We start from the raw sequence: 52266 nt of genomic DNA on the forward strand, positions 1-52266 counted from the left end.
TGCAGGAGAAGCTGGCGGCGATCCAGCAGCGCTTCTGCGACCTGTCGATCTATGTGAAGGAGGTGAAGGAGCGTTTTAGTCGCTGGTTCAACAAGCGACGCGGGCGCAAAGGCACGCTGTGGATGGATCGCTACAAGAGCGTGATGGTGGAGGGCAAAGGCGAGCCGCTGCACACGATGGCGGCCTACATTGACCTGAATCCCGTGCGCGCCGGGCTGGTGGCTGATCCGAAGGACTACCGCTGGTGCGGCTACGCGGAGGCGGTGAGCGGCAGTCGGCGTGCGCAGCGTGGACTGAGCAGGGTGACAGCGAAGCCGGTGGATGGTTGGGAGGCGGCAGGCGGTGCGGCGGCGTATCGCTGCCTGCTGTTCTCGAATGGCATCGAGATCAAGGACGCTCAGAATGAGAACGTGCTGCGCAGCGGTGTGTCCGTCGAGGAGGCGAGGCAAGTGCTCAAGGAGAAGGGCAAGCTGAGCGGCACCGAACTCGTGCGGTTGCGCGTGCGCTACTTCAGCGATGGCCTAGTGCTGGGGAGCAAGGCGTTCGTGGAAAGCATCTTCACCGAGCATCGCGACAAATTTGGGCCGAAGCGCAAGGATGGGGCACGAAAGGTGAGCGAGAGTGCGGGAGAAATGTTTTCATTGCGACGATTGCGCAAGGCAGCGGTGGGATGATGCGGGCAAGAAGATGAAAGGCGATGGGCAATCTCCTCCGCACGATCACCCAACCTTAGTAGGCTTTGCCACCGAAGCCGGTGCCGAACCCGGAATAGGACGATGTGGGCGTGGCCTGCATGAGCACCGAGTTCTGCCGGAACGACGAGGTCTCATTCATCATGGCTGCCGATTGATTGAGTTCGTACGCGGCTGCCTGACGCTCGGCAAGCTCTTGCTCGGCCTGCCGTTCCTCCTGCCCTTTGAGCACCGCCACTAGGATCTCGCGCTCCTTCTCACTGATCTTCCCGTGGGTGGCGGCGCGATTGATCGCCACGAGGCGCGGATGTTCTGCCGCATACTGGGTCAGGAAGTGGTCGATCTTTTGGGGGTTCCATTGGCCTTCCAAGGGCCTGCCGTTCGATTTCTCCGCGACGAGCGCCGCCTCGCCGCCCTGATGTACGACGCCCAGCTCCACCGCTCTTCTGGCATACGCTCTGGCTTCGGCCACGCTGCCCGCATGGTAATCCGCTGTGGTCTGGCACGACGAAAGCCAAACCACGTGCAGAAGAAGGATGAAGTATTTCATAGGATGGGAATCTGGAGAATGTGTGCTGCATCACAAGCCAACTTTGTGCCTCTCCGTGCCCTTTGTGGTTGATCCAAGTTCCCCAACGGATTCACCACAGAGGTCACCGAGGAACACCAAATCTGATGATTCAAGCTTACCCGGAAACGGGGGGCAGCCTGCCAGACGGGGACGGCTGAGGCATCTGCGTGGCGCTTCGCTGCCATCAGCCGGTCGAAAGGCTGGAGTGGAGTTTTGTGCCTGGAAACGAACGCGGCACTTGACGTGGTGCGGCTCTGTCCGCGAAGGTACGGCTTCCACCCCCGACCGCTCCGATTGCGATCATGCCCGAGAACTCATCCCAACCTTCAGCATCCTCTTCTGATTCTGTCATCCCAGCCGCCCGTGCGGTGGTGGAGGCGCAGCGTGCGGCGGTGAAGGAGTATCCAGGCAAGGCACCGGCGCTGGTGCGGGCTCTGCAGGCGCTGGGGGATGCACTGCGTGAAGCAGGGGACATTGCGGGCGCGGAGGCGGCGTATCGCGAGGCGCTGGAGGCGGGGGCGAAGCTGGAACTGCCGGCGGATGTGATCGCGAATGTACGCACGAACCTGGCGACGCTGCTGGACTTTAATGGCCGTGAAACTGAATCGCTGCCTTATTATGAGGAGGCGATCAGCAATCATGAGGCGCTGGGTGGTGAGAATCTTGAGGTGGCGGCGCAACTGCGCAATAACCTGGCAATGACGTACAAGTGCCTGGGCAAGTTTGCGCTGGCGGAGCAGCACTACCTGCGGGCGCTGGAGACACTGGAGAACCGGCGCGGCCGCAGTTCGGAGTCGGTGGCCTGTGTATTTAACAACTTAGGCAGCTTGTATTACGCCGCCGGGTTTCCCGATCAGGCGAAGGAGATGTTTGAGGACGGGCTGAAAATCCGCATGGAAGTGCTGGGGGCGAAGCACCGTGATGTGGCGCAGTCGTACTGCAATCTGGCCACGGCATGTCATGAACTGGCGGAGAATGCGGCGGCACAGCAGCATTTTGAAACGAGTCTCGGCATCCTGGAGACGCAACTGCCGGTGGAAGCGTCGAGCTATGAGGCCATCGGGCAGGATTACATCGCGATGCTGGAGATCATCGGCGAGAACGGGAAGGCAACGGCCTTCCAAAAGCGTCTGGAAAAGGCGCTGGCGGCGGTTTGATGTATGGTGGCGTTTGCCAAACGCCTGCTCCGCATGAAAGGTGCGTGCGGATGACGCGACCGCCTGCTCTCAAAGAAAAAATCTGGACCGGAACACCTGTTTCAACGGGGGTGGCGCATGCCGTGGTGCATGTGCTGAAGGATCACTTTGATGAACCGGACGCGGACAGCATCGCGCCCGGGATGGTGGAGGGCGAGATGGCGCGGCTGCACGCGGCGCTGGCGGTGACGAGCCAGGAGATCGAGGAACTGCAACGGGTGATGGCTGGTGAGCAAGGCAGCGCGGAGAGCGAGATCTTTGAAACGCACCTGCTGATCCTGCTGGATTCGACGATCCTGAAGCAGACGGAGAAGACGGTGCGCGAGAAGCTGGTGTGCGTGGACTGGGCCTACTATAAGCTGATGTGCAAGCACATGGATGCGCTGCGCGGATTGTCTGATGCGTATCTGCGCGAGCGCTTTCTGGACATCAAGGATGTGACGCAGCGCGTGATGCGGCATCTGCGTGGCGAGTTGATGCAGCACCCGATGTTTGACGAGCCGGTGATCGTGGTGGCGCATGATCTGACGCCGTCCGACACGGTGCAGCTTGATCGCACCAAGGTGCTGGGCTTTGCGGTGGAAACGGGCAGCGCGGTGTCGCATGCGGCGATCATCGCTCGCTCGCTGGCACTGCCGGCCGTGGTTAAACTGCACAACATCTGCGATGAACTGCACAGCGGTGACACGGTGCTGCTGGATGGCGAGGGCGGGCAGTTGATCCTCAATCCGACGGCGGAGACGCTGGCGCGTTATCGCCTGCGTGAAGAGCAGGCGGAGCGGCGTGAGGATGTCTTCCAAGAGGAGCGCCATAAGCCTGCGACCACCGTTTGCGGCCGCATGATCTGCGTGGGGGCCAATGCGGAGTTCATCGAAGAGGTGGGCATCGTACAGGACAGCGGCGCGGAGGAAGTGGGGCTGTTTCGCACAGAATTTCTGCATCTGGAGAATCCAGACGCGACAGAGGATGAACTCACGGAAGCCTACAGCCGTGTGGTGAAGGCGCTGGCACCGAAGCGCGTGGTGTTTCGGACGCTGGATCTCGGTGGCGATAAAGTGGATGAACGTCTCGCGGTGGAGCCGGAGCCGAATCCGTTCCTCGGCTGGCGCGGTATCCGCCTGTCGCTGGGCCGGCTGGATTTGTTCAAGCGCCAGCTACGCGCCCTGCTGCGTGCGGCGGCGCATGGACGCGTGGGCATCATGTTTCCGATGGTGTCCGGCGTGCAGGAGGTGGTGGATGCGAAGGCGGTGCTCAGCAATTGCGCGGATGAACTCGCCGCCGAGGGCATTGACGTGCCGGAAGAGGTTGAAGTCGGTGCGATGATTGAAATTCCCAGCGCGGCGCTGTCGGCGGATATGATCGCGGCGGAGGTCGATTTCCTGAGCCTCGGGACGAATGATTTGATTCAATACACGATTGCCGTGGACCGGCTGAACGATCGCGTGGCGGGACTCTACCAGCCCACGCATCCGGCCGTGCTGCGATTGATCGGCATGTCGGTCAAAGCAGCGCATGGTGCGGGTATCCGTATCGGCATGTGCGGCGAGATGGCGTCGGATTTGCGGCTCACGCCGCTGATGATCGGCCTGGGTTTGAATGAACTCAGCGTGGCGACGACGCAGATCGCTCGGGTAAAGCATGCGGTGCGGCGTCTCTCCGTGCTGGAATGCACGGAACTGGCTCGCACTGCCCAGACATGCACCAGCCCGACTGAGATTTTGACACTCAGCCGGGCTGTGGCAGGGCGGTGCTATCCCGAATTGTTCGAGTAGCCCGTGGTTTTGGGGTTAAGCGGCGAGCTTGGCTTTTGCTTTGCGAGCGGGCTTGGCAGGCTTGGGGGCCATCGTGGGGCGGAAGGCATCGCCAAAGAGATACTGGCGTGCGCTGTCCACCTGGCCCATGACGCGGCGGTGCCATTTGGTGTACTCTTTGCCCAAGCGTTCATCGACATCGTGTTGCTGGAGCGCGTTGTCGAGGCTCATGCGTTCGTTGCTCAGTTCCAACTGGAAGGTAATTTCCGGAATGTGCAGTTCGACGGCCTCGAACATGTCCATCACGCGGGCGGCGTAGCTGGTGTCCCAGACTTTGTCGTCCTCGTCGTAGCAACTCGTGACGAGGTGGGCGATGAGGTATTCCGCGTTGTCAGAGAAGACTTCTGCCGCCTCGATCACCGAATCAAAGCTCTCACGGTCCGCCGTGACGGGCAGCACCACGGAAACCGCGATTCCGGCCTCGTTGAGGATCTGATCCATTTCGTTGCCTTGGTAGAATTTGTTGAAAAACTCACCCAGGCCGGTCCCCACGTCCAGAATGGTCAGCGGGATAGCATCAATGGCGGCAAGAAACTCTCTCGGTGTCAGCGTGCTGGCATCGAGAGCCGTGGAACCCGGCATGGCGGGGATGTCTTCCTCGGTGAGGGAGAGGAGTTGATGGGCGACACCATACTGCTGGAGGTAGCGGTGGAAACAGAGCGCTAGGGTGCTCTTGCCGGTGCCGGGATAGTCGTTCTGGATGAGGATGAGCTTCTTCATAGTGTTATTCGCAATTTGCATGGTTATTCTGCAAATTATGGAAAACATTGCAAGAATAAATATTTTATATTTCCATAATTTCAATGATTCGTTTTCGTTCGATCTCGCCCTATCCAAGTAAATCAAGGCCAAGACGGTCACTCCACCTTCCGCTCAGACCCCTCAAAAAATTCTCCAAGACTCGTTTCGGGAGCAGTTTTACCCCTCGAAATACGCTTGGGAGTACTCGGCCGCCTTGTTTTAACTCGCGCCGAAGCTGCTCTTGCGCAGTCGAAAGGAGGCGCTACCATCCGCCCCTCAATTGAGCACCCGCTGCCTCGTGGTGTAATGGTAACACAGGAGATTTTGATTCTCTCGTTCAAGGTTCGAATCCTTGCGAGGCAACCACTCGGGATGCAGGCGATTCAGCGTGCGGCGGTGGCGGCTTCAGGGCCGGTGAAAGTTTCGTCCGTCAGGGTCTTGAGAAAGGCCACCAGATCGGCCTTTTCCTGCGCCGTGAGCTGCATCCCAGTTTCAGGATGCTTGGCAAGATTGGGATCAAGCGTAGCCGACCGGCGCACGCCGCTGTTGTAGTGCTCGACGACCTCCTCCAGCGTGGCAAAACGACCGTCATGCATGTAAGGCGCGGTGCGCGCGATGTTGCGCAGGCTTGGCGTCTTGAACTTGCCATGGTCTGCCGCGTTCTTGGTCACCGCCATGCGCCCGATGTCATCGACGGCGAGTTTTAGGCCGTTGTTGGCGAAGCTTTGGCTCGTGAACAGAGTGCCGCCATGGCAGTGGAAGCAGTCCGCGCCCCGCAGGCCGCGTTTGGGGTCAAACTCGGTCACAAAGAGCTGCAAGCCGCGCTTCTCGCTTTCGCTCAGTTCCGCCACCTTCCGTGCCGCACGGTCAAAGCGCGAGTCTTGCGAGATGAAGGTGAGCAGAAACTGCTCAAGCGCCTTGGCAATGCGCTCCGTCGTGATCTCGGCTGATCCGAAGACTTTTTCAAAAGCGACGGCGCAATCTTTGTCCGCGCTGAGTTTCGCAATGACGCTGGGCAGCGTTTCATTCATCTCATCCTTGTCTTGGATTGGCACCAGCACCTGCTCGCGCAGCGTGGCCGCACGTCCGTCCCAAAAGAAGCCCTGCTGCCAGGCAAGGTTGAACAGCGGCATAGCGTTGCGTTTGCCTACCTGCTGCTGCGCGCCGAGGCTGAAACGCCGCGCATCAGCGAAGGCGTGTGTTGGCTCGTGACACGAGGCGCAGGATTGCGTGCCGTTGATTGACAGTCGGGTGTCGTGGAAAAGCTGACGTCCCAACGCCACGCCTTCCTGCGTCAGCGGATTGTCGGCGGGTAGTTTCACCTGGGGGAAACGCTGCGTGATCGCCGGTGTCAGCGGGTGTGTGTTGGCAGGAAAGGGAACGCGTTTCTCGGCAAATACCGGGGTTTGATAGACATCGTAGCTCACGCTGCGCACGCGGAAGGCATGTTCGATGTTCCTTTTGAGTTTCGCGGCCAGCGCATCGCCCTCGCGCGAGTGCGTCGAGCTGCCGTCTTTGGCGAAATCGATTCCCGCCAGCACCTGCGTCACATCCAGTTCCAGTGCCAGCGTGAGCGGCCGCCCGCCGCGAAATGCCACCGGCAGTTCCACCGTCATCAACTGCGGCGCATTCGCGATGTGGTAGGAGAAACCGTCGTTCGCCAGGCGACCTTCGAGCGCCAGGAAGATGTAGCCGCCCAGCCAGCCCCAATGCAGGCCGTTGACCAGTGGGTTGAGCGCATGGTTCGCTGCATAACGATGCGGATCTGCCTTGTTCACCGTTTCGTCCACGCCGATGTGAAAGCGGATGGCCGTGTACTCGCCTTCTGGAATTCCAGTGCCCTCGGCAGTCATGCGCTCCGACGCCGCGCTCAAATAAGCAAACCAGTCCCGCGATTCCAGCCATGAGCCGTCCTGCTTTTTCAATGCCAGGCCGGAGAGCAGAAAATCCAGCCGTGTGACCCGTGCTGAAGCCAGTTCCACCAGCGCTTCGTTCAAGCGTAGATCGCGTTCTTTCACCCTGGGGCTCACTTCGAGCCGCAGTTCCTGGCCATGAGCCGGCAGATTGAGCAGCAGCATCCCCAAGAGCACGATGGCTCTGCGCCAGGACGTTGAATGGCTTGGTGCGCTCATCGCTGTCTTATCTTGCTGGCAGTGCTCTTGGAATGTCCTCCAGGGCAGGGCTGCCAAACTGCATGGCTTCATCAAACAGATCAGTGCGGCCCGCTTCGATGCGGTTCGGGCCGTCGAGCGGGTCGCTGGACTTGATGATGTGCGGCTGGATGAAAATGAGCAGCTCCTCACGCTTGGTTTCTTTGTTGGTGGTGCCAAAGAGGTGCTTCAAGATCGGAATGCGGCGCAGAAAGATGGTGCCGCGTTCGGTGTTGCTGACACGTTCGGTGATGAGGCCGCCAAGGACGACGGTGGCACCGTTTTTGATGGCCACCTCGGTCACCAGCTCCTGCGTGCCGATGGTGGGCACGGTGTTGCCGGAGATGGTCTGGGTGCCGACGATGTTGTCATTGATTTGCGCGATCTTGAGCGTGACCTTATCATCAGAGTTGATGAGCGGGACGACTTCGAGCTTCAGCAGCACGTCGCGATATTCCACGCTGACGCTGGTGTTGGCGACGCCTGATGAGAAACCACCATTGGAGAGAATCTGCGCGGGAACGGCGATGCGCTGGCCGGAGGAGATGACGGATTTGGCGGCGTTCTTGGCATACACGCTGGGCGTGGCGAGCACTTTGAAATCGTTGTTGCCGTCGATGAGCTTGATGTAGTTGCTCAACGAGCCGATCTGGCCGTAGAAGTTCAACTGGTTGAAGGAAAAATTGCTGAAATTCGCCGGGAACTGGATGCCGCCGTTGGTGAGCGTGCCGGTGGATGACGTGGACGATGTTGCCGCTGTGGCATCTTCGCGGCGCACGCTGAAGTCATCCAGGAGCTTGAGGAAGTCGAAGCCGTAATGGTAGTTTTTGCCGAGACTGAGCTGGCCGATGATGGCGGAGATGTAAACCTGCTGCGGCTCGATATCCATTTCCTTCAGTAGCTGGTCGATGCGGGCGATGTGCTCTGGCGAACCGTCCACGACGAGGCTGTTCGATTGTGGATCGGCGATGAGCAATGTTTTGCCCACGATCAGGGACTCCGGCGCACCAACTTCCTCCGGTGCGTCGAGACCGGTGCGGCTGCCCCCGTTTGAGCCGGTGCTCATGCCGCTGCTGCTGCCGAAGTTGTTGTTCGTGTCGTAGGCGGAATTGGAGCCGCCCTGACTGTTGTTGCGCGCATCCGTCGAGGGGGAGTTGGAGCTGGGTTTGGCGCTGCGTCGGCTGCTGCCGCTCCTGCCACCGCCGCTGGAGGCACCGCTGTCATTGCTTTGAATGTCGGTGTCCTTGGCCAGCGCATTGTAGGCCACGGGCAGGAAATCGATCACGTCCAGGTATTTGAGGCGCCGCTTGAGGAAATTGGTGCCGTCATCCTCTTTGTCGAGTTTTAGGACGAGCCCCTTGATGTAGGCGATGTCCACTGGCCGACCGATGACGAGCAGTTCGTTGGTGCGGCGATAAGGGAAGATTTTGACCTTCGCGGCGGCGGGATTGGTGTCGGAGGTGCTCGCGCCTGCAAGCACGGGTGTAGCAGGAACGCCGGGCCGTGCGGCGGGATTTGGCACAGCGATCACCGGAGCAGTCGTGCTCTTCTGCACCTTCTCCTGCTGGTCGAAAATCTCGTTCACGATCTCAGCGACGAGTTCCACATCGGAGCGCTCGAGTTTGATCATCTCATTCGCGATCTCGGCGGGCGGCACATCGACGATCTGGGCGATCTCGCAGATGCTGCGAATGGTGGCGCTGTTTTCGGTGATGATGAGCGCGGAGTCGTTCGAGATCGGCGTCATCGCACCGTAGGCGTGCAGTTTGATCACCTGTTGAAAGGCTTTCGACGCGTCATCAGCGGAGATGTGCTGGAGCGGCAGCACGAAATGGCAGATTTCCTCGCTCTGCGGCAGCTCGCGCACGGAATTATAGACCTTCAGACCATCGGCGGTGGGGCTTTTGCCGCCTGCGTGGTTGATCAGCTTCGCGGTGGTGGCGTCGATGTTGATGATCGCGTAGCCATTGAGCAGCAGCGTGGCCTCGATGAAGGCAATGGCGTCTTTTTTGGTGAGAAGCTGCGGGGAGATGATGCGGAGCTGCTCACCTTGCAGACTGGAGTCGAGGATGAGCTTTTTGCCCGTGAGCTGGGTGTAAAACGGGATGATTGCCTGGATCGGGGCGCTGGGAAAATTGACCTTGATCGTGGCACCCTCGCCGACCGGCACATAGACACCCGCATTCGCCTGTCCCGTAGGCAGAGGCAAAGTAGGCCCCAGGCTAGGGCTCTGCGCCTTCGTGGCTTGGCGCATGCCGAGAATCAAAATCACCAGCAGCACAGCGAAGCGCAGGCGGGTAGGCAGTTGAGAGGGGAAAGCAGGCATATTATTGTTATTATACTCAGTTTACTCGCTTCAGTGGTGGCGGCAAGGTTTTAGTTAATATCTATTAGATTTCATCCCCTTCGCCCGCCGCGAACCGCGCCTTGCATGCGGCATCCAGCCACGGATCATCCGGCCCCATGATCTCCATCCAGGGTCTCACCAAGCGCTTCGGTGCTCAAACTGCCGTCGATCACCTCACGCTGGAAGTCCCGCCAGGCATGATCGTGGGTCTGCTCGGGCCGAACGGGGCAGGGAAGACCACCACTCTCAAAATGGTCACGGGTATGCTTCAACCAGACTCGGGTGCGGCGCTGATCTGCGGCGTGAACGTCGTCACGCACCCCATGGAAGCGAAACGGCTGCTCGGTTTCGTCCCGGATTCAGGCGCGGTCTATGAATCCCTCACCGGTCTCGAGTTCCTGCTCATGATCGGGGCACTTTACGGCATCCACGAAGACGAAGCGCGGCCTCGCATCCGCCAGTTCCTCGATTTCTTTGAGCTGGATGAGCAAACACTCACTTCAAAGCTGCTCGGCGCTTATTCCAAAGGCATGCGGCGCAAGGTCGTCATTACCGCCGCCCTGCTGCACAATCCGCGTGTCGTGCTGCTCGACGAACCGCTCGACGGTCTCGATGCGAATGCCGCCGTCGGCTTCAAAGCCTTGCTCGAAACCCTCGCCCGTGAAGGAAAGACCATCGTGTACAGCTCCCATGTGCTCGATGTCGTCGAACGCGTGTGCAACCGCGTCGCCATCATGGCGGCGGGCAAACTGCTCGTGGAAGGCACGCCGCAGGAGCTTCAGCACCAGCACGGTGCCGACACGCTGGAGCAGCTTTTCACCCGCCTCACCGGCCTCAGCGGTCTCGAAGCACGCGCCGAGTCCTTTGCCAAAAGCATGCTGTCATGAGCGCCGCCGTCTCATCATCGCCGGAGCAGGTGCTGCGCGGCCTTTTTTGGCAGCTGTTGTTTCGTGGTCGTGCCGCGCAGCAGGCTGGTGCGCAGAAAACCCGCCGCCAGATCGGCCTCGGCATCACGCTGCTCATTTACGCGGCGGTTGGCATCATTCCCGCGATGCTGGCCTTCACAGCGGACAGCTTCGTCTTCGCCAGCGCCTTGCATGGCTTCACTTTCATGTTCGCCTCGCTCACTTTGGCCTCGAACGCCGGTACGATGCTGTTCATCAAGGAGGAGGCGGAAATTTTGCTGCACCGACCGGTCACGCCACAGCAGTTGCTGCGCGCGAAGTGCAGTGTGCTGGCCGGTTTCTCGCTGCTGCTCGCGCTGGCGCTCAATCTCGCCGGCTTCGTCACCGGTTTATGGAGCAAGGGCGCGACCTGGCGCTTTATCCCTGCTCATCTGCTCTCCACGGCGCTGCTCATGGTCTTCTCCGCCGCCTGCATCGTGCTTGTTTACAACGCCTGCCTCAAATGGTTTGGCCGCGAGCGTCTCGACAACATGATCGCCACCCTGCAGTCCCTGCTCGCCATCGTCATGATCGTCAGCGGCCAGATCGTGCCGCGTCTGCTCAATCTCGACATGATGAAGCACCTCGACCACGTCAGCGGTTGGCTGCTGGCCATGCCGCCGATGTGGTTTGGCGCTCTCGATGCGCTGATCGGCGGCACGACGCTGAATCCTGCCGTGCTTTGGCTGCCAGCAGCCATTGGCATCCTCGTCACCGTCATCTTGAGCTGGCTGGCATTTGAAAAACTCGGCAGCGCCTACGGTCAGGGCCTCATGTCGCTCAATGAATCCTCTGGCACCATCAAAGACAGCAAGAAGCCACGCGGACGCTGGCTGGCCGCGCTTGTGAAGTTGCCGCTGCTTAAATGGTGGCTGCGCGATCCCGTCGAGCGCCAGTCCTTCATCCTCACCACCGCCTACCTCGCACGAGATCGCGAGGTCAAGCTGCGGCTCTATCCCGGCATCGCCCCCATGCTCATCATGCCGCTCGTGATGATGTTTTCCGGCGGCAGCCGCGCGGGTGATTTCGACGCTTCCCTGATGATGCAGGCCTTCGCCACCTGCTTCATGGGCATCGTGCCGTTGCAGGCCATGGTTTTTCTCCATTGCTCCGAGCACTGGCGTGCCTCCGCGTTTTTTCACGTCGCCCCGCTGCCGCACTGGACGCCGTTGTTTCATGGCTCACGCAAAGCCGTGCTCGCCGTGCTCACGTTCCCCATTCTTGCGGTTCAGGCGGCCATCATGTGCGAGTAAATGAAATTGGCAGGTCTCTCTTGTTGGGTTAGTGGTCCGCCATGAACGAGGAAATCACCTTCATCGTCGAAACCTGCGATGTCAGCGGCGGCTACGTCGCTCGCTGGGATGACCCGCTCGGACGTGGCGGCATCACCACGCAGGGCGATTCCCTCAGCGAACTCCAAGAGATGGTGTCTGACGCGGTGGCAGGCTTCTTTGAGCCGGATGAAAAGCCCCGCCGCGTGAAGCTGCATTTCGCCAAGGATCCCGTGCTGCAAATGGCATGAAAGTCCCGCGTGACGTCACCGGAACGGAAGCTGTCCGTGCGTTGCGTCGGCTCGGTTTCGAGAGCATTCGCCAGACCGGCTCACACCACATCATGCGTCGTGATGATAAAACGGTCGTCGTGCCGCAGCACAAACCGATCAAGCCAGGCACTCTCCGCGGCATGCTCGATCAGGCCGGAGTGACACTCGAAGCCTTCACCGAGGCGCTTTGAAACTAGAAACAGAAATGGCGGCCTACGGAACACGCTGAACAGACGGAAAATCAGACAAAAGCTCAAGCCTGTTGCCCCACCTTTTGAGTGAGCGATGTGGAAAGCTCCTTTCCGAGTATTCCGGGTGTTCCGTAGGCCATCCATTCTCGTTTTCAGGTTGAACCATATTTTCGCGTTTCCTTGCGTCTCTTTGCGGCTAATCACATCCCCACCATGACCCACGCCGAAGCCGCCACCCGTGCCGAATTTCTCAGCGCCGAACTGCACCGCCACAACCGCCTCTACTACGTCGAGGCGAAACCGGTGATCTCGGACCAGGAATTCGACGTGCTGTTGCGTGAGTTGCAGGACATCGAGACGAAGTTTCCCGACTTGCTGACACCCGACTCGCCCACGCAACGCGTTGGCGGCGCTCCGCTCGAAGGTTTCACGCAGATCACGCACACCGTGCGCATGATGAGCCTCGACAACACTTACTCCGAGGAAGAACTCACCGCTTTCTTCACCCGGGTGCAGAAAGGCTTGGGCCGTGAGAAGATCGACTGCGTCATCGAACCGAAGGTCGATGGCGTCGCCATCACGATCCGCTACGAAAACGGTGTCTTGAAACACGGCGCGACGCGTGGCGACGGCCAAACTGGCGACGACGTCACCAACAACCTCAAAACCATCAAGCGACTGCCGCTGCGCCTGCCCAAAGACGGCCCGCAGACCTTTGAAGTGCGTGGCGAGGTCTTCATGCCGAAGGCCAACTTTGCCAAGCTCAACGAAGAGCGTGACGAAGCCGGTGAACAGCGCTTCGCGAATCCACGCAACTCCACCGCAGGCACTTTGAAGCTGCTTGATCCAAAAACCGTCGCCAAACGCCCGCTCGACATCGTCTTCTACGGACTCGTCGAAGCCAGCGACGTACAATCACAGACCGATGTGTATGCCTTGCTCGATGCGGCTGGATTGCGCAAAGCCGATCTCATCTGGCATGCCGACAGCGCCGAAGGCTTGCTCAAAGCCATCCGCGAACTCGATGAGAAGCGCAAATCACTGCCCTACGAGACCGATGGTGCCGTCATCAAGGTGAACAGCTTCGCTGACCAGCGTGAACTCGGCGTGACGAGCAAGGCTCCGCGCTGGGCCATCGCCTACAAATACCAGCCGGAGCAGGCGGAGACGAAACTGCTCGCCATCGACATCCAAGTCGGCCGCACCGGCGCTTTGACGCCCGTGGCACGTTTGGAGCCCGTCTTGATCAGCGGCAGCACCGTCAGCAACGCCACGCTGCACAACTACGAGGAGATCGAGCGCAAAGACATTCGCGTCGGCGACATTGTCGTGATCGAAAAAGCCGGTGAGATCATTCCGGCGGTCGTTACCGTCAAAAAAGAGCATCGCAAAGGCGATGAAGCCGCCGTGACCGTCCCCACGCACTGCCCCGTTTGCGGCACCGGCGTGCATCGCGATGAGGAGCAGGTCGTCATCCGCTGCCCGAATCCGCACTGCCCGGAAGTCGTGAAGCGCCGCATCGAGCACTTCGTCAGTCGCGCCGCCATGGACATCAGCGGCCTTGGCGAATCCGTCATCGCCCAGCTCGTTGAAATCAAACTCGTGCGCGATGTGGCCGATCTTTACGTGCTCAACGAGCTGCTGCTGGCCCGTCTCGAACGCGTCGGCACCAAGAGCATCGACAACTACCTCAAAGCCATCGAAGCCAGCAAGCAGCAGGACCCATGGCGGCTCGTCTTTGGCCTCGGCATCCTCCACGTCGGCGCTGGCGGTGCCCGCAAGCTCCTCGAACACTTTGGCAGCATCGACGCCATCGCTGCCGCAAGCATCGAAGACCTCACACAATGCCCCGACATCGGAGCCATCGTCGCCCCGAGCATCCACGCTTGGTTCCGCGACGAGCACAACGTCGCTCTGCTCGCCCGCCTGCGTTCAGCAGGCCTCAACTTCGCGCAACGAACCGTCACCGCCGCCTCCGACAAACTCAACGGCACCACCTGGGTCATCACCGGCACCTTGAGCGAAGACCGCGAAACCATCGCCGACACCATCCGCGCCAACGGCGGCAAAGTCAGCGGCAGCGTCAGCGGCAAAACGACCTACCTGCTCGCTGGCGAAGACGCAGGCAGCAAACTCGACAAAGCCACCAAGCTCGGCGTGAAGATTCTCACCGAAGCGGAGTTTCGGGCGATGCTGTGATCCAGAGTTTGGGCAATAGAATGGGGGCAAAGGAATGAGCCACTTGCAAAACCTCTGCCACCTCTGCCGCTTTGCCCCTCTGCGGCAAATGGCTGGTCTGTGGACTCTCGATTTATCCGCAGAGGAGCAAAGCGGCGGAGGACGCAAAGATCTTTGTTGGGAGGTTTTGCAAGTGCCTCGAATGATTGTTTTGGTGCGTGAGGGATTGGTGCGCCAACGGCGCAAAGGAGTCCAGCCCAGGGCTGAGCGAGGCTTGGCGAGCGATGCCCTGGGTCTGCCACCCATCAACGCCTTTCTCAAGGACGCGCCCCAACGGGGCGCAGGAGAAGGAGCTTTTGCCTCATGCGGACTCCAGCGACGTGGCGGTGTCTTCCTGCGCTCTTTCAGAGCGCGATCTTGATTGCCATGTGCTCGCGGCGTGACCCAGGGCGGCACTCGCCGAGGCTCGCTGGCCCTGGGCTGGATTCCTCCGGCCCGTTGGGCCGCAGAAGCCCACCGATGATTCTCACAAAAGCTGCGCTTCGGTCTCCGCCTTGAACTCCTCCAGCAGCGCCCTCAGTTGCTGGGGTGTGTGGCGGGCTTTGACGGCGGCGATGGCTTGGTTGGCGAGTTCGTCGCAGCGTTCGTTGTCGGTGTGACCGGCGTGGCCTTTGACCCAGTGCCAGTGGATTTTGTGCTGAGCGGTGACGGCGTCGAGTTCGCGCCAGAGGTCGGCGTTTTTGACGGGTTGCTTCGCGCTGGTGCGCCAGCCGTTGCGTTTCCAGCCAGCGATCCATTGGCTGATGCCCTGGCGGACGTACTGCGAGTCGGTATGGAAGTCGATCTCGCAGGGCTCTTTGAGGATGCGCAGGGCTTCGATGGCGGCCTGTAGCTCCATGCGGTTGTTGGTGGTGGCGGGAACGCCGCCTTTGAGTTCGCGAACGTGTTTGCCGTAGGCCAGCACGACGGCCCAGCCGCCGGGTCCGGGGTTGCCGTGGCAGCCGCCATCGGAATGGATGACGACTTTCTTCACGCCGGAGTCTGATGGGATTCCGCCGCCCACGCACGCATGCGGCGGTCGATGAAGAACGGCACAAACGGCAGCAGCGAGGCGATGAACACGAGCACCACACGGCTGAAAGGCCAGTTCGTGATCATGAGCACCCGCCACAACGCGAAGCAGAACACGACAAACAGGCCGCCATGCACCGAACCGGCGATTTTGACCGCCATCGGCATGCCCATGGCATATTTGAGCGGCATGGCGATGAACAGCAGCGCCAAATACGAGATGGCTTCGAGCAGGGCGACTGAGCGCAGGAAGGAGACGGGGTTTTTCATCGAGACGCGTGTTCTTTGCATTGGTTCATCGAACGATGAAAGCAAAAACTCCGACCGCCTTGCGACGACCGGAGTTTTCGAATGAGTTGAGGAATTACTTCACGCCAGAAGCCTTCAGGTCGTTGTATTTCGCGAAGCCCTGCTCGGCGCTGAGGCCGCCGTGGACGACGCCTTGGACGGCCTGCATCATGGCGATGGGGGCGTCGGACTGGAAGATGTTGCGACCCATATCGACGCCGCTGGCACCTTGAGCGATGGCGTTGGCGCACATCTGGAGGGCGTCGAGTTCCGGAAGCTTTTTGCCACCGGCGATGACGATTGGCACGGGGCAGCAGCTCGTGACGGTGTCGAATTCGGTGTCGGTGTAGTAGCATTTCACCACGTTCGCGCCGAGTTCGGCCATGATGCGTGTCGCAAGACGGAAATACTGCGGCGTGCGGGCCATCGCACGACCGACGGCGGTCACGCCCATGACGGCGATGCCGTAACGGGAAGCCGCATCGACGAGGTCGGTGAGGTTTTTCAGGCTCTGGCGCTCGTAGGCGCTGCCGATGAAGACCTGGACGGCGAGGATGCTGGCATTGAGACGGATGGCTTCTTCGATGTTGAGCGCGGTGCTTTCGTTGGAGAGCGGTTCAAAGCCGGGGCGGCCAAACTTGGCCTTCTTGCCGTCGATTTCGCCTTCCCATTCTTCCATCGGGCTGATCATCGAGGTGCCACCGGAAGCGCGGAGAGCGATGGCTTTCGTCGTTGAGGCTGGAATCACCGAACGCTGGATGCCACGGGTCAGCATGAGGCAGTCGGCATACGGGGCGAGGGGCAGGATCGTCTGATCCACACGCTCCAGGCCGGTCGTTGGGCCTTGGAAGTAGCCGTGGTCAAAGGCGAGCATCACGGTGCGGCCGTCCTTGGGGTTGAACACGCGGCTGAGGCGGTTTTTGAGGCCCCAGTCATACTGGTGGCAGCCCTTGAGGAAGAAGCCCGGGGCTTCCTGGGGGACGTGGGTGAAGAATTCTTTCTCTTTCTTGTCAGCAGCGCTGGTTTGGATGTCGGCCATGGTCGTGGGTGTTCAGGGTTCGTTTAAGGGCGCGCATGATGGGCGTGAATCAGTTCCGTGCAAGCATATTGCCAGCGCTTGCAAAACCCTCCCGCCTGTGGTTTCTACGCGCCCCTCATGTCTGCAAATCTCCTCATCTACCTCGACGGCAAACTCGTCCCTGAATCCGAGGCGAAGATCTCCGTCTTCGACCACGGCCTGCTCTATGGCGACGGGGTATTTGAAGGCATCCGCATCTACAATGGCCGCGTGTTCCGCCTCACCGAGCATTTGCACCGTCTGTATGACTGCGCCAAGGCGATCTGCCTCACCATTCCGATCCCGTTTGAGGAAATGGAGAAAGCCACGCTCGACACCGTGGCCGCGAACAACCTGCGTGATGGTTACATCCGCCTCGTCATCACGCGTGGCGTCGGTTCGCTCGGTTTGAATCCCTACCAGTGCCCGAAGGCCAGCGTCATCGTCATCGCCAGCAGCATCACGCTGTATCCGGCGGAACGTTATGAAAAAGGGCTGAACCTCATCACCTGTGGCACCCGCAGGCCGAATTCCGCCGCGCTCAGCCCGCAGGTGAAGAGCCTGAACTACCTCAACAACATCATGGCGAAGATCGAGTGCCTCCAGGCCGGTTGTGATGAAGGTATCATGCTCAACGACCAGGGCTTCGTCTCCGAATGCACCGGCGACAATGTTTTCATCGTCAAGAACGGCAAAGTCAGCACGCCGCCGATCTCTTCCGGTGCGCTCGATGGCATCACGCGTCGCGCCGTCATGGAAATCCTCGCGGAGATGGGCAAGCCCTGCACCGAGGCCGTCATGACGCGCTTCGACATCTACACCGCCGATGAATGCTTCCTCACCGGCACCGCTGCGGAAGTGATTCCCGCCGTGCAATACGACCGCCGCTCGATCGGTGACGGTCTGCCTGGCCAGCTCACGCAGGAACTGACGAAGCGCTTCAAGGCGCTGGCCAATAGCACGGGCACGCCGGTGGTGTATGCCTGATTAGTTCTGGAATCATGGCACGCCGCGTGCATCCTATCTCCGCATGAATTCAGCGCCATCATTCACTCGGCAATGGGCCCTTTTGCTGGCTTTGGTTTTTTCGTTGAGTGGTTCCAGTTGCAGCACCCCGCCGGAGCCTGTTGCGGACAATCCACTCAACAGCCGCGCCTGGTGGCGAGGAGATGGGGTGCAGGGCAAGTCCACGATCGTCATCAATCTGAGCACGCAACGCTTGCAGTATTACAAAGGCGGGCAGCTCGTCGGAGTCTCGCCGATTTCATCAGGGCGCGAGAGCAATGGCACGGTGACTGGCACGTATCGCATTATTGAAAAGGACATGGATCATCGCTCCTCGCTCTTTGGTGCGTACGCGGACAAGGCGGGCAATCTGGTGCAGGAGGACGTGGACACCCGCACCGATGCGCTGCCGAATGGCGCGAAGTTCATCGGTGCCAGCATGCGTTACTTCATGCGCATTGTCGGCGGCATCGGCATGCACGAGGGCTATCTGCCCGGTTACCCGGCCTCGCACGGCTGTATCCGTCTGCCCACCAAGATGGCCGCCATTTTCTTCAGAGAGACGCCGGAGGGGACGCCCGTCCAGATCATTGGCGAAGGCTCGCTGGCAGCGAACGAGTCCGCCATTCCGGTGGGCGTGGAAGAAATCGTCGATGTTCCTGCGGTGAAAACCGCGACTCGTGCCGCCGCGAAGATCGAATCCAGCCCCGCCGCGCAGGTGGCTGCCAGCAAGGTGCCCGAACAACTCACCGTGCGTCGCGCCATCGTACAGGGCCCCAAATCGGCTGGTTTCGGCTCCATGTTCAACTGGTTCCGTAAACCGCCGCCAGGAACCACGATTTATCTGAGCCAGTAGTCTTCAAAACTCGCCGCCGAGCGCGAGATGCAGGGCCGCGCGATTGCGCAGACGCTGCGCTTTGACGCTGGTGAGCGTGCTGCGGGCGTCAAAGGCACGCTGGCGTGTGTCGAGCAGCGTTAAAACCTCGCTCAGGCCTTTCTCATACTGGCTGAGGGCCAGTTGTTCAGCGCGTTCGGCCTCGTCGGCGGCGCGTTCGAGCGCGGACTCTTGCTGGAGCAGGAATTGCTCAGCAGCGAGGGCGGTTTCGACCTCGCGGAAGGCTGTGAGCACGCTGGCGGAGTAGGTTTGCAGGATCTCTTGGTAGCGTCCGCGCTGGAGATCCACGCCGGCCTTCAACAAACCGCCCTGGAACAAGGTCTGGCCGACCTGCGTGCCGAGGTTCCAGATGGCCGATTCGGGACGGATCAGTTGCTCGATTTCCTGTGAGGTGCGGCCCGCCGAGCCGGTGAGCCGGATGCTGGGTAGCATGGCTTTCTTGGCGGCGCTCTCGCTGGCGAGCGCGGCGGTCAGGCGGCGTTCGGCGGCGCGCAGGTCAGGGCGGCGCAGCAGCATTGCCGAGGGCAGTCCGGCGGGAATGCCGCGTTTGAGCGAGGGCAGGGAACCGATGCCGCGCTCAGCGCCCGCCGGATAACCGCCGAGCAGGGTTTCGAGCGTGCGGCGGGTTTGATCGGCCGTGGCTCGGCGCTGCTGCACGGTGGCTTCGGCGCGCGCGAAATCGGCGCGGCTCAGGCTGACATCGAGCGCGGCACGTTCGGGATCGATGCCGCGGTCCAACTGCCGTTCGAGGATGCCAAGCTGGACCTTGCGCGTGGCGACGTTGCTTTGCGCGAGCGCGAGCAGGACTTCGGCTTCGGCCAGTGTCACGGCGGTCTGCACCGTGGTCGCGGCGAGCGAAAGACGCGCTGCGTGCCAATCCTCCTCGGCGGCTGCGGAACCGGCCTTGGCGGCGCGGCGGGTATCGGCCACGCGGCCCCAGAAGTCGATCTCCCAGCTCATGTTCAGCCAGTTGCCGGTGAAGCGGTTGGCGATCCGGTTGTTGCCGGGGAAGCGCAGGTCGCCGGGGCTTTGGGTGCGGTTGCCGGAACCGGTGGAGGTCAAGGCCGGGAACAGGCCTGCGCCGGCCTGCATCGTTTGCGCACGCGCCTGCTCGACGCGGGCGGCGGTAGCCTTGAGGCTGGGATTGCCGGTGATGGCCTGCTGCACGAGTGCAGACAGCTTGGAACTGCCAAATTCACCGAGCCAGCCGGTGGCGGCGTGCTTGGGGATGCCTGGCAGCGCGGCCCACTTCTCTGGCGCGGTGCCATGCAGCGCCGCGAGGTCGGTCTTGAGGCGCTTGCTGCCCAGCGGCGGAAAAAACGCGCATTGGGCGAGCAGCAGCAGCGCTGCGCTGGAAAGGAGGAGGCGCATGCGTCAATGAGAGTCGTGAACCATCAGCCAGCCGACGATGATGAGGATCGGCAGCAGGATCGGGATGGAGAAATAAACCATGTAGGCGACGAAGGACGGCGCATGCACCTTGGATTTGTCGGCGATGGACTTGACCATGAAGTTGGGGCCGTTGCCGATGTAGCTGCCCGCACCGAAAAACACCGCGCCTAACGAGATGGCGATGAGGTGCGGCGCATGCTCCGCTGCAAATTTCACCACGTCTGCCGTTGAATCGACCGAGAGATGCTCATGACCCATCGCCGCAGCGAGGAAGGACAGGTAGGTCGGGGCGTTGTCGAGAAAGGCGGAGAGCGCGCCGGTGGAGAAATAGTACTGCAGCGGCGAAGTGAGCTGCACCGCCTCGCCGCTTTGCAGGATTTGCAGCGCCGGAATCATGGTCAGGAAGATACCGGCAAACAAATAGCCCACTTCCTTCACCGGGCCGAAGTTGAAGTCGTTCGCCTCATGCACTTCGCGTTTCGTCATGAAGTAGGAGGCTGCCGCAGCGGCGAACATGACGAGTGCGGGGATCGAGAACACACCGAGCACGGTGGTTTCCTGAAGGTGCTTCGGCAGGAACACCGCGCCGAGCACGACGCCGAGCCAGAGCACGTTCAGCAGGCCGCGGAAGAACCAGTCTTCATGCGCGGTTTCCAGTTCACGCACTTCTTCCGGTGCGCGGCGGAAGTTGACGGCGTCGAAGACATAAAACACCGCCAGCAGCAGCCCAACGGCCAGCGCCCAGGCCTGCCAGCAGTGCGCCAGCACCCAGAAGAACGGCACGCCGCGCAGAAAGCCCAGGAACAGCGGCGGATCACCGATGGGTGTGAGCGCGCCGCCGCAGTTGCTGATGATGAAGATGAAGAAGACGATGTGAAAGCCGGTGATGCGATACTTGTTCATTTTGATCCAGGGCCGGATCATCAACATCGACGCGCCGGTGGTGCCGATGACGTTGGCGAGCACGGCACCGATCAGGAGAAACGCCGTGTTCACCAGCGGTGTCGCCTGGCCCTTCACGCGGATGTTGATGCCGCCGGAAATGACGAACAACGACCCCACCAGCGCCATGAAACTGACATACTCATGTGCCGCGTGATGCAGCGGATGCCAGTCTTGTTGCACGAACACATAATACGCCGCTGTGACGAGGCCAAGGCTGATGGCGACCTTCGGATAATGATGCTCCCAGAAGTGCGCGGCAAACAGCGGCATCAGCGCGATGCACAGCAGCAGGAGGACGAAGGGAGCGATCATTCCGGCGGGTGGAAGCGCGGCGTGGGCGGATGATGCGGCAAGGATCAGCATGGAGGCGCGGACACAACGCGGCGCACGGATCAATGCAAGTCCAGCACCTGAAACAAATCATGCCGGCGGTCGGTCCACACGGGCGGATTCAGGCGCTTCTCACGTTCCGCCTCCGCCGCAGGCAGCGGCGTGGGCGGGTGGGCGCGCAGGAAGGCGGTGTTGCGCGTGACGATGACATGATCGGTGCCGTAGTTGTCTCCCTTTTCCGTGGTGATGATGCGCGTGGTGCCGAGACCGAGAGCGGAGGCGATTTTTTCAACGACCGGGGCCAGGGACAGGTAGTGATTGCTGATCTGTGCAACGATGATGCCGTCCGGCTTGAGGTGGCGCAGGTAAATCTGCCACGCTTCCAGCGTGAGGAGATGCGCGGGCACGGAGTCGCCGCTGAAGGCGTCGAGCAAGAGCACGTCGAAGTTCTGCGGCGGCTCGCGTTCCAGCGCCAGGCGGCCGTCGGCGATGACGATCTCGATCTCCGCGCCGCGATCCTCGGCATCGCCGAGGTAGGTGAATTCGTTGGTGGCGATGCGCTCGACGTCGGGGTCGATCTCATAGAAACGGAACACATGGCCGAGGTGCGCATAGCAGGCCACGGTCCCGACTCCCAGGCCGACGACACCGACTCGCGCGTTCGTATAGCGCACGCTTTCCAGCGTCCGTCCGATGCCGGTATGGCCTCCGTAATAGGTTGCCGGAACCAGGTGCAGCGGGGCGCCCTGGTTCTGCATGCCGTGGGTGATGTTTCCGTGAATGAAACGGCGGAATTTCATGCGCAGGCCGCTGTCCCAGGCCTCCTCGACAGACATGGCGCCGTAAAAATTTCGCATGCGGAGGAGGCGCGGCTCGGTTTTGAAGCCGAGATGGAGCATGCAGGCGATCACCCCCGTGGCGGCGGGGATGAGACATAGGAGCGGCGCGCGTTTCAAACCACGCGCCAGCACGAAGGCGGCGAGAATGGCCGTGGCGACGAGCCCGCCGGGCCACTCGGCGAAAGTGGTGAAGCAACGCGGCGCGGCCAGGCTCACGAACAGGCCGCCCAGCGCGCCACCGGCGGAGATGCAGAGATAAAACTCCGTCAGCCGTCGTGGCGCGGGGCGCAGCCGCGTCAGTTCGCCATGACAGAGCATGCAGGCGAAGAACAACGCGCCGAAGGCCCAGGCGAGCTGCCAGAGGTAGTTCGGCGCGAGGCTGAGCTGCTCCGGCAGGGCGGGGAACCAGGCGTGAAGCTGCCTGCCGAGGGCGAGCCATGAGGTGTTTTTTTCCAAGGGTGCCTCCACACAGGCCAGGAGCGCCAGCAGCAGCGCGGGAGCGGCCCAGAGCGCCGGACGGCGCAGATACCAGCGCTCATGCTCAAAGCAGAAGATGAAGCTGAGCAGATACAGCGCGAGCGGCAGCACCCAGAGGAAGGGGATGACGGCCACGTTTTGACAGACGTGATTCGTCGCGGCCAGCAGCAGCGCGCAGGCCAGCGCGGGCAGCAGCAGCCAGAGCAGGCGCTGTCCGGGTTCCGGCGGCGTGTCCTCCACCGGCGCGGCGGCAGGGGCGGTCACGGCCTGAGCACGATCCCGCCACAAGCACCACAGCACTAGCACGGCGAAGACACCAAACGCGCCCGACCACACCCGCGCCTGCGTGAGCACCTCCCACAGCGGCTCAAACACGAAGGGATAGCTCAGCAGCGCGGCCAGGGAGCCGAAATTCGACAGCGCGTAGAGCCGCCACGGCTGCGCGCCGCCCGTGGCGCGGGTGAACCACACCTGCACCAGCGGCGCGGTGCTGGAGAGCACGAAGTACGGCAGCCCCACGCTCACCGCCAGCAGCGCGAGAATGCGCGGCACAGGATCGGCCCCGTCCACAGGCTTCCAGCTTGCGTCCGGTGCGAATGGCAGCAGCGCCAGCGCGGCCAGGATCAGCAGGCCATGCACCAGCCCCTGCCATCGCAGCGGCAGCCGCGTGAGCGCATGCGCGTAGGCATACCCGGCAAAGAGCACGACCTGGAAGAACAGCATGCACGTCGTCCACACCCCCGGACTGCCGCCGAACCACGGCAGGATGAATTTCCCGATGAGCGGCTGCACCTGGAACAGCAGAAACGCGCCGAGCAGGGCCGTCAGGCCGGGCACTAAACGAACGAGACGCGATGTCTGCACAGAGAACATGTTCGGAGATATGAAAACGCCTGTCCTTCGGAAGGAAGGACAGGCGCTGAGCTGTTTTGCGAAGGTTTGCTAGCGTGAAGCAGGACTCACGGTATAAACTCCTTCTTCTTCGTCGTCGTCGTGGGCTTGTTCGGGTTCTGACCGGCGGCCTGGCCGGTGCTCTGGAAGATGCCGCTGAGCGGATTGATCGGGTCGTCTTCGCGGTGACGGCGTTTCAAATTCTTATCCTTGCCGAAGTAGTAGCGCAGGCCGCCCGTCAACTGATAGAAATCGCCATCCCCAAGGCCACCGACGCCGAAGACGGAGAGTCCTGCGACCGGTGTCTGGTATTCTACCGTCAGGTCGTAAAAGTTGCGGTTGAGACGATTGGTGTAGTCGAAGCGCACCATCAGGTCGTCCACCGGGTAAACAGCGGCGTAGAGATTGGCCAGCACGAAATTATCGTGATTGTTGGTGCGGGGGATGAAGGAGGAGTTGATGCCGTTCTTGTCAACGTGGTCAAAACCGACGAACGCGCCCACGGAAACCTTCTCAAAGTACAACTCACCTTCCACGGCTGCGGCGAGGTTGTCCATGGAGCTTCCGCTTTTGATGCCGCCAATAAAGACGCCCAGGAGGCCGATGTCCGGCTTGCGGGTGAAGAAGTGGCCGCCCAGTCCATAGAAGTCATCTTCAGCGGCATGCTGGTACATTGAGTCAAACTGGATGCCCCAGGACTCCGCCACCGGAATGGAAAGGCTGGCCGCAACGCCACGACTGTAAGAGTCATTCACAGAGCCGTAATTGCTTTCGATCTTGCCGTTGATCGCCGAGACGGCGTCATTGGCATGAGATTGGATGAGCAGAAGAGCGCCGCCTGCGAGTGTCAGGCAGGTCAGAAGCCACGGAGAGGCGGAACCGGAGTTTTTGGATGTTGTGTTTTTCATGACAGCGTCCCTTTTCAGCAAGCCCCCCTCCAAAGTCGAGGCAAAAATTCGCTTCGCTGTTTTTTTTGCTCATCAATCCGGCCGCCGCTCCAGGATGACCTTGGCCTTCTCCAGTTCGGCGGTGATCCAGGCGCTGATGCCCGCTTCATCGGCCTCCAACGAACCGGTGAGGTGCAGCCGGCGCGCGTAGTACTTGTCCAGGAAGGCCACAAACTTCTCCGACACGCCGAGAATGCCGCGGTGCAGGTGAATGACCGGCTTTTTCTGCTTCTTCGCATAGCTAACGGCCTTCTGCGCCGCGCCTGCCGCCTTTGGGGCCAGCGTGAAGACGACGGTGGCGTCCGAGTCACGCACATTGAACTCCACGCTCTCCAGCACATTCTCCGTCGGCGTTTCCTTGAGCTTGTAGGGCAGCACGCTGCCGTCGTCGTCCTTCAGGCCGCCCAGCGGGCACCAGCCGCCATGCGGCAGTTCAGATTTGATAGCCCAGTCGAGGGCGGAACGGTTCGCACCCTTTTGGGCGGCGGTGATGATGACGAGTTTAAGGGCCATGGCGTCCCTGAGAAGAATGCAGGACGGCGCATGCGGCAAGCACGAAGTCACATTCGTTGGCAGGGCGGGCGTCGGGTAAGGCACTTGGTCCCCAAGCGCCATTCTCCCACCAGCAGTGTGTTCGTGATGAGGTGCTGCGACTCGTCACCGAATGGCTGAAATCACTATCCAAGGCGGCACCGGAACCACCCTGAAGGCTTCACCCAACGACCTGCCCGAACTCCTGTGGCGGGATGAACCAATGCGGTATTCTTCCGACTTCGAACAGTCCGATTGCAATAGGCCAGAGCGATCCGCCGTATCGGCTGCATGCAACGCACGATCGTTTGTCTGCTGGTTCTGACCGCCACCGCTTGGGCGGATGAGGCGGCGCTTGCGCCGAGAATCGACACTTTGCTGTTCGCGAAGGCTGCAAAGCCAGCTCAAGCCGATGACGCGGAGTTTCTGCGCCGCGTGTGGCTCGACTTTGACGGTGGCATTCCGATAGCAGATGAAGTGCGAACTTTCCTGGCGGACAAAACGACGGACAAGCGCACGCGATTGATCGACCAGCTCATCACGGCACCACGCTTCGCGGTGCGGATGGCGGATGCGTTTAACGTGATGCTCATGGAGCGCCGGGGCGAGAACGAAGCGTGGAAGACATGGCTGGTGGAGAGTTTCAAGACGAACAAGCCGTGGGACGTGATGGTGCGCGAGATGCTGGCGCCGGATTTTCTCAATGAGCAGCAGCGCGGGGCCGGTTACTTCATCACGCGGCGGCTGGAGAAGGTGGGGCAGCAGGACACGGACTATCCAGGGCTCACGCGTGATGTCGGCCGCATGTTCATGGGCATCGACTTGCAGTGCTGCCAGTGCCACCGGCATCTCAGCGTCAGTGATTACAAGCAGATCGACTTCAGCGGCCTCTACGCCGTCTATCAGAACCTCAAACTACAAACTGCCGACGACAAACACAAGACGCCGTGGGTCAGCGAGGGCCTCATCGCCGCCAAATACGACTTCGTCTCCGTCCTCACCGACAAGAAGGCCCAAACCGCCCCACGCATCCCGTTTGGTGAGGAAGTCATGATCCCTGCCGCCACTGGCGACGACGCCTGGCTCGTCAAACCCGACCGCAAAACCAAGGAAGTAGGCCAGCCGAAGTTCAGCCCGCTGCGTGAGATCGCGCAACGGGTGCCAGCGCCGGAGAACGCGCTGTTCGCCAAAAACATCGCCAACCGCGTGTGGTTCCTGCTCATTGGCAAGGGCATCGTTGAGCCGCTCGATCTGCATCACACCGAGAATCCACCGTCGCATCCCCAACTGCTCGATCTGCTCGCCAAAGAACTCACCGCGCATCATTTCGACCTGCGCTGGCTCATTCGCGAAATCGCCCTCACGCAGACCTACCAGCGCTCCGGTGCTCATCAACGCCATCTCACCGCCGAGCAGCAGCTCCGCGCCTTCCTCATCGCCACTGGTGAACGTGAACGGCTCGAAAAGAACCCCAAGCCCGATGTGAAGGTCGATGCGCTCAAATACAGCCTCGCCGACTTCGAAAAAGCCTTCGCCGCCGCGCTGGCGAATCCCGCGAAGGAACCCGAACTCGTCGCCAATCCCTCACTGCGCAGCGCCCTGTTCCTCCGCAACAGCGACCACGTCCAATGGGCGCTGAAGCCGCGTGCAGGCAATCTGATCGGCCGCCTCGCTAAACAAACTGATCCAGCGGACGAGCTATACCTGACGCTGCTCACTCGTTTGCCTGATGCGGAAGAACGAACACAACTACAGTCATGGCTCACCGCTCATGCCACCGACAAATCGAAAGCATTGGGCGACTACGCCTGGGCCTTGCTCAGCTCGACCGAGTTCTTTGTGAATCATTGACACTCATGCTATGATCTTCCCATGAGCACCGTGGCCGACATTACCTCCGCCTTGAGCCAGCTCGACATCCAGGGGCTTCTGGAAGTCGAGGGCAGGCTGCATTCGCTGCAACGCGAGAAATCAACCGGTGTCATCTTCGATGATGACTATGGCGTATGGACCATGGAAGACCAGGCCAGCGCCGCTGCAGAGGCGTTTGCCGTTCTCGACGCCGATGAAGCCTGAGCCTCTGCGCGGCGAAGTCTGGCTGGCAGACTTGGGCATGGCGGCCAAAGTCAGGCCAGTTCTGATTGTCAGCGCATCTCTGGAGCCGGATGACTATGCGCTCATCATGGTCATTCCGCATACGACCTCATCCCATCCCTCCAGACACAGCGTTGCGCTGGCGGCGCATGGTCTGAAGGAGGGATCGTTCAATCTGCAAGGCATGCTTGCCGTGCCATTGGCGAAGTTCATCCGCCGCATGTCAGTGCTCACTTCGGTACAGATGCGGGACATTGATCAAGCATTGAAGAAGTGGCTGTGCCTGGAATGAGTTCTGACAAATCGAGTGTTGCTTGGCCGTAGTGGTGGTCATGTCATCACCGCTCTGCACTCCACGCGATCACACCTTCTCCCGCCGGGCCTTTCTCGGCGGCGGGCTGGGCTTGCTGGCATCGCCGGTGTTCGCGGAGGCGATGAAGCAGCGGGACAAGCAGGTGCTGTTTGTGTGGCTGGATGGCGGGATGTCGCAGCTTGAAACGTGGGATCCGAAGCCAAACACGGAGTTCGGCGGGCCGTTTCGCAGCATTCCGACTTCGGTGCCGGGCGTGCATTTTTGTGAGCTGATGCCGAAGCTGGCGAAGCAGATGCACAAGCTCTGCGTGGTGCGCAGCATGTGTACCAAAGACAATGCGCACTCCTCCGGCGTGGATCGCATTCAGCGCGGTGATCCGAAAAATCGTGGCGTGCCGTATCCGCACTTCGGCGCAGGCGTGGCGAAGCTGCTGGGGCCGGGAACGAGCGGGCTGCCGCCGTATGTGTGGATCAAACCGGGCAGCGGCGGCTTCAAGGCGGAGGATGCAGGCTTTCTCGGGCCGAAATACGGCTCCCTGGCCTTTGGCGACGGCAAACCGCCGGACAATCTGCTGCGTCATCCCGACATCAGCGCTGATCAAGACACGGCGCGCAATGAGTTGCGGCAGATGCTGGATCAACGCTTTGCGAAGCAGCGTGAGAAGCGCGTCGTGGAGGCGAATGCCTCTGTATTCGACATGGCGGAGAAGTTGATGGCGCGTGCGGACATCTTCGACACCACCAAGCTGCCAGAACGTGATCGTGAGCGCTACGGCCGCAGTGATTTGGGCCAGCACATGCTGGTGGCGCGGCAGATGCTGGAAGCGGGCGTGCGTTTCGTCAAAGTGACGAGCTACGGCTGGGACACGCATGGCGATAACTTCAACGCGCATGCCACGATGGTGCCGAAGTTTGACCAGGCCTTCAGCGCCATCCTGGAAGACCTGGAAGCGAGCGGACTGCTCAAGACGACGCTGGTCATCTGCCTGAGCGAATTTGGCCGCACACCTCGCATCAACGGACATGTGGGCCGCGATCACTGGCCGGAGGCCTGGAGCATTGCGATGGCGGGTCACGGCGTGAAGCACGGCATGGTCGTCGGTGAGACGAATGAGCGCGGCACCGAGGTGAAATCGCAGCCGCATGACATCGGCGCGGCGTTTCACACTTGGTATCGCGCGCTGGGCATCGACCCGATGAAGACGGAGTTCGACAACGCCGGGCAGCCGCTGCCCATCGCGCACGATGACATGCTGCCGATCAAGGAGGCCCTGGCGTGATGAAACTGGAACCCAAACAGATCACCGAGTTCAAATCTGAACGCCAGATCACGGCGGCGCGGTTCAGCCATGATGGCAGCGTGCTCGCAGCGGTGGGTTATGAGCCGACAGTGCGGCGCTGGCAGTTTGATGGCAAAACATTGACGCCTTTGCCTTCGCTGAACGGTTTTCACGGCTACAGCACCGCCATCGCGTTTCATCCCAAACTGCCGCATGTGTTCAGCGCGGACTCCTGGGGCCAATTGCGCTGTTCGGAGGCCGAAAAAACTCTCTGGCAGCATGAATCAGCTCATGATGGCTGGTTGCGGCAGATTGCCGTTTCGCCGGATGGCAGCCGCATCGTCACCTGCGGCAAGGATGGTTTCGTGCGCGTATGGAATGCCACCGACGGCAAGAAACTGGCCGAGCATCAGGTGGGCGAGGATGTCTATGCCGTGACGATGGGTGACAGCATCACCTTCGGCGACATGCGGGGCCGCATTGAGTCGTGGGACATCGATTTCAAGAAAAAACAGCGCTCGTTCGATGCCGCCGTGCTCTACAAACTCGACCGCATCCAGGATCTCGGCGGTCTGCGCGTGCTGCTGTTCATCGACGGCGGCAAAACATTGCTCGCCGCTGGCACCACGCCGCAAAACGGTGCGACACCGCAGAGCATCCCGACGATTCTGTTCTTCGACACGGCCAGCGGCAAGCTGACCAAGACCGTGACGCATGGCACGAACAAGGAAGGTTACGTTCACGATCTGGTGCAGCACCCCACTGGCTGCCTGATGGCCGTGACTTCTGGCTCACCCGGCAGCGGCCTGCTGTTCCTGCTCGATCCGGCGGAGAAGGAGGCGTTTCACGAGAACAAGAAGATGGCGAACTGCCACGCCCTGGCGCTGCACCCGGACGGCAAGCACTTCGTTGTCACCTCCACCAATCGCGACAGCAACGGCAACGGCAAATCACTGGCCAAAGACGGCCAGTACAAGACCAACACCTCGCCGCTGCATTTGTTTGAGGTGTGAGGCGGTCATTGCAACCGTAGGCGGGCTGCCGCACTGCCCGTATTGGCCGCCATGGCGTTTTCGGCGGCCTTGATAAAGGCCTGTAGTTGCGCATCCGCAGGCTGAATGCCGGCGGCGGCCTGAAAGTGAGCCAGTGCACGCTGTGGCAGGCCGGTTTGGAGATAGACCAATCCAAGTGCCTTCCGCGCCTGGATGTTATCAGGAACGGCGGCCAGGATATTGGTGAAAGTGGTGATGGCCTCATCATACCTGCCGACGCCAGCGAGACCAATGCCCAGAGTGAACGCCACCGGCAGCTTGGTGGCGGCCGTCTGGTCCATTTGAATGAGCTGCTGGGTGGTATCGAGCGATTCCTTGGGGCGGTTGAGCCGGAGTAGTGAATTGGAGAGGTTGAGCAAGCCGTTTTGAAACCGTGGTTCGATCTTGAGGGCCGCACGAAAGCAAGCCACCGCCTTCTCCTCATTGCCACCCGCCGAATAGACCGCTCCCAGGTTGCCCCAGGTGCGATATTTGCCGGGGCTTTTCGCCACAGTGTCCTCCCACAGGCTTTCCCGCGTGCTCCACACCTTGTTCCGCGCACAGGTGGCCCAGGAGAGCGCACCCACACACAGCACGGCGGCGGCAGGCACCAGCACCTTTGCCCAACTGGAACGGAGGTTTGCGCTGCGCAGCCGGTCCAGCAGACATGCCACGAGGACAAAAATGCCGATGGAAGGCAGGTAGGAGCGATGTTCCGCCATCAGATCCGGCAGCGGCACCAGGCCGGAGGACGGCGACACGGTGATGAAGAACCAAAGGGTGAATGCGAAGCCCAGGGCGAAACGCACATCGCCACGAAAACGCCGGAACAAACACCACGCGGCGGCGATCAGCCCCGTCAGCACGCCCAGCGCCACCAGCACCGGCCCCTGCCAGAGGGATTCATACTTCGGCCAGGCGGGGTCCAGGTTCAAACCGGCGGGCCAGAACAACTGCCGCAGGTAGTGCGCCACCACCGTCAATTCAGTCACGATGTAGTGCCAGTGGTTCAGGGGGGTGTGCCTGTCGTTCACGATGTTGATCGAGGCCTCCCAGTTGAAGGCGCCGCCATGCTGTGCCGCAGCGGTGAGAATCACCAGCGCCGGAATGAGCGGCGCGCACAGCAGCAGCGGCAGCGCCCTGACGACGGCTAGACGCAGCCGTGATCCAACCACCAGCCAGTCCAGCAGCACCGCCAGGAACGGCACGGTGAAACTTTCTTCCTTCGTCTGCATGGCCAGCAGCATGGCCACCACGGCGGCGGAGCGCAGCAGCCACAGGCCCAGGCGTGACCGTGCTGAGAGGGAGGTGAAATGCAGCCAGAGCGCCAGCAGGGAGAACAGCACCGCCAACGAGGTGAAGCGCTGGATGATGTAGGTCACGGACTCGATGGCGAGCGGATGGGCGGCAAAGATCAGCGCGGCGGTGGCCGCAATGAACAGCACCGAGCCGCGCTTCAAATCACCGGCGGCGGAACGCCTGAGCAGGCTGTTCAGCAGCGCGTAGATCAGCAGCGAGTTCAGCGCATGGATGACGATGTTCACCACGCGGAACCAGCGCGGTTTGAAGCCATCCATGAGGTAGTTCAGATAAAAGCTCGCGTAGGCGACCGGGCGCAGGATGAAATTCACCGCTAGGTCGGGGTCATTACCTGCCTTCGCCGGGCTGTTGGCGAACTGCTCAAAATGCGCTGGGTAACCAAAACTTTTCACGTCCAGGAAGACGGGGTTTTGGGTCAGGTAGGCGTGGTCGTCGAAGACCATGGGAAAATCCGCCGTCCAGGCATACAGGCCCGCGCACAGGGCCATCAGCAGGGTCGCCACGGCCGCATGAGTCCAACGCCCGCCAGCAGTGCGGCCCCCCGACGGCTCTACGGTCGCACTGGAATCTTCCAGGAGCACCGGGGGAACCGCTGGCGGCGCACTGGCGCAGTGCGTTCGTGGTTGGTTGTTTCGGCGTGCTTGGCGGTGGCGTTTCGACATGGCTTGGAAATGGCTTGTTTGAACAACGGCATTCTGCCCTGAAACCGGTCCGTCTGGCAAAGGACAAGCCGTGTCATGCCTTGCGCTACACGCTCCCGAACTCGCCAAACGGCGTCATGCGCCATGCTCGCGCACCCACTGGCCGGCGCGCAGGTACAGCTCGGCGGCGCTGCGCAGTTGCAGCTTGTCCTTGATGCGTGCGCGGTAGGTTTCCACGGTGGAGTCCCCCAAGTTCAGCGACTGGGCGATCTCATGCGTGCTCTTGCCACGGCCCAGCAGTTGAAACACCTCCAGCTCACGATCCGCGAGTGTTTCCATGCCGGCGAATTCGATGGGCGTGCGTTTTTGCGTCAGGCGGTCGAGCAGTTTTGCCGTCATCTGCCTGCTGGCATACACCTCGCCCTTCATCACCATGCGGATGGCTTTCACGACCTCGGTGGAGGCCTCGTTTTTGGTGATGTAACCCTTGGCGCCAGCACGCAGGGCACGCTCGGCATACAGTTCCTCATCGTGCATCGAAAGCACGAGCACGTTCAGGGGCAACCCCTGCGCCTTGATGTCCTTGAGCAGTTCCAGGCCGCTGGAGCCGCGCAGAGTGATGTCCACAATGGCGATGTCCGGCTGCTTCTCATGAATCAGCCGCATGGCATCGCGGATGTTGTCCGCCTCGCCGCAGACGGACATGCCGAGATCGCGGTTGATGAGCTGGCCTAGGTGCTCACGGAACATGGGATGGTCTTCCACGAGCAGGACTTTGCAGCCTTTGTTGGTTTTTGTTTCAGCCATGAGTGTGCGCCTCCTCCAGTTGAGTTTGTACCGGCAGCCGGCAGCGTACCGTGGTGCCGCCGCCGGCGCGGGGTTTAATTTCCAGCACGGCTCCCAAGGCCTGGGCGCGGTAGCGCATGGTCCGCAGCCCCATGCCCTCACCTGCATCAGGACTTCGGTCCGTCATGCCGGTACCGTCGTCCTCCACGCGCAGTTCTAGCTCACTGCCCGTGAGTTGCAGGCTGATGACGATCTGTCGGGCGCTGCTGTGGCGCACGGCATTCGCCACCGCCTCCTGGGCGATGCGGTAGAGGTGCATGGATGCCTCAGGATTGTCCAACTGTGCTTCGATGCCTTCTTTGACTTCAATGGCCACGCCGGTGAGCTGGCTCGTCATCCGTGCCAGATCGGCCAGTGCGGCGGCCAGTCCGCTGCGGTCCACATGCACCGGAAAAATGCCACGGGCCAGATTGCGCGCCTCCAGCACCGCCTGCTGGATGGATGCCTCGATCATGACGGCATCACGCACCGCCGGTACGGCCAGCGCCTGCAACTCCTCCGCCAGCAGGCGTGCAGCGCAGCCGATGGCCGCCAACTGCTGGCACAGGCCGTCATGCAGATCCTGGCCGATGCGCTGCTGCTCGTATTCGCTGACGCTGACGATGTCCTGCTCGAGTTGCCGTCGTTCCTCCAGCATCTGAATCCGCGCCGCATCCGCTTCCTGCCTGCTGCGCACCGCCGTCACCGCAAAGACCACGACGCAGAAGTAGAACACCCGGTTGACCAACGCCCAGGCATAGCCCATCTGCGTATCATAGGGATGCGTGCTCTTGTTGGCGAACCACCAGACCACTCCCGAAAGCAGTGCAATGAGCAGTCCCGCCCGGCTGCCCGACCACCACACCGCCAGGAAGATCGGCAGGGCGTAAAAGATGAACAAGCTCACCTCCCAGCCGGTGTCATAGTCCAGCCAGCCCATGAGCAGCGCCAACAGCAGCGGCAGCACCAATGCCAGCCATGCAGGCTGGCGGCGCATCACAGTCGTCACCGAGCTCCAGCCGCTCGTCGGAGCCATGCTCAGCTCCGGCGCAAACAAGGCGGTGCGGGTGTTGGATTTCATACGCTGCTTTTACCATCTTTTACGGCGGCCAGGAAGTCCCTGTAATCACGGATGTAATCCTCCGGCTCATACGGACGTGACGCCAGCACCATCAGCACGGAGTCGTGTGAATGTAGATGCGCCGTGGCCCACACCAGCGGCGGCACCAGCACGCCGAAGGTCGGACGGTTTAGGCAGAATTCTTCGCAGTTTTCACCGTCATCGACGCGGAGATGGCACTCGCCATGCGTGCAGACGAGAAATTGAGCACACCTGCGGTGCGCGTGTTCTCCACGCGTCTGCTCGCTCGGGATCGCATAGGTCAGGAAGTAGCGCTGCGGGATGAAGGGCAGATCGCTGCCAAAGTCTCCCACGGTCAGATGGCCGCGCACCCGATCCACCACATGGCGCATCTCATACCGGCGCACGCCACGCACGGAGCAGGTCTCGCTGGTCGTTTCGTGGATCATGCCGCCCGCCTTTCATGCTGAATGACCGTGCGCACCAGGGATTGCGGCTTGCCCGACACGGTCAGAAACGCCCGTCCGACATACTCGCCGATGATGCCCAGCATCAGCAGTTGAGCGCCGCTGAACACAGCCAGCGCCCCCATCAGCGACCCCCAGCCAATCTGCCGCTGGCCGACGAAAATCGTTTCAATCACCACCTCGGCCAGAATTACCGCCCCCAGCGCACACAGCACGACGCCGAGCACGCTCGCCAGCCGCAGAGGCATGACGCTGAAGTCAAACAGCAGGCTCAAGGCCAGCCGGATCAGCTTGCGCGGCGTGTAGCCGCTGTTGCCGCTCGCACGCGCCGCATGTTCGACGACCAGCGTTTCGATGCGGTTCGTGGCACCGAGGATCAAACCGTCGATGTAGGGATAGGGACCGCGATACATGACGATGCGCTCGATCAACTCACGCCGCAGCGCCCGGAAACTGGAAAGATACAGCTCACGCGGCTTGCCCAGCAGCAAGGTGGCGCAGCGGTTCGCCAGCCAGCTCGCCGCATTGCGCCGCCTGGAATGTTTTTTGTCCGCGTAACGCGAATACACCACCTCCGCGTCGGATGCGCGCAGGTGCTGTAGCAGTTTGAGTGCTTCGCTCAGCGGATTTTGCAGATCGTCATCCAGATTCACCACGAAACGACCACGCGACCGGCGGTAGCCCTCCAGCACTGCCGCATGCTCGCCAAAATTCCGCGCCAGCGCCACCAGCGTCACCGGTGCCGGGAAATCACGCAGCAGTTCGCCTGCGCGCATGAAGGTGCCATCCGTGCTGCCATCATCCACCAGTACCAGTTCCCATGACTCCTCGATCTGCATGGCGCGAAAGGCCTCCAGCAGCAGCGGCAGCGCGCTGCCGGTGTTGTGCAGCGGTACCACAAAACTCACCTCGGGATGTTCAGCATCCGCCGCCATCACCGTGCCCTCCTGATGGGGAATTCATTCTGCGCGCCACGGCGAAGACGGAAGATCCCAACGGGAGGCGTAGGACGCGGCACAGCCACGCATCCAGCCTGCCAGCACCTGCCAGTGACCGGTTCAGCCACGTCGGCGGCAGTTTCACGTCTGAGACACTGCCATCTGCATGCTTCATGCGCACACGGCTCCAGCGCCGCCACACGAGCAGCGGCAGAAACAGCCAAGCGTTCCAGTAGTGAATCATTTCGACGTGAAGATTATGAGGTTCGAGCAATGGCCGCATGTGACTCGCCTTGTAGCGCCTGACACCACAAACCGCCGCATCATGCGCTCCGCGCAGACCGGCAAAGGCAGGCAGATTCAGCACCAGCAGGCCGCCTGGCCGCAGCACGCGGCTCATTTCGGCCAGCGCTCGATCTTCATCGACGCCAGCATGATACAGCACGTCCAGACTGAGCACGGCGTCAAACGCCCCGTCTTCAAACGGCAACTCATGCACCGTGCCATTGCGCACGCCGGCCAAACCACGCTGCTGGCAATGCCACACCGCCTGCTCCGAAGCATCGATGCCTGCCGCATCGAGATCCTGCATGCGCTCACGCAAAAACACCAGCATACCGCCGGTGCCGCAGCCCGCATCCAGCACCTGGGCATGCGCTGGCAGCCCTCCGGCCAGTGCGCGCAGCACCAGCCCGTGTAGCACCGCATACCACCAGTGGCGGTCCTCCACGGCCCGCAGCGTGTCATATTCAGCAGCTTGCATGATTCAGACGTTCGATGGCATCACACACGGCAGCGACAGCAGCCTCATGCAAATACGGATGCAGCGGCAGTGCCACGATCGCCGCCGCCGCCCTCTCGGCTTCCGGCAGCGCTATGTCGGCGTGAAAAGCTGGCTGGCGATGCAACGGCACCGGAGAAGACACCGCCGCCGGAATCCCCGCTGCATGCAGATGCTGCGTCAGCGCATCCCGCCTCTCACAACGCACCACATATTGATGAAAGGCATGCTCGCAGCCTTCCCGCACGCTCGGCGGCGTCACGCTGCCGCTGGCGCTCAGCCGTGCCTCATACATCGCTGCCAGTCTTCTCCTCTGATAAACACTTTGCCCCAAGGTGGACAGCTTCACCCGCAGCACTGCTGCCTGCAGTTCATCGAGCCGGCTGTTCACGCCCGTCATCTCGCTGACATAACGCCGCCGCCAGCCATACTGACGGATCAACCGCAGACGTTCCGCGAGATCGTCATCATCCGTCGCCACAGCGCCCGCATCGCCGATGGCACCGAGATTCTTCGTCGGGTAAAAACTGAACGCCGCCGCCGTGCCGAGCGCTCCGGTCATGCGACCATGCCAGGTCGCGCCATGAGCCTGCGCGCAGTCTTCCAGCAGCAGGATGCCGTGCTCATCCGCCACCTGCTGCAAGTTTGCCCAGTCCGCCGGATGGCCATAAAGATGCACCACCAGCGCCGCTTTCACGCCCCGCCCGGCGGGCGAACGCAGCACCGCATCCAGCGACTCCGGGCAAAGCGTGAACGTGTCCGCCTCAATGTCTGCGAACACCGGCTTCGCACCGCTGCGTGCCACACCCGCCGCCACCGCTGAAGGTGCATGGGAGGGCACGATCACCTTGCTGCCTCCACCGATCTCCAGCGCCCGCAGCATCACTTCAATGGCATCTGTGCCGCTCGCCACACCGACGACATGCTTCACACCGAGAAACGCGGCAAACTCGCTCTCAAAAGCGGCCACTTCCTCTCCCAGGATGTAGCTGCCGCTATCGAGAACACGCCGGATTGCTGCCGCCAGCTCCGCCTGATGCTGTCGCTGATCTTCGAGCGGAAACGGCGGAAACAAAGAATGGGTAGGCCAGAGCATGAGGCTACTGTCATTCTCCCCACCCCATCCGTTGTCGCAAATAACGCCACACGTAGCGCCGCCCGCCACAGCATCATAGCAGCCCGCCGGCTTTTACATCGAGATACTTGTTCGCCAGCGCCACGGGCAGCATCTGGGCGGATTCATCGACGGTCAGCACGCGCTTTGAGCGCAGAGACTCTAGCAGGTGGCGGCGTTCGGTGAAGTAGTGGGTCAGCGCGCCGTATTGCAGCGCATCGTGGAGGTGGTCGATGGGAGCCTCGGCACGTTGTTCGAGTTCCTGCTCGCGCAAGGTGGCAGCGAGAACCAGATGGCGGCGCTGCATGGCGCTGACGGCGGATGCAAGCGTCGCGCCGTCCTCGCTGCGCAGGTTGGTGAGCAGGATCACCAATGCGCGGCGGCGTTGCAGGGTCATCACGCGTTCGGCGGCCTCGATGAAATCGCTCGGTTCGCCACTGGCCTCGTAGTTGTAGAGATGATTGAGGATCTTCGGCATGCTGTGAGCGCCTTTGACCGGCGGCAGCCAGCGTTGCACGCCACCGAAGCCCACGACGCCGACTTCATCGCCCTGACGCAGTGCAATGAAGGCAATCAAGAGCATCGCGTTCAAGCAGTGGTCGAACTGACTCAGGCCGCCATCGAGCGCACGCATACGGCGGCCGCAGTCGGGCACGAGAAGGATGGTTTGATTGCGCGTCTCTTCGTAATCACGGCTGACGAGCGTGGAGCGCCGCGAAGTGGCCTTCCAGTCGATGCGCGAGAGCACATCGCCGTCCTGGTAGTCGCGCAATTGATGGAAATCGAGCGAAGCGCCCATGCGGCGGCGTTTGACGATGCCCATGGTCTCAACGCGGTTCGCCATTGCCAGCATGGCGAAGCGCACGACCGGTTCGTAGTTCGGGTAGGCCTTCGTCTGGCTCTCGCCCGCGACGAAATGTCGATTGCGCCACAGTCCGAGCAATGAATCCGCCAGTACATGCGCCGGAGTGAACGCATGTTGGCCCCGACGCACGAAGCGCGCTTCATACGTGATTGCCGCGAACTCACCCGGTGGCACGCTGACCTGATGCGGCAGTCCTTCGGCCTCCGCAGCGGTAGGAATGCCGTCGAACACCTCCAACGCCAGCGGGCGGTTCGCCGCATGCGTGATGGTCACAGTCACCTGCGATTTGACGCCAAGGGCAAAGCGTCCCGGAACAGAGCGCTTGCCCGTGATGCGACCACGACGCGGCAACGTGAATACATCCACCAGCATCACGAACAGCAGCAGTCCGCCGGTGATCTGCCATAGAATGACGAACGAAACCCACACACACGCCGCCACCGCCAGCACGAGCCAGGCGGTGAGCAGTTTGAGCAGCAGGGCGGTCGGACGCATGGAAATCAGACGCGAGGGGCCTCCACGGTCTTGAGCAATGAGGTCAGCATGTCATCCACGGATTGTCCGCTGATGGCGATTTCGGGTGCGAGCTGCACGCGATGACGCAGCACCGGCAGCACGGCGCGTTTCACATCGGCAGGCGTGATGTAGCCACGGCCTTCGAGCAATGCATACGACTTCGCGACGCGCACGAGGCTGATGGCACCACGCGTGCCGGCACCGAGCGAGATGGCGCTGTGCTGGCGGGTCGCACGCACGATGCTCACGGCGTAATCAACGACCGGCTCGACCGCCTGCACCGCCGCCGCTTCTTCTTGAGCCGCGAGAATGTCTTCCGGGCTGCAAATTTGCGGAACAGATGATGTCGAAAGGCCGCCGCCTGACGCACGCGAGGACACGGCCTTCACAATCCACGTTTCGTTCACCACATCAGGGTAGTCGATGAGCACCTTGAGCAGGAAGCGGTCAAGCTGTGCCTCGGGCAGCGGATAGGTGCCTTCCTGCTCGATGGGATTCTGCGTGGCGAAGGTCATGAACGGCGGCGCGAGCTTGTGGCTCTCGCCATCAATCGTGACCTGCGTTTCCTGCATCACTTCGAGCAGCGCGGACTGCGTTTTGGCCGGGGCGCGGTTGATTTCATCTGCCAGCAGTAGATTGGCAAACACCGGACCACGCCGTACGCGGAAGGTGCTGCTGCTCATGTCAAACAGCGTGTGGCCACAGACATCGGAGGGCATCAAATCAGGCGTGAACTGGATGCGGCGGAAGCTGCCACCAAACGTGTGCGAGAGCGCGAGCACGAGATGAGTTTTACCGAGGCCCGGCTTGCCTTCGAGCAGCACATGCCCGCCGGCCAGCAACGCCGCGAGCACTTGATGCAGCACTTCCGGCTGTCCGACGAAAACCTGCCCGACGGCAGCATAGATCTGCTGGAAGATCGCCGTGCTTTTCGGCGGTGCGGGTGGCGCATAAGCGCTGGGCATGTCAGTAGGGATCGGGTTCATGGAGGTGTGGAGGATGATTTAAAGAGCGCGGCGGATGGCCTGGAGATCGCGCATGAGAGTGACGAAGTTGTGGCCGCTCTCGGGTGGGATCACATCAAAGGCGGCGGCGATGCGTTTTTCAGGCAGGCCAGTGCGTCGGGCGATTTCGGCGGCGAGAAGATCGTTCATGTGGCGACTGCCATCGTCGAGCGAGCGATGACGTTCGCGTACTCGCTCCCACACGGCTTCGCGTGCGGCAGTCACCAGCATGCCGCCACGACGCATGCGCCAGAAGAATTCGCCCAACGCGCCGATGTGGCTGGCGAAGTGCCGCGTGGAATCGAGTTCGACCTCGGCCAGCGGACCAAAGCGCGGCATCTGCTGCCAAAGCCAGAAGATCAGGCACACCGCCAATGCCACGAGCGCCATCCAGCCATGCTGCCACAGCAAGGTCAGGAAACTGCCCGCTGAACTGGCGACAAACAGCACCTCTTTAGAGCCATGCTCGCCGACCAGTGCCGACAACCAACGCGCATGATCGCGTTCACCGATCCAACGATTGCGAAACGGCCGCGCATGCGCCAGCAACGTGATCTTGCCCATGCCGTGCTGCAAATGCAGCGCCAGCGCTTCATCCTTCGGTCCGGCGGCGAATTCACCGGCACGCAATGAGCGCTTGAGGATCAAATGCTGGTAGCCGCCGAGGCTGAGCTGATAGGTTTTGCTGTTCCACTTCACTTCCTGCACCGATTCGAGCCAGGAATCATCGTCTTCTTCGTCATCGGTCTTTTTCTTCTTCGGCTCAGCTTTTTTATCACCGTCTGGAGCAGACTTGTTCAGCATGTCCTTGGCGAATTCCGCCAGTTCTTCTTTGGGCAGACGTTTCGCCGCGCTGACACCAAGTTGATCCAGAATCGGGTCTTTTTCCTCCTCCAACAGCAACGAGGAAATGAACGTGCCGAACTGCGTGTCGAAGTCATTGTAGGCCCGCGCACCATCGAGGCAGTAGATGAGATGGCCGCCGCTGAAGGTCCAGCGCAGCAGTTGCTTCGCACGACCATCGGGCAGGCCGTTTTCACCGGAGATGAGGATGACGCTGTCGTGCGATGGCAGCTTGGTGAGCGATTTTGCACCGTGCGCGTTGTGGCCGAGTTCCTTGAGCAGCAGCTCGGCGGCGAGAAACGGATTTACCCGCGCCTTACCACGATAGCCGAGCGTCTTTTCATAATCCTCCCAGTGCCCGTCGCAGCCGCAAAGCGCTAGCGAGGTGAGCAGCACCATGACAATGCGAAGGCTGAGCTTCATGCCGCGCCTCCTTTCTCCACGAAGGGCCATTGATCGCAGAGCGCGTTCATCTCTGCGTTGGAAACCGGCAACACCGCATACGCGACCTGCACCCAGGCTCCGGTGAGCTGGCGGAAGTAGGCGGCCTCCACTTGCTGTCCGGCGCCAACGACATGCATGAGGCAATCTTCCTCGGTGTCGCTGTCGGTGATGGGAACACGACGACGCGTGACCAGCCATGACAACGAGCCGCGATAAAGCAGGCTGAGCGCTTCTTTGACATCGCCCGCAGCCCAGGCGGCGCGTGCGGCGGCGACAATGTCATCAGGCAGGCTCTCTCGCGTGATGTTCATGCCCATGAGCACGTTCGGCACCTGCACCTTCGTTTTGCTGACGCCACGCGAGATGAAGATATGGCGGTTCTTCACCAGATAAACAACCAGCCACGTCACAAGTCCGGCCACGAGCAGCCAGAACAGCCATTGGGTGATGCTGCCAACAGTGGTGAGATACGGGCTCTCGCTATCATCCTCTTTGTTTTCGGGGAAGTCCGGCTTCCAACGCTGGGTCTTGACCTTGTGAATCTCGAATTCAGGATCTTTGAGCACCTCAGTCACGACTTTGGCAGCATCATCACCCGCAGCGGCCTGCACCGATGGCTGCATGCCAAAAACAAACAGCATGGCGATCACGAGTGCCGCAGCAGCAGTCAGTCGCGTGGCCATGCGGCGGAAGGCCAGCTCCACATCCCAGCCTTCGAGTTGTGTGCGGCTGTTCAGATACAAAGCGAAGCCGGCACCGACATAAAACGGCTCAATCAACGTGACGATGACCATGTGACAGCCCGCACCCCACCAGAGGAAGCCGGCGGGAATGGTGTTTTCAAAATCGAAGGCCTGGAAGATGCCAAACCAGTCGGGCGTGGCCGCTTCAGGCAGCAAGTCATACGTTCCCAGCATCAAGCCGAGCCAGAGGAACAACTCGATGGTGGAAAACGCAAACGTCAGCGATGCGCCGGAGCCGCCGCCTTCCATCGCGAGGGTTTTGACACGCTGATTTGCCGCCGCACCGCGCAGCCCTTCCAGCAACTGCGCTGGCAGCGCGAAGCTGCGAATGAACGACAGCCGCCGCCACAGCAATGCGGGCAGAAAATTCGTGAACATCAGCCGGGGCCAGGCCCGCCACGTTTCAGCAAAGCCGGGACGCACGCCAAACGCGGCACGGCTGAGGAAAAACAACGGCACGCGATCATACAGCGGCTTCAACCACCACACGACGAGCGGAATCCACACCGGCATGTCACGGAAGATCCAGCAGACCACGACCCACAGCGGCAGCACCGTGCTCGCCCACAAACCGAGGAGCCGGCCAAAATCACGCCGCACCATCGCACAGCCGAGATCAGCGGCTTCCCATGGCTGACGCGGGCGTAATGTGACGGTCATGTCCTCAAGCCGCATGCGCCTGCCCCCTTCCGCTGAAAAACAGGAACGCCGCCAGCAGCAGCCAGTTGATCGCGCCAAACGTGTACTTGATCACAGGTGCAAAATTTTGCGCGGACCAGAAGCCTTCGATCACCGCCGCGATGCAGGTCAATGTGGCCGCGCCGATGAGCAGCGGCAGCGCTTTGCGCCCTGCGAGCACAAGCGCTGCATGACGCTCGAGTCTTCCTGGACGCAGCACGGACAGGCCCAGCCGCATGCCCGCCATCGCCGAGATCACGAGGCCCGTCAGCTCGGGTGCGGAGTGACCGGCCACAAAAGAGTACAGCGTCTGCGGATTGCCCGAGTAGTGAACATAGCCCGCCACGGCACCGAGGAAGAGTGAGTTGAACAGCAGTGCCGCGAGCGAACCCACACCGCCGAGCATGCCCCCGGCGAAGGTTTTGAAATTGATGCTGACGTTGTTCCAGATGTAAAAGCAGAACATCGCGAAGTTGGAGCCGAACTTGTCGCGCATGAACTCACCAGGCGAGCTGTCCTCGCCATACATGCCTTCGATCTGCGCCATGCCGTCCGGCCCGAGCAGCGCCATCGACCACTCGGGATGGGAAGGGGTGAATGCAGCCATCACGACGGCAGGCACATAGAACAAGGCCGTACACCACCAGAACAGTTTTGCTTCCGTGCGCACGCCTTGCGGGAACTCCACCAGTAGCAGCCGCACAAACGACTCCCAGCCACCCGTGCTGCGGCGCTCCAGCACACGATAGCCGCGAATCGCCAGTGCATTGAGCCGCTGCGTGAGCCGCTGCGGGCTCATGCGATGCTGCGCCACGCTGAGATCATGGCAGACTTGGCGGAACGTCGCGGGCAGTTCGTCCACATTCACGGTGGGCTGCGACTTTTCCGCTTCGGTCAGCAGTTGCTCCAGCTTCTGCCAGCGGGGTTCGATCTGTTTTTCAAACTGGGCGGGAGTCATGAGCGGAACAATGGCGCTCCTTTCAGCGGTGGCGGCGTGCCGCGTTTGTCTTCCGGCTCCTGCAGCCACAGCGCCATGCCGCAAAGATTGCGCAATCCTTCCATCCCCGGCGCCTGTGTCAGCGGCTCCGCCAGCGTGGCCAGCTCGATGCGGCGTTCATCTGCCCACAGCGGGGCGCGTTCCATGAACTGCAACAGCGCCGCCTGCTCCTCACGCGTGAGCACCTGCGACGGCGCACGACGTTGCGCACGCACCTCGACATTCGGCGTGCTGGCTGGCGGTGGATCGGCATAAGTGACGACCGTGTCGGCCACCAGATCGCCCAAACGCTGAAAACGTTTCGTGAAGAGCATGCACACGATGCCGGCAAGGTAGAAGGCGGGCATGAAATCGACCACGCGCAAAAAATTGCGCATGACCGCCTGCGCCAGCGATACCGGGCCGCCGGTCACGCTCATCACCCGCAGTCCCATGCGCCGCTGCCCCGGCGTGGCACCACGCGGCCCAGCCTCGAAGAACACATTGTAAAACCACTCCATCAAAAACACGAAGATCATCATCAGGCCGCCGGTCAGCTCGGCACCAATGGCACTCATCAGGAGAAACACGGCCGCCAGCCCCACGACGATGTAAATGACGATGCGTAGCAGCAGATCCATCGTGTAGGCCATGCTGCGCACCGCCGGGCCTGCCACGCGGAGCTGGATCTCCACGCCGTCCGCGAGTTCGACTGATTGCAAGGTGTCCGCTCGTGCTGCCGCCATTGATGAGCATTGAAGCGGTGGCATTTGCCTTTGACAACCACCGATTTTTTTTCGTAGCCTGCGTTAATGCCGGATAAAATGCCCGGCGGTCGATTCAATACTCACTCATCCCGTTATGGAAGCCAATCCCTACTCCTCCCCCTCCGCCAACCTCTACGGTGCCGCCAGCGGCGCAGGTGCAGATGCCGTTTCACCCGGAACGATCGCCCAACTCGCCGGCACAAAGCCGTGGGTGCGGTTCTTGTCGGTGCTGATGTGGATCATGAGTGCCCTGATGATCCTGGCCACCTGCATCATGCTGTTCATCTCCGCCTCCGGCGTGATGAAGTCGAGTGGCAACACCGCCTTCAGTGCCGGAATACTGGTCGGAACGGCCCTGTATTATGGCGTGCTTTCCTTTGTGGTGATCTATCCGGCCCTCAAACTCGGGAAATATGCCAGCAGCATTGACAAACTGATGGCGTCACGATCCACGGCCGATCTCGATGCCGCCCTGACCGAACAACGCCGCTATTGGAAATTTAACGGCATCCTCATCATTGTGATGCTCTGCTTTGTCATCATTGGTGTCATTGGCATGCTGGCATTTGGTTTCACGGCCTTCAAATCAGGCATGACCCTCCCGCATTGAAGCATCTGCTTCTGGATTCTGCTGGAAGGCTGCGATAGGCTCCGCCCCGCATGCCCAAGCCACGCTTTCGTTTCATTGTCTCCGCCCTCCTGATCCCCGCAGCGCTCTGCGCCGCAGGTCTGGAAGACGCGGCTGATTATGTCTCCGCCCGGCAGGCGCTGGCCGACGGGCTGCCTGGTGTCGCTGGCGTGAAAGCAGAGCGCCTGCTCAAGCAGAAAGGCTGGACGCGCGTCGAGACCCGCCAGCTCGCCACCTTTGCCGCTGAAGCCTGGACGCGTGCCGAGGCAGGCGGACGTGTGCTGGCATTGGCGGAGGCTTATGATCTCGACGACGAAACGTTCTGGCGCGGAGAAGCGCTGGTTTTGAACGGCGACCTGCTCGGCGCACGGAAAATACTGACGGAGGATGAACAGGCACCCCGCCAGGCCCGCACCCGGCTGCTGCTGGCGCAGATTCTGGCCGCGCTCGGTGAAAACGCCGCCGCCCATGCCGAAACCACACCGCTGCTGACAGCCACCGACGAATCCCTGCGCACGCATGCGCAACTGCTGCACAACGAGATCGACATCAACGAAGGCAAGACGGCAGCAGTGCTTCCCGCCGGAGCCGATGATGCCGCCAGCAACTACCTGCGTGCTCGTGCCCTACTACAAAGCGGGCAGATCATTCCCGCCCAGAACGTGCTGAAAGCCGTCCTGGCCGCCACCACCGGCGGTGAACGTCTGCATCAGGCCGCCATTCTGCTCGAAGCCGAAGCCTGGCTGCGGCAAAATCAGACCGCCAAGGCGCAGGATCATCTGCTTAAATTTCTCGATGCCACCGCCGACAGCCGCTTGTGGCTGGAAGCATTCGATCTGCTCGATCGTGCGCACCAGAGCCTCAAGGAGCCACGCACTCTGCCAGAAGCCGTGCTGCGCTGGATTTCCTCGGGCAACGCAGCGCAGCAGCAGCCTGATCCGTCTCCAGTTCTCGCTGCCGCCGCCGCTGATTTTCGCGGCCACGCGATCTACCTGACCGCGAAGTGGCTGGCCACCGAAAAACGCGATGACGAAGCCGTCAGTCTGCTTGAAGCACTGCTCCAGCTTCATCCCGGCCATCCGCGCCTCAGCGATGCGATGCGTCTGGCGATGGAAATCTATGCGGAGCACAAAATCGATGCCCGCGTGCTCGCGCTCGCCGAGGCGTGGCGCAAACAATTCAACAATGCCTCTGCAACAGTCGATTTCGCCGCCGGCAGCATTTTGTTCCGCCGGGGAGATCACCGCCAGGCGCTGCAACTGTTTCAAAACGCCGCCAACATCGCCACCACGCTCACGGAACGCCGCCGTGCGCTGTTCAATGCGGCAGTCGCAGCCATCCTCGCTAGTGATTTCACGCTCTACACCAGCCTGCTCGGCCAGCTCGAGATCGTGTCGAACGCCGCCGCTGTTGGCAAAGAAAGCAACGACTCCGCCGCCACGCTGGAACTCGAAAAAGCCCTGTTCTTGGCCGCAGGACGCAAACCCGAGGCGGAACTGGGACTGCGCGCATTCATCCGTGCCTATCCAAAACATCCGCGCTACGCCGACGCCTGCATCGCTTTGACCGAATGGATGCTCATGGCGGTGCCACCACGCATTCAGGATGCCCAGACGACCCTCGACAGCGCCACCGCCGCCGAACTCACTCCAGCGCAACGTCAACGCATCGACTACACACGGCTCTGGCTGCGCGATGCAGCGGGAGATTTGAAGACCCTCGTCACTGACGGCGCGGTGTTCCTCAAAATTTGGCCGCAGAGCCCGCTGCTGACTGAAGTGCGCATGAAAATCGCCAGTGCGTATTTCCGGCTCGAAGACTTTGCCAATGCCCGCACCGAGTTCGAGATCATCGCCCGCGATTACCCCGACACGCCGCATGCGGAGACGGCACTCTACTTCGCCGCCATGTCCGCCTCCTCAGTGATGAGTATGGAAGGCCGCACCCGCGCACTCGCGATCTGGGAGGAACTCGCGCAAAAAAATGGCCCGCTCGCGGTGGCCGCACGTCGGCAGCAGGCTTTGTCCGAACGCCTGCAAGGCAACCACGTCCCCGCTCTCACAGCCTTGGACAAGGTGCTGGCCATGAAATCGCTCGATCCCGAACAGCGCCGCATGACCGTCTGCGAAAAAGCGGAAGTGCTGCTGCTGCTCGGCAAAACCGAGCCGGTGCGCCTGGATGCCGCCGCAGATTTGCTCGATGCTTTTCTCTCTGACAATGCCCTGCCATTCATGTGGAAGGCCCGCGCCGGCTTCACGCTCGCCTCCGCACATCATGACGCGAAACGCGACACCGAGGCGCTCGAAGCCTGCTACAACGTGCTGCGTGCCGCCGACATGACACCGCCCGCGAGTCCGGCGGACTACGTGTGGTTTTCCAAAGCAGGCTTCTTCGGCATCGACCTCCTCGAAGCGGCTCGTCAATGGGAGCCTGCGGCACGTCTCGCGGAACAAATCGCCCAGCGCCCCGGTGATCGTGCCGTGGAAGCACGCGAACGTGCGACCAAAATTCGTCTCGAACACTTCCTCTGGAACGGTCCGGCGCCCACACCGCCCAAAGTGATAAAATTCGACGACAAAATCGAGGAAAAGCCCGCCTCAGCCGACAAACCAGCAGCCAAGAGCACGAAGAAAAAATCGCGTTAAGCGATCAAACCTCGCTTTACCTCGCCAAACACATCGGTGAGGCGGAAATCGCGCCCCGCGTAGCGATAGGTGAGCTTTTCGTGATTGAGACCGAGCAAGTGCAGCATCGTCGCATGCAGATCGTGCAGATGCACCTTGTCCTGCTCCGCCTTCGCACCCGTTTCATCCGTGCTGCCGTAGCGGATGCCCGGCTTGGCACCACCGCCGGCCATCCACATCGTGAAGCCCACGTTGTTGTGATCGCGGCCGTTGTTTTTGTTTAGCAGCGGCGGACGGCCAAATTCACCACCCCAGAGCACCAGCGTGTCTTCCAACAGGCCGCGCTGCTTCAAATCCGTGAGCAGCGCCGCCACCGGCTGATCCGTTTCGAGCGCATGCTGCGGATGACCTTTGAAAATGTCGCTGTGATCATCCCAGAACTCGTGATTCACCTGGATGAAACGCACACCCGCCTCCGCAAACCGTCGCGCCATCAAACATGCGCGTCCGATCTGATCGGTCGGCTTCCCATCGCCGATGCCATACATCTCCTGCGTCGCTACACTCTCCTGGTTGAGGTTCATCACCTCCGGCATCTCGCGCTGCATGTTGAAAGCCAGCTCCGCCGACGTGATCAAACCTTCCAGCGCCTCATTGCTGCCATCCTGCGCCAGTTTTTGCCGGTTCAACGACTGCACCAGATCAAGCTGCCGCCGTTGCGCTGTCACATCCATCCGCGCATTCTTCATGAACGGCAGTTGGATGTCTTTGAGTGATGTCGCGGGTGCAATCGGGCTCGCACCATTGCCGCTGTCCTGCCCGATCTGCGTGCCCGCGCACACGGACGGCAAAAACGCACTGCCAAACTTCACAGGCCCGCCGCCGGAGAAGGATGGATTGATCGTCACAAAGCCCGGCAGATTTTGATTCTCCGACCCCAGCCCGTAAACACACCACGCACCCACACTCGGCCGCGTGAAGGCAAAACTGCCCGTGTTCATCTGCAAAATCGCCTGCGGATGCGCATTGTGGTCCGTGTGCATCGAATTGATCACGCACAGATCATCCGCTTGCCGCGCGATGTTCGGCAGCAGATCGGAGACGAGCATCCCGCTCTGCCCGCGCGGCTTGAACGCCCACGGCGACTGATAAAACACCGTCGGGCTATCCTTCACCACCGGCTTGCCATGCTGCTTCGTCAGCGCGGGCTTGAAATCAAACGTGTCCACCTGCGACGGCCCGCCCTGCATGAACAAAAAGATCACCCGCTTCGCCCGCGCCGGGAAATGCGTCTTCGTCGGGACCAGCGGATTCACCAGCGCCGCCTGCGCATTGCTGGCGAACAACCCCTTGAGTGCCAGCATGCCAAACCCTGCGCTGGAGGCGCTGAGTAGTTGGCGGCGATTGAGCGCGGTGTGCATGACCGCTTGAAGAACGTGTCTCGCCCGTCACTTTTTGCGTTGCTCCGAATATGAAGCCGCTTGGCAGGCCGGTCATGCCTGTGGCATACTCGGTGCATGGGACAAGCGCTCGCCATCAAACACACCGCCGAGGAGTACTACCGCCTGGAGCGCGCCGCGCCACGCAAGAGCGAATTCGTTCACGGTGAGATCATCGCCATGGCGGGCGGCACTTCACGCCACAGCCTGATCAAGACGAACCTTCTTGGCGAGTTGCGCAACCGCCTCAAAGGGCGCCCATGCACTCCTTATGACAGCGACCAACGCCTCCGCGTGAAGGACACCGGCCTGCGCACCTACCCGGATGCCGCCGTGTACTGCGGACCGATGGAGTACGACCCCGAGGACAACCAAGCGGAGACCGCGACGAATCCCACGGCTATTTTTGAAGTGCTGTCTGACTCCACCGAGGCGTATGACCGTGGTGCGAAGGCCGCACACTACCGCCGCATCGCATCACTGCAGGCGTATGTGCTCGTTTCACAGAACATGCCCTTCGTTGAGATCTTGCAACACATCCCCGGTCAGGGCTGGCAGGTTAGCGATGCCGCCGGACTCGACGCCGTGCTGCGCATCCCATGCCTCGACATCGAACTCAGCCTCGCGGAGATTTATGATCGCGTGACCTGGGACGGGCCGGGACAGAGTGTTGTGCCGCTGCGTGTGGTTGAGTGAGGTTCCCTCCTCAATACACCGTCTGAAACTCCCCGCTTTGCATCACCGCATGGCAGAGTTGAGTCCAACCTTCGTCAGTGTCACCCGCAGCAGTGATGAAGCCGCGCAAGGCTTCGACCTCCTGATTCGTCGGCTGACGGCAGCAGGCCATCTTCCAAACATGCACGATTCGGGCTTCGAGCGTCATCCCAACGACTCGTTTCGAGAAGTTTTGCGCCTGCGTCATGACTTGATCGCTGTTCATCAGCAGCAGCGACTGCATGGGCGTGATGCTGGCGGAGCGGCTGCCGATGACGAGGCCGGGATCGGCGGCGTTGAAGCATTGCATCATCGGCAACTGCGCGCCGCGCACGATGGGCAGGTAGATGCTGCGATGCGTGGTGTCGTCCTTGAGATCGTTGAGGAAATGCTTTCGCCCCACCTCGCGCCCCTGCGGCGTGATCGCCTGCGCCTTGTCGGCAATCGGTGATCCTTCACGCGGTGTGAGATCGAGCGTGCCGCCGAGACAGAGAATCGCATCACGCAGCGGTTCAGCTTCGAGGCGCTTCCGATTCGCTCGCCAGAGCAGGATGTTTGAGGGGTCAATCACCTGACGACGGTTTAAGTGCTCAGTGCTCAGTGCCGAGTGCTCAGTTTTCTGAGAACTGAGCACTGAGAACTGAGCACTAATTTCCGAACTCATCTGGTAGCTCCGAGACATCACCAACTCGCGAATCAGACTCTTGATCGACCAGCCGTTCTTCACGAATCGCGCCGCCAGATCATCAAGCAGTTCGGGATGCGACGGCTTCACGCCATTTTTGCCGAAATCATCGGGCGATTCGACCAAACCGCGGCCAAACACATGCAACCAGACGCGATTCACGATCACGCGGGCCGTCAGCGGATTCTGCGGACTCGCAATCCAGTCGGCGAGTTGCCTGCGTCCGCTCTCCTTCGGCCCAATCGCGGCCAATTTGACCGGAATGGCCGACAACACGCCGCGTTTTACCGGCGCGAGAGGCTTCTTGACCTCTCCCTTGTCATAGACCGGGCAATCCATGGGCGTTTCGCCATCGCGCACGGACATGCCGAGCGGTGGCGGCGGCGGCGCGCTCTTTTGCTTCTCGGCGAGCTTTTTCTGCCACGTCGTCACGTCTTGTTCGAGCGCTCCGAGCACGGCCATTTTTTCCGCCATCTCCTTCGTCATCGCTCCGGGTTTCTTGGTGGGATCAATGCCGGCCTTGATCAGTTCTTCGCGCACCGTGCTGCGTTTTTTCGCCACTTCCACATAGTCCTTCTGCATGTCGGCGATGTCCTTTTCGTGCTGCTTCACCGCCGTAAGGCGCTGCATGCCGTCTTTGCCCAGTGGCATCGCCTCCCCCTCCTTGAGCACGTTGTTCGTTTGCACGCCGGAGAGGTTCTGCGTGCTGCGGAAGATGCCGGCGAGCGCGTGGTAGTCAGCGGTGGGGATGGGATCAAACTTGTGATCGTGGCAGCGCGCGCAGTTCGCGCTGAGGGCCAGGAAGGCATGGCAGGTCGCGTCGATCTGGTCATCGGCCACGTTCATGTCGTAGAGATCCTTGTCCTGCTCGCCGAGCGATTTCACGCCGACATTAAGGAAGCCGGTGGCAAGAAGCTGATCATCCCGCCGCACCTGATCGTTTGCGGGCGGCAGCAGATCGCCCGCGATCTGCTCGCGGATGAATTCATCGAACGGCGTGTCACGATTCAACGCACGTACGACGTAGTTCCGGTAACGCCAAGCCAGCACATAGGCCATGTTGCGCGTATTGCCGCTGGTCTCCGCATAGCGTGCCACATCCAGCCAGTGGCGGCCCCAGCGGGCACCGAACTCGGGTGAAGCGAGCAACTTGTCCACCACGGCGGCGAACTTCGACATTTCAAAACCCTCGATCTCCTCCAGCGACGGCGGCAGGCCGATCAAATCAAAGTACACACGCCGCAGCAAGGTGGCCGCATCCGCATCACCATTCGGTCTGAGATTTTCCTTTTCCAGCCGCGCCAGGATGAAATGATCCACGCGTGAGCGCGGCCAGTTCTGCTGCTTCACCGTCGGCAATGGCTGAACCGCGAAGGGCTGCAGCGACCACAGCGGTTCCGCCGACGGCACGGCAGCCGTCGCCAGTACGGGCAGGCAAAACCAGGCTATGAGGCGCGAAATCACTTCCCCAATACGCCCTCGCGGTCGCATTCTTGAACCGGCGCATGAAAAACATCTTGCCAGAACGCCCGCCATCCCGCACACTCCTCTCCGTTCCAGGTTCTCTCAACTTGGTGAACACTTGGTGTTGTCCCCGGCAGGTTTGCCGATGTTTCCCCGGCCCTCGCGCTGATGAAACGCGCCCACGCACTCGTTGCATGGCCGTCATTCCTCCTGGAGCACACCGCGGCAAGGCCGCTTCCCCACCCACATTTCCACCTCACCACCGCACGGATGACCGCCGTCATTGGCCGCTCCGTACGCTGTTTTCACCCGACATCGCTCTTCAATCATGGCCGGCCACAATAAATGGTCCAAGATCAAGCGTGGCAAAGCCATCGTTGACGCCAAACGCGGCAACGCTTTCAGCAAGCTTGCCAAAGAAATCACTCTCGCCGCGAAGCACGGCGGCGGCAGCCCCGACACCAATGCCCGCCTGCGCAGCGCCATCACCGCTGCGAAAGCCGCCAATGTCCCGAACGACAACATCGACCGCGCCATCAAAAAAGGCACCGGCGAGCTCGCCAGCGCCGCCCTCGAAGAGGTCCTCTACGAGGCCTACGCCCCCGGCGGCGTCGCCATGATGATCGAAATCGTCACCGATAACCGCAACCGTAGCGCCAACGACGTCCGCGTCCTCCTTTCCAAGAACAGCGGCACCTTTGCCGATAGCGGCAGCGTGGCCTACATGTTCCTGCGTCGTGGTGAAATCCGCCTCGACAAAGCCGCCGCCTCCGAGGATCAGCTCATGGAGGCTGCCCTCGATGCCGGTGCGGACGACATCGCGGACGAAGGCGATGACTGGGTCGTTTACACCCCCACAGACAAGCTCTTCCAGGTCGCCAATGCCCTGCGGGACAAAAACATCACCTCCCGCAGCCAGCAGCTCATCTACCAGCCGCAGACCACCGTCACCATCAGTGA

At 61.2% G+C, this 52266-nt stretch carries 46 protein-coding genes and 1 tRNA gene; 20 read left to right on the plus strand and 27 right to left on the minus strand.

Annotated elements, in window-relative coordinates; genetic code table 11:
* Positions 1-674: transposase (locus ACKVY0_RS21455; protein WP_409216897.1), on the plus strand; the 674-nt coding region annotated here is incomplete at its 5' end.
* A 55-nt stretch (positions 675-729) separates the two neighbouring features.
* Here the strand turns inward: ACKVY0_RS21455 and ACKVY0_RS21460 are convergent.
* The gene (locus ACKVY0_RS21460; RefSeq protein ID WP_409216898.1) at positions 730-1242 is read right to left on the minus strand and encodes a hypothetical protein; all 513 of its coding nucleotides are present in this window, start codon (positions 1240-1242) and stop codon (positions 730-732) included.
* A gap of 323 nt (positions 1243-1565) precedes the next feature.
* On the opposite strand from ACKVY0_RS21460, the gene ACKVY0_RS21465 reads away from it, so the two are divergent.
* On the plus strand, positions 1566-2420 hold the full coding sequence (locus ACKVY0_RS21465) for a tetratricopeptide repeat protein (RefSeq protein WP_409216899.1): 855 nt from the start codon (positions 1566-1568) through the stop codon (positions 2418-2420).
* Positions 2421-2470: 50 nt separating this feature from the next.
* Entirely contained in the window at positions 2471-4231 is a 1761-nt protein-coding gene (gene ptsP / locus ACKVY0_RS21470) for a phosphoenolpyruvate--protein phosphotransferase (protein WP_409216900.1), read from the plus strand.
* Between the two features lie 15 nt (positions 4232-4246).
* On the opposite strand, the gene ACKVY0_RS21475 is transcribed toward ptsP, so the two are convergent.
* Positions 4247-4990, minus strand: a complete 744-nt coding sequence (locus ACKVY0_RS21475) for a hypothetical protein (protein WP_409216901.1) — start codon at positions 4988-4990, stop codon at positions 4247-4249.
* A gap of 313 nt (positions 4991-5303) precedes the next feature.
* On the opposite strand from ACKVY0_RS21475, the gene ACKVY0_RS21480 reads away from it, so the two are divergent.
* Positions 5304-5377: transfer RNA gene (locus tag ACKVY0_RS21480), tRNA-Gln, on the plus strand.
* A gap of 17 nt (positions 5378-5394) precedes the next feature.
* Here the strand turns inward: ACKVY0_RS21480 and ACKVY0_RS21485 are convergent.
* Both ACKVY0_RS21485 and ACKVY0_RS21490 read right to left on the minus strand, forming a co-directional pair.
* Positions 5395-7143, minus strand: a complete 1749-nt coding sequence (locus tag ACKVY0_RS21485; protein ID WP_409216902.1) for an MbnP family protein — start codon at positions 7141-7143, stop codon at positions 5395-5397.
* 7 nt (positions 7144-7150) lie between these two features.
* Positions 7151-9487, minus strand: a complete 2337-nt coding sequence (locus ACKVY0_RS21490) for a secretin N-terminal domain-containing protein (protein WP_409216903.1) — start codon at positions 9485-9487, stop codon at positions 7151-7153.
* Positions 9488-9624: 137 nt separating this feature from the next.
* Here ACKVY0_RS21490 and ACKVY0_RS21495 point away from each other — a divergent pair, with 137 nt between their 5' ends.
* From ACKVY0_RS21495 to ligA, 5 genes are all read left to right on the plus strand, one after another.
* Positions 9625-10395 carry an ABC transporter ATP-binding protein gene (locus tag ACKVY0_RS21495; protein ID WP_409216904.1) on the plus strand — a complete coding sequence of 257 codons (771 nt, stop codon included), beginning with the start codon at positions 9625-9627 and terminating at the stop codon, positions 10393-10395.
* Positions 10392-11705 carry a hypothetical protein gene (locus ACKVY0_RS21500; RefSeq protein WP_409216905.1) on the plus strand — a complete coding sequence of 438 codons (1314 nt, stop codon included), beginning with the start codon at positions 10392-10394 and terminating at the stop codon, positions 11703-11705. Before ACKVY0_RS21495 ends, ACKVY0_RS21500 begins: the two co-directional genes overlap by 4 nt.
* A gap of 41 nt (positions 11706-11746) precedes the next feature.
* Complete coding sequence (locus tag ACKVY0_RS21505; protein ID WP_409216906.1) at positions 11747-11974, plus strand: hypothetical protein; 228 nt, start codon at positions 11747-11749, stop codon at positions 11972-11974.
* On the plus strand, positions 11971-12186 hold the full coding sequence (locus ACKVY0_RS21510) for a type II toxin-antitoxin system HicA family toxin (RefSeq protein ID WP_409216907.1): 216 nt from the start codon (positions 11971-11973) through the stop codon (positions 12184-12186). The genes ACKVY0_RS21505 and ACKVY0_RS21510 overlap by 4 nt, the downstream gene beginning before the upstream one ends.
* Positions 12187-12399: 213 nt before the next feature.
* Positions 12400-14385 (plus strand): NAD-dependent DNA ligase LigA, encoded by a 1986-nt coding sequence (gene ligA, locus ACKVY0_RS21515; protein ID WP_409216908.1) that lies wholly within the window; start codon positions 12400-12402, stop codon positions 14383-14385.
* 505 nt (positions 14386-14890) lie between these two features.
* Here ligA and rnhA read toward each other — a convergent pair.
* The 3 genes from rnhA to ACKVY0_RS21530 form a co-directional block, all read right to left on the minus strand.
* Complete coding sequence (gene rnhA / locus ACKVY0_RS21520) at positions 14891-15397, minus strand: ribonuclease HI (RefSeq protein ID WP_409216909.1); 507 nt, start codon at positions 15395-15397, stop codon at positions 14891-14893.
* Positions 15394-15726, minus strand: a complete 333-nt coding sequence (locus ACKVY0_RS21525) for a DUF3817 domain-containing protein (protein ID WP_409216910.1) — start codon at positions 15724-15726, stop codon at positions 15394-15396. Before ACKVY0_RS21525 ends, rnhA begins: the two co-directional genes overlap by 4 nt.
* A gap of 73 nt (positions 15727-15799) precedes the next feature.
* Positions 15800-16762 carry a 3-hydroxy-5-phosphonooxypentane-2,4-dione thiolase gene (locus ACKVY0_RS21530; protein WP_409216911.1) on the minus strand — a complete coding sequence of 321 codons (963 nt, stop codon included), beginning with the start codon at positions 16760-16762 and terminating at the stop codon, positions 15800-15802.
* A 117-nt stretch (positions 16763-16879) separates the two neighbouring features.
* On the opposite strand from ACKVY0_RS21530, the gene ilvE reads away from it, so the two are divergent.
* The gene (gene ilvE, locus ACKVY0_RS21535) at positions 16880-17767 is read left to right on the plus strand and encodes a branched-chain-amino-acid transaminase (RefSeq protein WP_409216912.1); all 888 of its coding nucleotides are present in this window, start codon (positions 16880-16882) and stop codon (positions 17765-17767) included.
* Between the two features lie 43 nt (positions 17768-17810).
* Positions 17811-18641, plus strand: a complete 831-nt coding sequence (locus tag ACKVY0_RS21540; RefSeq protein WP_409216913.1) for a L,D-transpeptidase family protein — start codon at positions 17811-17813, stop codon at positions 18639-18641.
* A gap of 3 nt (positions 18642-18644) precedes the next feature.
* Here ACKVY0_RS21540 and ACKVY0_RS21545 read toward each other — a convergent pair whose 3' ends face one another.
* The 5 genes from ACKVY0_RS21545 to ACKVY0_RS21565 all read right to left on the minus strand — a co-directional run bounded on the left by ACKVY0_RS21545 (position 18645) and on the right by ACKVY0_RS21565 (position 25014).
* Complete coding sequence (locus ACKVY0_RS21545) at positions 18645-20051, minus strand: efflux transporter outer membrane subunit (RefSeq protein ID WP_409216914.1); 1407 nt, start codon at positions 20049-20051, stop codon at positions 18645-18647.
* Positions 20052-20054: 3 nt separating this feature from the next.
* Positions 20055-21380, minus strand: a complete 1326-nt coding sequence (locus ACKVY0_RS21550) for a sodium:proton antiporter (protein WP_409216915.1) — start codon at positions 21378-21380, stop codon at positions 20055-20057.
* 29 nt (positions 21381-21409) lie between these two features.
* The gene (locus tag ACKVY0_RS21555) at positions 21410-23536 is read right to left on the minus strand and encodes a spermidine synthase (RefSeq protein WP_409216916.1); all 2127 of its coding nucleotides are present in this window, start codon (positions 23534-23536) and stop codon (positions 21410-21412) included.
* Positions 23537-23622: 86 nt separating this feature from the next.
* Positions 23623-24462: a hypothetical protein gene (locus ACKVY0_RS21560; protein WP_409216917.1), complete on the minus strand. Its 840-nt coding sequence runs from the start codon at positions 24460-24462 to the stop codon at positions 23623-23625.
* Between the two features lie 72 nt (positions 24463-24534).
* Positions 24535-25014 (minus strand): YpsA SLOG family protein, encoded by a 480-nt coding sequence (locus ACKVY0_RS21565; RefSeq protein WP_409216918.1) that lies wholly within the window; start codon positions 25012-25014, stop codon positions 24535-24537.
* Between the two features lie 309 nt (positions 25015-25323).
* Here ACKVY0_RS21565 and ACKVY0_RS21570 point away from each other — a divergent pair, with 309 nt between their 5' ends.
* Genes ACKVY0_RS21570 through ACKVY0_RS21590 form a run of 5 tightly spaced genes read left to right on the plus strand, consistent with a single transcriptional unit; the run spans position 25324 to position 29731 of the window.
* Entirely contained in the window at positions 25324-26883 is a 1560-nt protein-coding gene (locus ACKVY0_RS21570; protein WP_409216919.1) for a DUF1549 domain-containing protein, read from the plus strand.
* A gap of 21 nt (positions 26884-26904) precedes the next feature.
* Positions 26905-27108, plus strand: coding sequence for a hypothetical protein (locus tag ACKVY0_RS21575; protein WP_409216920.1), 204 nt, complete (start codon positions 26905-26907; stop codon positions 27106-27108).
* Positions 27098-27418, plus strand: a complete 321-nt coding sequence (locus ACKVY0_RS21580; protein ID WP_409216921.1) for a type II toxin-antitoxin system PemK/MazF family toxin — start codon at positions 27098-27100, stop codon at positions 27416-27418. Before ACKVY0_RS21575 ends, ACKVY0_RS21580 begins: the two co-directional genes overlap by 11 nt.
* A 40-nt stretch (positions 27419-27458) precedes the next feature.
* Positions 27459-28718 carry a DUF1501 domain-containing protein gene (locus tag ACKVY0_RS21585; RefSeq protein WP_409216922.1) on the plus strand — a complete coding sequence of 420 codons (1260 nt, stop codon included), beginning with the start codon at positions 27459-27461 and terminating at the stop codon, positions 28716-28718.
* Positions 28718-29731 (plus strand): WD40 repeat domain-containing protein, encoded by a 1014-nt coding sequence (locus ACKVY0_RS21590; protein WP_409216923.1) that lies wholly within the window; start codon positions 28718-28720, stop codon positions 29729-29731. Before ACKVY0_RS21585 ends, ACKVY0_RS21590 begins: the two co-directional genes overlap by 1 nt.
* Before the next feature lie 5 nt (positions 29732-29736).
* On the opposite strand, the gene ACKVY0_RS21595 is transcribed toward ACKVY0_RS21590, so the two are convergent.
* From ACKVY0_RS21595 to ACKVY0_RS21655, 13 genes are all read right to left on the minus strand, one after another.
* Positions 29737-31572, minus strand: a complete 1836-nt coding sequence (locus ACKVY0_RS21595; protein WP_409216924.1) for a tetratricopeptide repeat protein — start codon at positions 31570-31572, stop codon at positions 29737-29739.
* A 273-nt stretch (positions 31573-31845) separates the two neighbouring features.
* On the minus strand, positions 31846-32517 hold the full coding sequence (locus ACKVY0_RS21600; RefSeq protein WP_409216925.1) for a response regulator: 672 nt from the start codon (positions 32515-32517) through the stop codon (positions 31846-31848).
* The gene (locus ACKVY0_RS21605) at positions 32510-33616 is read right to left on the minus strand and encodes an ATP-binding protein (RefSeq protein WP_409216926.1); all 1107 of its coding nucleotides are present in this window, start codon (positions 33614-33616) and stop codon (positions 32510-32512) included. Before ACKVY0_RS21605 ends, ACKVY0_RS21600 begins: the two co-directional genes overlap by 8 nt.
* The gene (locus ACKVY0_RS21610; RefSeq protein WP_409216927.1) at positions 33613-34065 is read right to left on the minus strand and encodes a sugar 3,4-ketoisomerase; all 453 of its coding nucleotides are present in this window, start codon (positions 34063-34065) and stop codon (positions 33613-33615) included. The genes ACKVY0_RS21605 and ACKVY0_RS21610 overlap by 4 nt, the downstream gene beginning before the upstream one ends.
* A complete protein-coding gene (locus tag ACKVY0_RS21615) occupies positions 34062-35018 on the minus strand; it encodes a glycosyltransferase (RefSeq protein ID WP_409216928.1) in 957 nt (318 codons plus the stop codon). Before ACKVY0_RS21615 ends, ACKVY0_RS21610 begins: the two co-directional genes overlap by 4 nt.
* On the minus strand, positions 35002-35784 hold the full coding sequence (locus ACKVY0_RS21620) for a class I SAM-dependent methyltransferase (protein WP_409216929.1): 783 nt from the start codon (positions 35782-35784) through the stop codon (positions 35002-35004). Before ACKVY0_RS21620 ends, ACKVY0_RS21615 begins: the two co-directional genes overlap by 17 nt.
* Positions 35771-36898, minus strand: coding sequence for a DegT/DnrJ/EryC1/StrS family aminotransferase (locus ACKVY0_RS21625; RefSeq protein ID WP_409216930.1), 1128 nt, complete (start codon positions 36896-36898; stop codon positions 35771-35773). Before ACKVY0_RS21625 ends, ACKVY0_RS21620 begins: the two co-directional genes overlap by 14 nt.
* A gap of 73 nt (positions 36899-36971) precedes the next feature.
* On the minus strand, positions 36972-38276 hold the full coding sequence (locus ACKVY0_RS21630) for a DUF58 domain-containing protein (protein WP_409216931.1): 1305 nt from the start codon (positions 38274-38276) through the stop codon (positions 36972-36974).
* Between the two features lie 5 nt (positions 38277-38281).
* A complete protein-coding gene (locus ACKVY0_RS21635; protein WP_409216932.1) occupies positions 38282-39283 on the minus strand; it encodes an AAA family ATPase in 1002 nt (333 codons plus the stop codon).
* Positions 39284-39301: 18 nt separating this feature from the next.
* Positions 39302-40567 (minus strand): DUF4350 domain-containing protein, encoded by a 1266-nt coding sequence (locus tag ACKVY0_RS21640; protein ID WP_409216933.1) that lies wholly within the window; start codon positions 40565-40567, stop codon positions 39302-39304.
* On the minus strand, positions 40564-41991 hold the full coding sequence (locus ACKVY0_RS21645) for a DUF4129 domain-containing protein (protein WP_409216934.1): 1428 nt from the start codon (positions 41989-41991) through the stop codon (positions 40564-40566). The genes ACKVY0_RS21640 and ACKVY0_RS21645 overlap by 4 nt, the downstream gene beginning before the upstream one ends.
* 4 nt (positions 41992-41995) lie before the next feature.
* Positions 41996-42967, minus strand: a complete 972-nt coding sequence (locus tag ACKVY0_RS21650) for a stage II sporulation protein M (protein WP_409216935.1) — start codon at positions 42965-42967, stop codon at positions 41996-41998.
* Positions 42964-43731, minus strand: a complete 768-nt coding sequence (locus tag ACKVY0_RS21655) for an RDD family protein (RefSeq protein WP_409216936.1) — start codon at positions 43729-43731, stop codon at positions 42964-42966. Before ACKVY0_RS21655 ends, ACKVY0_RS21650 begins: the two co-directional genes overlap by 4 nt.
* Before the next feature lie 115 nt (positions 43732-43846).
* On the opposite strand from ACKVY0_RS21655, the gene ACKVY0_RS21660 reads away from it, so the two are divergent.
* Positions 43847-44362, plus strand: coding sequence for a DUF5362 family protein (locus tag ACKVY0_RS21660; protein WP_409216937.1), 516 nt, complete (start codon positions 43847-43849; stop codon positions 44360-44362).
* Between the two features lie 50 nt (positions 44363-44412).
* Positions 44413-47025, plus strand: a complete 2613-nt coding sequence (locus ACKVY0_RS21665) for a tetratricopeptide repeat protein (RefSeq protein WP_409216938.1) — start codon at positions 44413-44415, stop codon at positions 47023-47025.
* On the opposite strand, the gene ACKVY0_RS21670 is transcribed toward ACKVY0_RS21665, so the two are convergent.
* Entirely contained in the window at positions 47022-48425 is a 1404-nt protein-coding gene (locus ACKVY0_RS21670) for a DUF1501 domain-containing protein (RefSeq protein ID WP_409216939.1), read from the minus strand. The genes ACKVY0_RS21665 and ACKVY0_RS21670 overlap by 4 nt on opposite strands.
* A gap of 96 nt (positions 48426-48521) precedes the next feature.
* On the opposite strand from ACKVY0_RS21670, the gene ACKVY0_RS21675 reads away from it, so the two are divergent.
* Positions 48522-49139: a Uma2 family endonuclease gene (locus tag ACKVY0_RS21675; RefSeq protein WP_409216940.1), complete on the plus strand. Its 618-nt coding sequence runs from the start codon at positions 48522-48524 to the stop codon at positions 49137-49139.
* Positions 49140-49149: 10 nt separating this feature from the next.
* Here ACKVY0_RS21675 and ACKVY0_RS21680 read toward each other — a convergent pair whose 3' ends face one another.
* On the minus strand, positions 49150-51306 hold the full coding sequence (locus ACKVY0_RS21680) for a DUF1549 and DUF1553 domain-containing protein (protein ID WP_409216941.1): 2157 nt from the start codon (positions 51304-51306) through the stop codon (positions 49150-49152).
* Between the two features lie 328 nt (positions 51307-51634).
* Here ACKVY0_RS21680 and ACKVY0_RS21685 point away from each other — a divergent pair.
* A partial coding sequence (locus ACKVY0_RS21685; protein ID WP_409216942.1) for a YebC/PmpR family DNA-binding transcriptional regulator occupies positions 51635-52266 on the plus strand: 632 nt, incomplete at its 3' end.

The sequence above is a fragment of the Prosthecobacter sp. genome (assembly GCF_046154365.1).
Lineage (GTDB): Bacteria > Verrucomicrobiota > Verrucomicrobiia > Verrucomicrobiales > Verrucomicrobiaceae > Prosthecobacter.

What these genes read in the sequence shown, in the direction of transcription:
- ACKVY0_RS21460 (WP_409216898.1), bottom strand. Translation starts at nt 1,242, where the DNA reads ATGAAATACTTCATCCTTCTTCTGCACGTGGTTTGGCTTTCGTCGTGC.
- ACKVY0_RS21465 (WP_409216899.1), top strand. Translation starts at nt 1,566, where the DNA reads ATGCCCGAGAACTCATCCCAACCTTCAGCATCCTCTTCTGATTCTGTC.
- ptsP (WP_409216900.1), top strand. Translation starts at nt 2,471, where the DNA reads ATGACGCGACCGCCTGCTCTCAAAGAAAAAATCTGGACCGGAACACCT.
- ACKVY0_RS21475 (WP_409216901.1), bottom strand. Translation starts at nt 4,990, where the DNA reads ATGAAGAAGCTCATCCTCATCCAGAACGACTATCCCGGCACCGGCAAG.
- ACKVY0_RS21485 (WP_409216902.1), bottom strand. Translation starts at nt 7,143, where the DNA reads ATGAGCGCACCAAGCCATTCAACGTCCTGGCGCAGAGCCATCGTGCTC.
- ACKVY0_RS21490 (WP_409216903.1), bottom strand. Translation starts at nt 9,487, where the DNA reads ATGCCTGCTTTCCCCTCTCAACTGCCTACCCGCCTGCGCTTCGCTGTG.
- ACKVY0_RS21495 (WP_409216904.1), top strand. Translation starts at nt 9,625, where the DNA reads ATGATCTCCATCCAGGGTCTCACCAAGCGCTTCGGTGCTCAAACTGCC.
- ACKVY0_RS21500 (WP_409216905.1), top strand. Translation starts at nt 10,392, where the DNA reads ATGAGCGCCGCCGTCTCATCATCGCCGGAGCAGGTGCTGCGCGGCCTT.
- ACKVY0_RS21505 (WP_409216906.1), top strand. Translation starts at nt 11,747, where the DNA reads ATGAACGAGGAAATCACCTTCATCGTCGAAACCTGCGATGTCAGCGGC.
- ACKVY0_RS21510 (WP_409216907.1), top strand. Translation starts at nt 11,971, where the DNA reads ATGAAAGTCCCGCGTGACGTCACCGGAACGGAAGCTGTCCGTGCGTTG.
- ligA (WP_409216908.1), top strand. Translation starts at nt 12,400, where the DNA reads ATGACCCACGCCGAAGCCGCCACCCGTGCCGAATTTCTCAGCGCCGAA.
- ACKVY0_RS21525 (WP_409216910.1), bottom strand. Translation starts at nt 15,726, where the DNA reads ATGCAAAGAACACGCGTCTCGATGAAAAACCCCGTCTCCTTCCTGCGC.
- ACKVY0_RS21530 (WP_409216911.1), bottom strand. Translation starts at nt 16,762, where the DNA reads ATGGCCGACATCCAAACCAGCGCTGCTGACAAGAAAGAGAAAGAATTC.
- ilvE (WP_409216912.1), top strand. Translation starts at nt 16,880, where the DNA reads ATGTCTGCAAATCTCCTCATCTACCTCGACGGCAAACTCGTCCCTGAA.
- ACKVY0_RS21540 (WP_409216913.1), top strand. Translation starts at nt 17,811, where the DNA reads ATGAATTCAGCGCCATCATTCACTCGGCAATGGGCCCTTTTGCTGGCT.
- ACKVY0_RS21545 (WP_409216914.1), bottom strand. Translation starts at nt 20,051, where the DNA reads ATGCGCCTCCTCCTTTCCAGCGCAGCGCTGCTGCTGCTCGCCCAATGC.
- ACKVY0_RS21550 (WP_409216915.1), bottom strand. Translation starts at nt 21,380, where the DNA reads ATGCTGATCCTTGCCGCATCATCCGCCCACGCCGCGCTTCCACCCGCC.
- ACKVY0_RS21555 (WP_409216916.1), bottom strand. Translation starts at nt 23,536, where the DNA reads ATGTTCTCTGTGCAGACATCGCGTCTCGTTCGTTTAGTGCCCGGCCTG.
- ACKVY0_RS21560 (WP_409216917.1), bottom strand. Translation starts at nt 24,462, where the DNA reads ATGAAAAACACAACATCCAAAAACTCCGGTTCCGCCTCTCCGTGGCTT.
- ACKVY0_RS21565 (WP_409216918.1), bottom strand. Translation starts at nt 25,014, where the DNA reads ATGGCCCTTAAACTCGTCATCATCACCGCCGCCCAAAAGGGTGCGAAC.
- ACKVY0_RS21570 (WP_409216919.1), top strand. Translation starts at nt 25,324, where the DNA reads ATGCAACGCACGATCGTTTGTCTGCTGGTTCTGACCGCCACCGCTTGG.
- ACKVY0_RS21575 (WP_409216920.1), top strand. Translation starts at nt 26,905, where the DNA reads ATGAGCACCGTGGCCGACATTACCTCCGCCTTGAGCCAGCTCGACATC.
- ACKVY0_RS21580 (WP_409216921.1), top strand. Translation starts at nt 27,098, where the DNA reads ATGAAGCCTGAGCCTCTGCGCGGCGAAGTCTGGCTGGCAGACTTGGGC.
- ACKVY0_RS21585 (WP_409216922.1), top strand. Translation starts at nt 27,459, where the DNA reads ATGTCATCACCGCTCTGCACTCCACGCGATCACACCTTCTCCCGCCGG.
- ACKVY0_RS21590 (WP_409216923.1), top strand. Translation starts at nt 28,718, where the DNA reads ATGAAACTGGAACCCAAACAGATCACCGAGTTCAAATCTGAACGCCAG.
- ACKVY0_RS21600 (WP_409216925.1), bottom strand. Translation starts at nt 32,517, where the DNA reads ATGGCTGAAACAAAAACCAACAAAGGCTGCAAAGTCCTGCTCGTGGAA.
- ACKVY0_RS21605 (WP_409216926.1), bottom strand. Translation starts at nt 33,616, where the DNA reads ATGAAATCCAACACCCGCACCGCCTTGTTTGCGCCGGAGCTGAGCATG.
- ACKVY0_RS21610 (WP_409216927.1), bottom strand. Translation starts at nt 34,065, where the DNA reads ATGATCCACGAAACGACCAGCGAGACCTGCTCCGTGCGTGGCGTGCGC.
- ACKVY0_RS21615 (WP_409216928.1), bottom strand. Translation starts at nt 35,018, where the DNA reads ATGGCGGCGGATGCTGAACATCCCGAGGTGAGTTTTGTGGTACCGCTG.
- ACKVY0_RS21620 (WP_409216929.1), bottom strand. Translation starts at nt 35,784, where the DNA reads ATGCAAGCTGCTGAATATGACACGCTGCGGGCCGTGGAGGACCGCCAC.
- ACKVY0_RS21625 (WP_409216930.1), bottom strand. Translation starts at nt 36,898, where the DNA reads ATGCTCTGGCCTACCCATTCTTTGTTTCCGCCGTTTCCGCTCGAAGAT.
- ACKVY0_RS21630 (WP_409216931.1), bottom strand. Translation starts at nt 38,276, where the DNA reads ATGCGTCCGACCGCCCTGCTGCTCAAACTGCTCACCGCCTGGCTCGTG.
- ACKVY0_RS21635 (WP_409216932.1), bottom strand. Translation starts at nt 39,283, where the DNA reads ATGAACCCGATCCCTACTGACATGCCCAGCGCTTATGCGCCACCCGCA.
- ACKVY0_RS21640 (WP_409216933.1), bottom strand. Translation starts at nt 40,567, where the DNA reads ATGAAGCTCAGCCTTCGCATTGTCATGGTGCTGCTCACCTCGCTAGCG.
- ACKVY0_RS21645 (WP_409216934.1), bottom strand. Translation starts at nt 41,991, where the DNA reads ATGACCGTCACATTACGCCCGCGTCAGCCATGGGAAGCCGCTGATCTC.
- ACKVY0_RS21650 (WP_409216935.1), bottom strand. Translation starts at nt 42,967, where the DNA reads ATGACTCCCGCCCAGTTTGAAAAACAGATCGAACCCCGCTGGCAGAAG.
- ACKVY0_RS21655 (WP_409216936.1), bottom strand. Translation starts at nt 43,731, where the DNA reads ATGGCGGCAGCACGAGCGGACACCTTGCAATCAGTCGAACTCGCGGAC.
- ACKVY0_RS21660 (WP_409216937.1), top strand. Translation starts at nt 43,847, where the DNA reads ATGGAAGCCAATCCCTACTCCTCCCCCTCCGCCAACCTCTACGGTGCC.
- ACKVY0_RS21665 (WP_409216938.1), top strand. Translation starts at nt 44,413, where the DNA reads ATGCCCAAGCCACGCTTTCGTTTCATTGTCTCCGCCCTCCTGATCCCC.
- ACKVY0_RS21670 (WP_409216939.1), bottom strand. Translation starts at nt 48,425, where the DNA reads ATGCACACCGCGCTCAATCGCCGCCAACTACTCAGCGCCTCCAGCGCA.
- ACKVY0_RS21675 (WP_409216940.1), top strand. Translation starts at nt 48,522, where the DNA reads ATGGGACAAGCGCTCGCCATCAAACACACCGCCGAGGAGTACTACCGC.